This window comes from Streptomyces sp. NPDC027672 (assembly GCF_055566335.1).
The window spans coordinates 170,465-227,580 of sequence record NZ_JBVHSO010000011.1 but is presented as its reverse complement, the minus strand read 5'-3'; the positions used below and the strand labels follow the sequence as shown (position 1 = coordinate 227,580).

The window sequence follows — 57,116 nt, the reverse complement described above, 5'->3', positions numbered from 1 at the left end:
CGTGTGCGCCTGCGCGACATCCTCGGCGACCACGGATCGTCCACCTCACCCGTGACCACGATCGCCGAAGCCGAGCACGCGATGCGCACCCGTCGGCTCGGTGTCCTGCCGGTGGTCGAGGAGCAAGGCAGCGCCCTGGGCATCCTCGCCCTCTCCCGCTGAAACGCCTCGCCCCGGGTCGGACCGTTCTTTCCTTCTCTCTGTGAGGCCACATGCGCTGCGTCATCGCCCGCTTCCCCTTCGACCTCACCAAGGGCGGCGTGCTGGAATCGATGAAGGGCATCAAGCCCGAACCGGTCACCGGCGACTCGGTGATCATCGGCCGCCGCCACTACCCCCTCAAGCAGGTCGGCCAGGTCATCACGCGCCAGGACCGCCGTGACTTCAGCGCCGCCGAGGTCCTGCGGGCCATGGCTCGGCTCGGCTTCACCTGCCGCGCCGTTCCCAAGGCAGTGCCCCCGGGCATTCTCAGCCCGATGCGGCACGCTTCCGCGATGCTCGGCACCCCCGTCACGGTCTGACCGGGTATACGACACGAGCCGTCGCCTGACCAGCAGTGTGGGCCCGACCGGTACGCCGGTCGGGCCCACACTGCGTGCAGCGGGTTCCCGTCGCCGTCGCTCAGTGGCCGGAACAGCTGAAGTCGCCCACGGTCCAGGCGCCGACTTCCTCGATCGCAACGCGGTATCGCCCACCCCGTCTCGGGACCCCCAGGGTGCCCTGCGGGATCCGGGCGGCATGAAGTGCGCGTGGGCCGCCCGTCCTTGCTTCGCGGGGGAGCCGAAGACGGCGGTGGTTTCGTCCAAGCGGGCGAAATCCGTCAGTACATCCGACCTCCTCTGCACATCCGACCCCCTCTGCCTTCACGTGGCCGCGAGAGCCAGTCGACCGGTGATGACAGCGCCACCGGTGACCACGGTCAGGGACTCCGATCGGTCTGGTCGCACTCCACCCGGGGCGCCGACGTCAGTGAGCAACTCGTCAGGCTGCGACATGAGGCGGACCATGTTTGTCGGTCATCCGGCTGCTTGACCGCTGACGCTACGGGCAAGGAAGGCGCTCATGACGGGATCGTCGAGGGCGACGCGGGGCCTCCTGCCGCGCCTTCTGCCACGCTCGTCAATGGCCGACCTGCGGGGCATCCGTCCCGGCCGGTGGAGTTCTCCTTGTCTTCGAGCGCACGGAAATCTATGCCAGCCAGAGTAGACTTCGGGGTGTCGGTGTGGTTATGTTTCTCTCGTAGCCGAGATCGAGCGAGGCCCGGCAGAGATGAACTGCCGGGCAGTAGTACGCAGTTGCAGTTAGCAGGACGGTGCGGTGGTGGAGTTCCGAAGCCAGAGCGGTTGCAGGACGGCGACGGGACTGACGACCGGACCGGGTGGCCCGCAGTGATCAGGGGCCGCCATGAGCAGTACAGCAGTGGCAGTACCCGCAAGTGAAAGTTCGCAGTACCCGGCAGTGAAGTCGGTGAGCAGTGCCTCGGTGAAGGCGTCGGCTGCGGGCGCGCGCACCGGGAGGTTCGGCAGTGGGTCCCAAGCCAGAGCAGACGCAGGACGGGCGACGGGGTCGACTGCCGAAGGGTGGCGCTGTTCGAGGCCACCAGCAGTTTGCGGTACCAGCAGTTCGCAGTTTCCGTTAGTGAGTAGTTGATCAAGAGGGAGAACGGAGGAGCCGAGCGCCATCAGGATCGCCCGGGCGCAAGCCTTGGCTCCGGGTACCGCAGGACATCGATAGTGAGGTGGTCTCCGGTCAGGCAACCGCGATCCCCGCGCCCCCGACGGCTTCTCGGTCGGGTCTGCGGAAACAGAGGGCCGGCGCAGTATCAGTGCCGGCAGATGGTGTAGCAGTTCCTTCGGGGCCCTGGTGCCAGTACGGCGCCAGGGCCCCTCCACGCGTTCCACAGAGAGGTGAGATGACAGCAGACGACACGTTCGGCCGTCTCGATGACGACGACTACCCCGCCTACACCATGGGCCGAGCCGCCGAACTGCTCGGCACCACACAGAGCTTCCTGCGCGCTGTCGGCGAACACCGCCTACCCCACTCCGCTCCGCAGGCGGCCACCGCCGCTACTCCCGCTACCAGCTACGTATCGCCGCCCGCGCCCGGGAACTCGTCGACCACGGGACTCCCATCGAGGCCGCCTGCCGCATCGTCATCCTCGAGGACCAACTCGAGGAAGCCCAGCGCCTCAACGCCGAATACCGCCACGCCACCGAATCGGCGAATCCGACCGCAGCAGCGTGAGGTGAGCGTGCCCGTCAGCGTCGACGGGCACCACACGTACGGTCTCGGTGTGCGGTGTGATCACTTCCTATGGTGACGCGGTATGTGTGCGTGTAGCGTCTGCGTTACCTGGCCCTCGGGTGGGCGCCCGTGAGCTACCTGCCCGACTTCCTGCACGCCGGCGGAGCGGCCGTAGTGGTCCTGATCGTGGGCGGCGGTCTCCTCCACAGCGCGGGCGCGGTGGTCTACGCCCTCCAGCGGCCCGACCCCGCACCCCGCTGGTTCGGCTTCCACGAGGTCTTCCACGCGCTGACCGTGGTGGCCATCACCGCGCACTACACCGCCATCTCCCTCGCCACCTACTGACCCCGCGACAGTGTTCCGGTCCGCCGCTCATCGCCCACGCCGCCGCGTGCTGGACCGCGACGGGCCGGGCGGTCGCCGACGCAAACTCCCCGGGCGTTCAAGCACGGTGAGTCGCCTGTGTTCGGTGCGTCCCGGGGAGATCGCCACCGGATCAGAACTCCGAGCGCAGTCCCTCGGCACTCCAGCCACCGGTCGAACAGCTGACCGGCAGGTGCATCCGTTCAGTGGCTCTGTGGTGCAATGACATCTACCGGTCACCAGGCTTGACGCCAGCCCCTCGCATCCCCGGGCCGGAGCCCTGAGCAGTAGCGAGCAGCGAGGAGTCACCGTGACCGTGCGCGGGCCTGACGAGGACGGTGGGCTGACCACCCGTACTCCCGCGAACGGGGGTGGCCGGGGCAGGGCGATAACCTTGGCGGAGACTCTGGCTGCAGCGGAGTCCGCGGCACCTGTGGAGTCGCTCGACGTGGTCGCGGGCATGCTCAAGGAGCGCCTCGGGGCCGCTTCGGTGTCGTTCCTCATCACCGACTTCACCGGTAGCTCGGTCGTACGGTTGGGGGCCGCGGGCAGCATCGATACCGATGAACCCGCCCGGCGCATCATGCTGCGGGGCACGCTGTACGACGACGTGATCCGTACCCAGCGGCCGAGCATGGAGGACAAGGGGGAGGGCGCGCTGGTGCGGATCGTCGCCCCGGTGACCAACCGCGGGGACGCCATCGGGCTCCTCGAACTCTTCCTGCCCGCGACGCCGGACGCGGAGGTGATGCGGGAGATCGGCGAGACCGCGCACGCCCTGGCATACATCGTCATCGCGAATCGGTCGTTCACTGACGTGTACCAGTGGGGTCGCCGCACCAAGCCGCTGAGCCTGGCAGCGGAGATCCAGCACCGGTTGCTCCCGGCGTCGCTGGCGTGCGAGGCGGCGCAGTTCGCGGTGGCCGGAGCGCTGGAGCCGGCCGACCACGTCGGGGGAGACACCTTCGACTACGTGATCGACCGGAACACCGTCCAGCTCTCCGTCACCGATGCCATGGGGCACGATGTCGCTGCCGCGCTGCTGGCCACGCTTGCGGTGGGCGCCTTGCGCCGGGCCCGGCGGGCCAGCGGCGACCTCGCCGAACAGGCCCGCCAGGCCGACCAGGCCATGCGCGAGCACGGCCACAAGGGCTACGTCACCGGCCAGCTCCTGCGCATCAGCCTGGTCGACGGCACGACCGAGTTCGTCAACGCCGGGCACCCCTGGCCGCTGCGGATGCGGGACGGCCAGGTGCGGGAGATCTCTCCGAAGATCGATATGCCGTTCGGTTTCCAGGTCCCTCATACCTACCGGGTCCAGTCGCTGAACCTGCTGCCGGGCGACCGGCTGGTGATGCTGACCGACGGCATGCTGGAGGGCAACGCCAACAGCGTCGATCTGTCCGACCTGATCGTGCGCACTCGCGATCTGCATCCCCGTGAGGCTGCCCGCACCCTCATCGCGGCGATCGTCGACGCCAACCACGGCCACCTGCAGGACGACGCGACCGTCATGTGCCTGGACTGGCACGGCGTCGGCCACTCCGCGCGGGACGCCGACACCGGCGCCAACCTCTCCGACGCCTCCGCCCCGTCGCGGACGGGGCGGACGACTCCTGGGCGATGACTCGACGACTGCTCCGTCACCACGCTACGTCCGGTCCCCGGGCGGGCGGCCCGTGGGGGCGCTTGCCCGGGGACCGCGTCACCGGGGGAGGCGCCTGCGGCGGCGGCCCAGGCGTAGGCCGAGGAGGACGAGGTCGGCGACCAGAACCACCACGCCGATGATCAAAAGGTAGAACAGGCCCTTCGCCACCACACCGATGATGCCGAGCACGATGGCCACAATGAGCAGCAGGAGGAAGAGAGCCATTGGTGTCACCTCATGGTGGGGGACGCTGGTGAGGACATCAGCGACGGGCGAGGCGACGTTCGCCGCCCGCACCCGTTCGGTAGGCGAGCTCGTAGTGCGCGAAGACTGTCTTCTCGTCCTCCGCGAGCAGTTCGCCGTCCGTGCCGATCGAGGGCGCTTCCTTGACCTGCTTCTTGTCGTAGGCGACCTTCAGATAACCGGGACCGACCGTCGCGTCGCCGAGAGGGACGAACACCAGCCGGTGCCGGGTCGGCAGGCCGACCGTCACCGTCGCGAACGCGGGCTGGTCTGTGGCCGTGTCGACATAGACCGCCTCCAGGACGCCGATCTTGTGCCGCTCGTGGTCGACCACGTCGTGGCCTCGCCATTCCCTGATGTCTTGCGCCTCGAACACGGAGCCCCCTCTGGTCAGCTGAAGACCGCTGTCGTCTTCCTCTCGCTCCTCCCTCCTTACCTGCCTACGGAGCGTCACACCCTGGAGAGCAGCCAACTTCAGGGCGGGGGGGAGCCGGTCGAGCGTTCCTCATGCCGATCCCTGGGGACGGCACTACACGCTTTGCTGCAAACCGGACTGTCGGGAAGCCGGAGTTCAGAGGCCAGGCCAGAGACCGGGAGGGTGCGCGAGCCGGGAGGACGCGCTGTCCCCACGGTCAGGCGTGCACACCGAAGAACTCGTACGTGGACCCGCGAGTCTCCGCAGTGCCGGGCGTGCCGCCCTCCGAGGGGCAAGCCGCCAGGTCGCCCTGGCCGTGTGGGATCTCCTGAGACGTGAGAGGGTCTGGGGCGTGAGTGAGACACCACCGAACACCCTGCAATACCGCTTCGACGGGCCCGAAGACGCTCCGGTCCTGCTCTTGGGTCCCTCACTGGGTACCACATGGCACATGTGGGACCGTCAGGTGCCGGAGCTGGCCGGGCAGTGGCGGGTCTTCCGGTTCGATCTGCCCGGGCACGGCGGCGCCCCCGCGCATCCCGCCGGCTCCGTCGCCGACCTCACCGCCCGGCTGCTGGCCACGCTGGACGCGCTCGGCGTGCAGCGCTTCGGCTACGCGGGCTGCGCGCTGGGCGGCGCCATCGGCATCGAGCTGGCCCTGCGCCACCCCGAGCGGCTCGCCTCGCTGGCGCTGGTCGCGGCCTCGCCCCGGTTCGGCACCCCCGACGAGTTCCGCCAGCGCGGGGTGGTGGTCCGGACCAACGGGCTCGACCCGATCGCCCGGACCGCGCCCGACCGCTGGTTCACCGGCGGGTTCGCCGCCGCGCAGCCCGCGATCACCGAGTGGGCCGTGCAGATGGTCCGCACCACCGACCCGGGCTGCTACATCGCCGCCTGCGAGGCCCTGGCCGGCTTCGACGTACGGCCCGAGCTGGGCCGGGTCGGCGTGCCGACGCTGGTGCTGGTCGGCTCCGACGACCAGGTCACCGGCCCCGCCGAGGCCCGCACCCTGGTCGCCGGCATCCCGGACGCCCGGCTCGCGGTCGTCCCCGGCGCCTCCCACCTGGTGCCGGTCGAGCAGCCCGCCGCCGTCACCGACCTGCTCGTCCACCACTTCTCCACCGCCTGGCAGCAGCCCTTCGACACCGGCCAGACCGCCCTGCCGGCCGCCGCCCCCGCCTCCGCCGCCGTGCCCGCCCAGGCCGCGCCGCCGCAGCCCGCCCCGGTCGCCGAGATCGCCCCGGCGGCCGTACCGGCACAGCCCGGCGTGCAGCCCGACCGGTACGCGACCGGGCTGAAGATCCGCCGCGAGGTGCTCGGCGACGCGCACGTGGACCGGACCCTGGAGGAGGCCGGCCCGTTCTCCGGGGACTTCCAGGAGTTCGTCACCCGCTACGCCTGGGGCGAGATCTGGGACCGGCCGGGCCTGGACCGCCGCACCCGCAGCTGTGTCGCGCTGACCGCGCTGGCCGCCGGCGGCCACCTGGAGGAGCTGGCCGCGCACACCCGGGCCGCCCTGCGCAACGGGCTGACCCCGGCCGAGATCGCCGAGGTGCTGCTCCAGACGGCCGTCTACTGCGGGGCGCCCGCCGCGAGCAGCGCGTTCCGGGTGGCCCAGCAGGTCATCCAGGAGGAGACCACGCCCGCCGGGTAGCGCCCCGGGAGGCGGCCGCAGGCGTCAGGATGGGAGCCATGAAGCTCACGAAGAAGTCCCACGCCTGCGTCCGCCTCGACAAGGAGGGACGGACGCTCGTCATCGACCCGGGCGGGTTCTCCGAGGAGGACGCGGCGCTCGGCGCGGACGCCGTCCTGGTCACGCACGAGCACCCGGACCACTTCGACGAGTCCCGGCTGCGGGCCGCCCTGGAGGACAACCCGGCCGCGGAGATCTGGACGCTGAAGTCGGTCGCCGAGCGGATCGCGGCCGCCTTCCCGGGCCGGGTGCACACCGTCGGCCACGGCGACACCTTCACCGCCGCCGGCTTCGACGTGCAGGTGCACGGCGAGCTGCACGCGGTGATCCACCCGGACCTGCCGCGCGTCACCAACGTCGGCTATCTGATCGACGACGGCAAGGTCTTCCACCCCGGCGACGCCCTGACCGTGCCCGGCCGGCCGGTGGAGACGCTGATGGTGCCGGTGATGGCTCCCTGGAACAAGATCGCCGAGGTCATCGACTACGTCCGCGAGGTCGGCCCGCGGCGGGCCTACGACGTCCACGACGCCCTGCTCACCGACCTCGCCCGGCCGATCTACGACGGTCACCTCGGCCGCCTGGGCGGCACCGACCACCGGCGGCTCGCGCCCGGCGCGTCGGCGGAGGTCTGAGACGGCGGGGGAGCGGTGTTGTCGGTGGTGCCGGGTAGGTTGTGAGACATGCGCATCGCCACCTGGAACGTGAACTCGATCACCGCCCGCCTGCCGCGCCTGCTGGCCTGGCTGGAGAGCAGCGGCACCGACGTGCTCTGCCTCCAGGAGGCCAAGGTCGCGGAGGAGCAGTTCCCGTCCGGCCAGCTGCGCGAGCTGGGGTACGAGTCGGCGGTGCACGCCACCGGCCGGTGGAACGGCGTGGCGGTGCTCTCCCGGGTCGGTCTGGAGGACGTGGTCAAGGGCCTGCCCGGCGACCCGGGGTACGAGGGCGTGACCGAGCCGCGCGCCGTCTCGGCGACCTGCGGCCCGGTCCGCGTCTGGTCGGTGTACGTGCCGAACGGCCGCGAGGTCGGCCACCCGCACTACGCGTACAAGCTCCAGTGGTTCGAGGCTCTGAAGGCCGCCGTGCACGGCGACGCCCAGGGCGCCCGCCCGTTCGCGGTCCTGGGGGACTACAACGTGGCGCCGGCCGACGAGGACGTCCACGACCCGGCGGCCTTCGAGGGCTCCACCCACGTCACGCCCGCCGAGCGCGCCGCGCTCGCCTCCCTGCGCGAGGCGGGTCTGAGCGACGTGGTGCCCCGCCCGCTGAAGTACGACCGGCCGTTCACGTACTGGGACTACCGCCAGCTCTGCTTCCCGAAGAACCGCGGCATGCGCATCGACCTGGTGTACGGCAACGAGCCGTTCGCGCGGGCCGTGAAGGACGCCTACGTCGACCGCGAGGAGCGCAAGGGCAAGGGGGCCTCCGACCACGCGCCGGTGGTGGTCGACCTGGACGTGTGATGCCACGCTGGGTCCATGCACCTTCCGTTCCTGGGCCCCCGGCACAAGAAGAACGGTGACGCGGCCGCCCTCGCCGACCCCGGGGCGGTCGCCGGGCTGCTGGCCGAGTGCGAGCTGCTGCGCTCGCAGGCGGCCCGGGCGGGCGTCCGCCTGGACGACACCCCGGCCTCCCTGGAGGCCCTGGACCAGATGGTCCCGCGCTGGCGGGACGACCCCGAGACGCTGCCCTGGCTGGGCCACGACGCCGGGCTGTACCTGGGCACGGTCGTGGTGCGCACGGTGCCCGGCGCCGGCTGGCGGATCCGGTCCGACGGCGAACCCGTCGTACGGCTCGCCTCCGGCCGCACGGTCGAGGTGGTGCCGGCCGGACAGGAGTGGGCCGCGACCGGCGCCCCCGGCCTGTCCCCGCTGTACGCCGGGATCGCCGAGACCTGAGCCCGGCCACGACCCCCGGGCCCCCGCTGACGTAAATACGGCTAATGCCCGGCAGGTGCGTGTCGTCCCTCAACTGCGCTGCCCGCCGGATAGGTTGCGGCGATCACGACACAGCCGAAACCGAGCGGGGCCGCGGAGGGCCGTCGATCCGTCGACCGGACCGCGGGACCTCACCACGTACTGCGGCGAGCCGCATGTCCCGAGGGACTTCCTCGCCGGGATCCTCGCGCACGGACCGGGGGACCGCGACCCATGTGCCCTACCACCCGGGCGCGCCGGGCCCTGTGCGCCGCCCTCGCCTGCCTGCTCGCCGCCGGCCTCGCCGCCGCCTGCGGCAAGGAGGGCAGCCCACCCGGCAAGGGCCCGGCACCCGAGCGGCTGCCGCACTACCGGGTGGCGCGGGACGTCCGCCTGCCCGCCTCCCCGACCTGGACGCGGGCGAAGCGGCGCGGCCACCTCGTCGTCGGCGTCAAGGAGGACCAGCCCTACCTCGGCGAGAAGGACCCGGCCACCGGCACCTACTCCGGGTTCGACATCGAGATCGCCAAGATGATGTCCGCCTCCCTCGGCTTCCCGCCGCGGTCCGTCCGCTTCCGCACGATCGCCTCCGCCAACCGCGAAACCGCCCTGCAGAACGGCCAGATCGACCTGTACGTCGGCACCTACACCATCAACGCGGGCCGCGCGAAGCTGGTCGGCTTCGCCGGCCCCTACTACCTGGCCGGGCAGTCGCTGCTCGTCCGCCGCGCCGAGGACGACATCCACGGCCCCGGCGACCTGGCCGGCAGACGCGTCTGCTCGGCGGCCGGCTCCACGCCCTACCAGCGCCTCAAGACCGACTACCCGAAGGCGGTCCTGGTGGCCTACGACACCTACTCGGTCTGCGTCGACAACCTCCTCACCTACCAGGTCGACGCGGTCACCACCGACGACGCCATCCTGATCGGCTACGCGGCCAAGGCCCCCCGCGAACTCAAGGTCGTCGGCAGACCGTTCTCCGAGGAGCCCTACGGCATCGGCGTCCCGCGCGGTGACACCGCCCTGCGCCTCGCCCTCGACGACGCCCTGCGGGCGCGCGAGCGCGACGGCGACTGGAAGAAGGCGTACGACGCCACGCTCGGCCTCTCCGGAGTCCCCGCGCCCCACCCGCCCGCCATCGACCGCCACCCGGCGAGCTGACCGAGGACGGCATGCACGTACTGACAGACAACTTCGCGCTCTACGGCGAGGGCTTCCTCGGCACCCTCGAACTCACCGTGTACGCCTCCGTGCTGGCCCTCGTGCTGGGCTTCCTGACGGCGGCCTTCCGGGTGGCGCCCGTCGGCTCGCTGCGCGCCTTCGGCACCATGTGGGTCACCGTGCTGCGCAACACCCCGCTCACCCTGCTGTTCTTCGCCGTGCTGCTCGGCCTGCCCCGGTTCGGACTCGTCCTGCCCTTCGAGGTGTTCGCCGTCCTCGCGCTCGGCTGCTACACCTCGGCGTTCGTCTGCGAGGCGCTGCGCTCCGGCATCAACACCGTGCCCGCCGGGCAGGGCGAGGCCGCCCGCAGCCTCGGCATGACCTTCGGGCAGACCCTGTCGCTGATCGTGCTGCCGCAGGCCTTCCGGGCCGTGATCCCGCCCGTCGGCTCCGCCCTCATCGCGCTCGCCAAGAACTCCGCCATCGCGGGCGCGTTCAGCGTCACCGAGCTGCTCGGCACCTACAAGACGCTCAACGAACTCGGCTACGACGTCGTCTGGTCCTTCGTCTGGATCGCCCTCGGCTATCTGGTGCTCACGCTCGCCATCAGCGCCCTGTTCCACGCGCTGGAGCGCAGGTGGGGAGTCGTCCGGTGAGCGGGCCCGGCGCGCTCTACGACCTCCCGGGCCCGCGCGCCCGGCGCCGGCACGCCCGCTACGGCGCGCTGTCCGCCGCGGTGCTCCTCGCGCTGTCCGCGTGGGTCCTGTACCTCCTGTTCGCCAGCGGCCAGTTCACCACCGTCAAGTGGCGGCCGTTCGCCTACCAGGGCATCCAGGAGCTGCTGCTGCGCGGCCTCGGCAACACCCTGAAGGCGTTCGCCGTCGCGGCCGTCCTCTCCCTCGCCCTCGGCGGGCTGCTGGCCACCGGCCGGCTCTCGGACCACCGGCCGGTCCGCGCCCTCGCCACGCTCGTGGTGGAGTTCTTCCGCGCCATGCCCGTCCTGGTGATGATCTTCTTCATCTTCGTGGCGCTGAAGGTGCAGCCGCTGCCCGCGCTGGTCGCCGGACTCACCCTCTACAACGGCTCGGTGCTCGCCGAGGTCTTCCGCTCCGGTGTGCACGCCGTCGAACGCGGCCAGCGGGAGGCCGCGTTCGCCCTCGGCATGCGCAAGACGCAGGTCATGACGTACGTCCTGGCACCGCAGGCGGTGCGTGCCATGCTGCCCGCCGTCATCAGCCAACTGGTGGTCGCGCTGAAGGACACCTCGCTCGGCTTTCTCATCACCTACGAGGAGTTCCTCCATGCCGGGAAACTCATCGCCTCCAACCTCGACTACGATTTGCCGTTCATCCCCGTGGTGATGGTGATCTCGCCGATCTACATCGGGATGTGCATGCTGCTCTCGTGGTGCGCCGGCCGGGTGTCCCGCCGTGAGCAGCAAAGCCCCAAGACCGGGGCCGTGGCGGTCGCCACGGCCGGCCCTGGGGCGCTGCTGCCGGGCGGGGAGCCTCCCATGGCCCCGAAACCGTGAGGGGGCGGCAGTTCACACGGGCCAGGCTCGTCCGGCGGCAGCCGGAGATCACTGCTCGCGGAGCGGGACGGACACGTACGACGGGTCGTCCCCGGGCGAGGAGAAGGTCAGCTGCGCGCCGGACGGGTTGTGCTCGGCGTAGAGCGGGTCGACGGTGTCGACGACCAGCGCCAGGCGGTGCCCGGCGGGGACGTCGTAGGCCGTGGCGAACAGGTCCAGGTCGACGCCGAACGGCTCGCCCGGCGTCCGCCCGTGCCAGGTGAGCGGCGCGTGGGTGACCAGCCTGCCGGTGCCGAGCGGGCCCACGTCGTACAGGTAGGCGAAGAGGGTGCCGCTCTCCGCGGTCGGGGTGAGCGTGGTGTGCAGGCGGGCCGTGCCGCGCACCCGCTGGACCCCGGCGTAGCGCTCCGACTGCCACACGGCCGCCCAGCGGCGCGGCAGCAGCGGCAGCGAGGCGACGGGCGGGAGCCGGACGGCCTGGTCCAGGATGCCGGTGAGGAAGACGACGCCGCCGTCCGCGCCGGAGTCGACGTTCGTGTGGACGGTGGCGGAGCCGGCGAGCGCCAGCTTCCGGCGGGTCGCGGCGACCGACTTCCAGTCCGGATAGCTCTCGTACTCGCCGGTGCCACGGGTCTTCAGCCGGACGGGCTGCTCGCGGTCGACGCCGTTGTCCTCGCCCTTGAGGTAGTGGTCGAACCAGCGCCCGGTGTCCGTCCACACGTCGTTGGGCAGCCCGAACAGGCCGGTCAGCTCGGCGGTGGCGTGGTCGCCGGGGCGTAGCTGGAGCCGCTTGGGGACGGTGAGCTTCTCGTAGAAGGAGGCGTACTGGTTGGCCGGGAAGATGCTGTCGCCCCAGGCGTTGGCGAGCATGACCGCGGGGCCGTTCTTGTTGAGCTGGTCGGCGTAGGTGGTGACGGAACGTTTCCGCCCCCAGTCGATCATCTCCTGTTCCTTGTCCAGGTCGGACGAGTAGAGGTTGTCGAAGATCGCGCGCAGCTCGGGGCTCTCGCGGCCGGTGAGGGCGGCCGCGCCGTCCAGCACGGCCACCGCCTGGAGGTGCTGGGTGCGGCCCGAGTAGACGGAGTCGATCAGGTCGGCCCAGCCACTCAGCGCGGCCACGGCCTTGACGCGCGGGTCCCGCGCGGCGGTCAGCAGACTGATCCCGGCGCCGTACGACACCCCGGCCATGCCGATGTGCCGCGGGTCGGCGGGGGTGTGGGCGAGGGCCCAGTCGATGACCCGGGAGGCGTCCGCGGTGTCGGGCGGACCGGCCACCTCGATCCGGCCGCCGGACTGCCAGAAGCCGCGCACGTTGTAGGCGAGCACCACATAGCCGGAATCGGCCAGCTTCCGGGCCTGGGCGAGATACTCCACCTGGGGCAGGGCCCAGCTCGTGGGCAGCACGACGAGCGGATAGGCGCGCGTGCCGTCGGCGCCCCCGGGCGTGAGGACGTTGGCCTTCAGCACGGTGCCGCCGTCCCCGGCGATGTCGACGAAGCGGATGTCCGGGGCGGCCTGCGCGGCAGGTGCCAGGCCCACGACGGTTCCCGCGACCAGTGCCGCCGACACCGCTGCGGCGGCCGCGGTGCGCAGCGCGGCGCGACCAGGTCCCATGAGTCACTCCCTCACTCGTGTCCGTGCAAAGTGACCCGACGGTAACCGGGCGCGTTTACCGCAAGTAACCCGTCGGTAAGTTACGTACCGGTAAAGATTGTTCACGTACCCGTGTGCGTTCGGTGACGTGGTGTGGCCGGGCACCTCGGCGTACTGTCGGTACAGCGCCGATCTGGTTACGCTGCGCGGACTGTCCCGACGGGAGGTACGCATGGGTCGCCCAGGCAAGCGGAAACTGGTGGGTCTGGCGGTTTCGGCCGCCGTGGTGTCGGTGGGTGCGGCGCCACCCGCCGCGCCGGAGGGCGGGCCGGCCGCCAAGACACCGGTGGCCGTCGGGTACGGCGGAGCCGTGGCCAGCGTCGATGCCGACGCCTCCGCCGCCGGCATCGAGGTGCTCAAGCACGGCGGCAACGCGGTGGACGCGGCCGTCGCCACCGCCGCGGCCCTCGGCGTCACCGAGCCCTACTCCGCCGGTGTCGGCGGCGGCGGGTACTTCGTCTACTACGACGCCCGCACCCGCACCGTGCACACCATCGACGGCCGCGAGACCGCGCCGCTCGCCGCGGACGAGGGCCTGTTCACCGAGAACGGCAAGCCGCTGCCGTTCGCCGACGCGGTCACCAGCGGCCTGAGCGTCGGCACCCCGGGCACCCCCGCCACCTGGCAGAAGGCGCTGGACCAGTGGGGCAGCAAGCGGCTGGACACCGTGCTGCGGCCGGCCGAGCGCATAGCCCGCGACGGTTTCACGGTGGACGACACCTTCCGCGCGCAGACCGCGTCCAACGAGACCCGGTTCCGCTACTTCCCGGACACCGTGAAGCTGTTCCTGCCGGGCGGCCGGCTCCCCGTCGTCGGCTCCACCCTGAAGAACCCCGAACTCGCCCGCACCTACGAGCAACTGGGCCGCGAGGGCGTCGGCGCCCTGTACCACGGGGACATCGGCGACGACATCGTCAAGACCGTCGAACACCCGCCCGTGGACCCGGCCTCCGGCTGGAAGGCCCGGCCCGGCAAGCTGGCCGAGAAGGACCTCGCGGTCTACCAGGCCAAGGCACAGGCCCCGACCAGGACGTCGTACCGCGGTCTGAACGTGTACTCCATCGCACCGTCCTCCTCCGGTGGCACCACGGTCGGCGAGGCCCTGAACATCCTGGAGAACACCGACCTGTCGAAGGCGAGCCAGACGCAGTACCTGCACCGCTACATCGAGGCCAGCCGCATCGCCTTCGCCGACCGCGGACGCTGGGTCGGCGACCCGGCCTTCGAGTCGGTGCCGACCCGGGAGCTGCTGTCCCAGCGGTTCGCCGACTCGCGCGCCTGCCTCATCAAGGACGACGCGGTCCTCACCAGCCCGCTCGCCCCGGGCGACCCGCGCCACCCCGCGGCCTGCGGCACGGGCGGCACGGCGGCCCCGACGACCTACGAGGGCGAGAACACCACCCATCTGACCGTGGCCGACAAGTGGGGCAACGTCGTCGCCTACACGCTCACCATCGAGCAGACCGGCGGCAGCGGCATCACCGTGCCGGGCCGGGGCTTCCTGCTCAACAACGAGCTGACCGACTTCTCCTTCGCCCCGGCCAACCCGGCCGTCCACGACCCGAACCTGCCCGGACCGGGCAAGCGCCCGCGCTCCTCGATCTCCCCGACGATCGTCCTGGACCGGAACAACAGGCCCGTCGTCGCGCTCGGTTCGCCGGGCGGCGCCACCATCATCACCACGGTCCTGCAGACCCTGACCGGGTTCCTCGACCGGGGGCTGCCCCTGGTCGACGCCATCGCCGCACCGCGCGCCAGCCAGCGCAACGCGGCCCGGACCGAACTCGAACCCGGGCTGTACGACAGCGCGCTGCGGGGCCGGCTGGAGGCCCTCGGGCACTTCTTCAGCCTGAACCCCGAGATCGGCGCCGCCACCGGCGTACAGCGGCTGCCGAACGGCGCGTGGCTGGCCGCCGCGGAGAAGGTACGGCGCGGCGGCGGCTCGGCGATGGTGGTGCGCCCGGAGCGGTAGCGGGCGGGGTCATCCCTCCGCTGCGGGCGGCGGGGCTTCGCCGGGTGTTCCGCCCGGTGAGGCCCCGGGTGTCCCGGCGGGTGCTTCCCCGGTGCGGAAGTCCAGCCGCCCGTCCCGCACGTCCACCGTCACCCGGCCGCCCGCGGCGATCGTGCCGTTCAGCAGCAGCCGGGACAGCCGGTTGTCCACCTCGCGCTGGATGGTGCGGCGCAGCGGCCGGGCGCCGTACTCGGGCTGGTAGCCGCGCTCGGCCAGCCAGTCCACGGCCGCGTCGGTGAACTCCACGCCGACGCCCTGCCCGTCCAGCAGCCGCCGTGTGTCCTCCAGCAGCAGATCGGTGATCCGCCGCAACTGGTCGCCCGTCAGCTGCCGGAAGACCACGATCTCGTCGATCCGGTTGAGGAACTCCGGCCGGAAGTGCTCGCGCAGCGGCCGCAGGATCCGCTCGCGCCGCGCCTCCTCGTCGGCCTCCGTGCCGCCCGGCCCGAACCCGATCCCGCCACCGCGCCGGGTGATCGCCTCCGAACCCAGGTTGCTGGTCATCACGATGACCGTGTTGGTGAAGTCCACCGTCCGGCCCTGCGAGTCGGTGAGCCGGCCGTCGTCCAGGACCTGGAGCAGGATGTTGAAGACGTCCGGGTGGGCCTTCTCCACCTCGTCCAGCAGGAGCAGCGAGTACGGGTGCCTGCGCACCACCTCGGTCAGCTGCCCGGCCTCCTCGTGGCCGACGTACCCGGGCGGCGCGCCCACCAGCCGGGAGACGGTGTGCCGCTCCTGGTACTCGCTCATGTCCAGCCGGACCATCCGGTCCTCGCTGCCGAACAGCGCCTCCGCCAGCGCCCGGGCCAGCTCGGTCTTGCCGACGCCGGTCGGGCCGAGGAAGAGGAAGCTGCCGATCGGCCGGCGGGGGCTCGCCAGGCCCGCCCGGGAGCGCAGCACCGCCTCGGAGACCACGGCGACCGCCTCCTCCTGGCCGACCACCCGCTGGTGCAGGTGCTCCTCCAGGCCGAGCAGCCGTTCCTTCTCCTCCTGGGTCAGCCGGCTGACCGGGATGCCGGTCTGCCGGGACACCACCTCGGCGATGGCCTCCGCCGTCACCTCCAGCTGGCCCTCGTCGGCCTTCCCCTCGTCGCTGGCCGCCGCGATCCGCTGCTTCAGCTCGGTGATCCGGTCGCGCAACTGCTTGGCCTCTTCGTAGTCCTCGTCCGCGACCGCCTGGTCCTTGTCCCGGACCAGTTGTTCCACCTCGCGCTCCATGGCGCGGACGTCCGTGCCCTTCGTCCGGGCCCCGAGCCGCACCCGCGCGCCCGCCTGGTCGATCAGGTCGATCGCCTTGTCGGGCAGCCGGCGGTCGGTGAGATACCGGTCCGACAGCTCGACGGCGGCGACCAGCGCCTCGTCGGTGTACTGGACCTGGTGGTGGGCCTCGTACCGGTCGCGCAGCCCGCGCAGGATCTCGATCGTGTCCCCGACCGTCGGCTCGGGCACCAGCACCGGCTGGAACCGGCGTGCCAGCGCCGCGTCCTTCTCGATCCGGCGGAACTCCTCCAGCGTGGTGGCGCCCACGATGTGCAGTTCGCCCCGGGCGAGCGCCGGCTTGAGGATGTTCCCGGCGTCCAGCGCGCCGCCCTCGCCGCCGGACCCGGCGCCGACGACGGTGTGCAGCTCGTCGATGAACACGACCAGTTGGCCGGAGTGGGCGCGGATCTCCTCCACGATGGTGTTCAGGCGCTCCTCGAAGTCGCCCCGGTAACGGGTGCCGGCCACCACGCCGGTCAGGTCCAGGGCGACCACCCGGCGCCCGGCCAGCACGTCCGGCACGTCCCCGTCGGCGATCCGCTGCGCCAGCCCCTCGACGATCGCCGTCTTGCCGACGCCCGCGTCGCCGATCAGCACCGGGTTGTTCTTGCCGCGCCGCGACAGCACCTCGATGGTCTGCTCGATCTCCGTGTCCCGGCCGATCACCGGGTCGACACGGCCCTGCCGGGCCAGGTCGGTCAGATCCCGGCCGTACTTGTCCAGGGTGGGCGTGCCGGTGGGCCGCTGCCGCTCCGGGCGGGGCTGGGCGCCGTCCGGGGCCTCCGGCGGCAGGGCGCGCGGCGCGAACCGGGCCGCGTGCAGGATGTGCCCGGCCGCCGAGTCCGGATTGGCGGCCAGCGCGCTCAGCACGTGCTCCGGGCCGATGTATCCGGCGCCGCTGGAGCGCGCCATGTCGTGCGCGTCCAGCAGGGCCCGCTTGACGGCCGGGGTCAGGGACAGCGAGGTCGGCGGCGGTGTCTCGCCCGGCGGATGCAGCACCGGGCCCGTCCGGTCGTCGATCTCGGACGCGAGCGAGTCCGGGTCCGCGCCGGCCCGGGTCAGCAGGCTGCGGGTGGGCTCCGTCGACACGGCCGCGCGCAGCAGGTGCTGGGTGTCCAGATCGCGGCTGCCGTGTTCGGCGGCGTACTGGGCGGCTCCTCTGACCAGCTCCCGGGCCGGCTGGCTGAGCAGCCGGCCGATGTCGATGTGACGCGGGGCTCCGCCGCCCGCCCCGCTGAAGAAGCGGGCCAGGAAATCACCGAAAGGGTCAGGAGGGTAGCCGTTGGTCATGGCGTGGGTTCCTTCGCTGACGACACGCGGAGCGGCCGGGTAACCCGGGGGCGGGTGGCTCATGCCCACCTTGTCACGATCCGTTGGGGCGAGCATGTCCGCTTACACGGTGGTATGCCCCTCCTGAACCCTTCGGTGAGCTTACGATCCGTTTCTCAGGAGGCTTCCCGCGCCGTCAGGATCACCGGTCCGTCCGCCGTGATCGCCACGGTGTGCTCGGCGTGGGCCGCCCGGGAGCCGTCGGGCGTGCACAGGGTCCAGCCGTCGTCCGCCGTGCGGTAGTCGTCCCGGCCGCTCGCGATCAGCATCGGCTCGATCGCCAGGACCATCCCCGGGCGCAGCGGGAAGCCGCGGCCCGGCCGGCCCTCGTTCGGGACGTCCGGTTCCTCGTGCATACGGCGGCCCACGCCGTGGCCGCCGAAGTCCTGCGGGACGCCGTAGCCGGCGCCGCGGCAGATCCGGCCGACGGCGTGCGAGATGTCGCCGACGCGGTTGCCGGGCACGGCCGCCGCGATGCCCGCGGCGAGCGCCCGCTCCGCGGTCTCGATCAGCCGCAGGTCCGCGGGGCGGGGCCGGCCCACCGTGAAGCTGACGGCCGAGTCGCCGACCCAGCCGTCCAGCTCGGCGCCGCAGTCCACGGAGAGCAGATCGCCGTCGCGGAGCCGGTACCGGGTCGGGATGCCGTGCACGATCGCGTCGTTCACCGAGGCGCAGATGACCGCGGGGAAGGGGGTCTCGGCGAAGGAGGGGCGGTAGCCGAGGAAGGGCGAGGACGCGCCCGCCTCGCGCAGCACCTCCCGGGCCACCTCGTCCAGCTCCAGCAGCGACACTCCGACGCGTGCGGCCTTCCGCACCGCGGTCAGGGCCCGCCCGACGACTTCTCCCGCCCCGCGCATCGCCTCGATCGACGTGGGGGTCTTCAGTTCCACCATGCCAATTACTATACCGGTATTTAAATTGGGTGACGACCGGGCGTGGGACGGACGCGGGGGCGGGGCAGAATGGGGGCATGGTGCGGACCCCTCTCACTCCCGAAGAGCACGAGCGCGGCGAACGGCTCGGGCGGCTGCTGCGCGAGGCCCGCGGCGAACGGAGCATGGCCGACGTCGCCGCCGAGGCGGGCGTCTCGGCCGAGACGCTCCGCAAGATCGAGACGGGACGGGCGCCGACACCGGCGCTCTTCACCGTCGCCGCGCTGGCGGGCGCCCTCGGTCTGTCCCTGGACGACCTCGTGGCCCGGTGCGCCCTCGTCCCCGTCTGAGCGGTTCGCGCGCTGCCGGAAAACCGTCCGTAGCAAGCCCGTAACACCTCTGGTGTTGCCTACCGGCCAGACACGGGGAGTCGGGCGGGAGCTGGGCGATGTCGGTGGGTCAACGGCCCGATGGGGTACGGGAGTTCGCGAGCTATCTGTCCGCCCTGCTGGACCGCCTCGATCCGCGCGGCGGCTGGAGCGGGGTCTTCTGGCGGCGCGATCCCGCGGGGATGAGCGCCTGCCTGGACGGGCGTGAGGTGCCGCCGTGGGACGTGGTGGAGGCGCTGCTGGACGACCTCGGCGCCGGGTACGGGGCCGCCGTCGCGGCGGCCGAGCGGGACCGGGCCGGCGCGCTGTACACCGCCGCGGTCCACGCGTACGACGCCCGGCCCGGCGCCCGGGCCGTCCTCGCGGGCCGGCTCGACACCCTGCTCGGCGAGCGGCGCCACGCGGCGGAACGCCAGGCCGAACTGAGCCGCCGCCTCTCGGCACCGGTGTCCGCGGAGCGGGCCGAGTCGCTGCGCCTGGACCTCGCCTGGGCCCACGACGACCTCCGGCGCGCCACGGCCCGCTGCGCGGACCTCCACGCACGCCTCACCGCCCTGGACCACCGCCCGCCACGAAGCACGGCGGCCCCGGCCGCATCCACCGGCACCGGCCGCCCCCTCCCGGCACCACCGGAGGCCGCGGAACGCGAGGAATGGCCCACGTGGACACCGGGGGACGGCGGGGGCGCGCCGGGGGCCGGTGGCGCGGGCGCGGCTTCCGGGGCGGTGACGGGGGTCGGCGATGCGGGCGCGGGTACGGCTTCCAGGGCGCCGGCGGCCGGGAGTGGTCCGGGGGCGGCTGCTGGGGCGGCCTGGGCCGGTGCCGACGCGGCTTCTGCGGTGGTACGACGCGGGGATGGCCCGGGTACGGCTTCCTGGGCGGGCTGGGGCGGTGCCGGCACGGCTTCCGCGGCGGTGGGACGCGGGGGCGGTCCGCGGGCGGCTTCCGGGGCGGCGGGTCGCGGGGATGGCCCGGGGGCGGGCACTGCGGTGGCAGGCGCAGGTGGTGTGGGTGCGGTTTCTGTGCCGGTGCCGGGCGGGGCTGGTTCGGGGGCGGTTTCTGGAACGGGCTGGGGCGGTGCCGATACGGCTGCTGGGGCGGTGGGACGCGGCGCTGGTCCGGGGTCGGCTTCTGTGCCGGTGGTGTCCTCCGTTCCGCCCGGCGGCGGTGCGGGCGGGCCCCGCGACGGTCAGGCCGGGTCCCGTAGCGACGGGGGGCGGTTCCTTGACGACACGGTCCGGTCCCGTGGCGACGGGGTCCCGTCCCCTGGCGACGCGGGCCGGTCCCGTGGCGACGCGGGCCGGTCCCGTGGTGACGGGGTCCGGGACCGTGGTGACGGGGTCCGGTCCCGTGGTGACGGGGTCCGGGACCGTGGTGACGGGGTCCCGCCCCATGGCGACGCGGGCCCGTCCCATGGTGACGGGGGTCGGTCCCGTGGTGGCGGCGGCGGTCCCCGTAAGCGGCGGCGGGGCAGTGCGCGGTTTGCCGGGGGTGTGGACGGGGGCGGGGAGCCGGTGGTGCCGGTGGTCGGTGGGCCGGACGCCGGGGCCGGCAGCGGTACGCCGCGAGGTGCCCGGTTCGCCCGGGAACCGGTGGCGCCGGACGCCGGGCGCGGCGAGGCCGCCGTGCCCGAGGCGCCGGCCGCGGCCGGGGAGGCCGGCGCGGTGGTCGCCGGCATCGTGCGGCGGCTGGCCCGGCTGCGGGCCGAGGGGCGGTCCGGGGAGGCACACGTGCTGCTGGTGGAGGCCGCCTCGTGGCCCGCCGGCCGGCTGCCGGCGCTCGCGGACGCCCTGCACCGGGCCGGACTCGGCGCCGACTGGGCCACGCTGCTGTGGGAGGCCGCCGCCCTGCCCGCCGAGCGGCTGACCGCCGCCGCCGACGCGCTCACCGCGGCCGGCCGGGACGAGGACGGCCGGCGGATGCTGCGGCACGGCGTCGCGCGGCCGGCCGAGCAGATCGGCGCGGCCGTGCTGCGGCTGGCCGACGCGGGCCGGCACCGGGAGGCGCGGAGCCTGCTGGACGCCTGCGTGCGGGCCCGTACCGCCGAGGAGGCCGCCCGGTGCGCCGCCCCCGATCCCCGGCGCCTGGTGCCGCCGCTGCTGGACGCCGCGCTCGGTGTCTCCGGCGAGCGGCACCGGGACCTCGTGCACGCGCTGCGCGTCGCCGGACACGCCCCCTGAGCTAAGCCGGTCCGCTCACCCACCGGAGTGTGAAACATGATCGACCCAGCGGGTTGACGACGATGGTCTTGGCAAGGGCCGCCCGGAGGCTTAGTTTCGTGCCTCTACGGCCTGCTCTACGGGCGTAGAGGCTCTGACGTCGTGTCGAAGGAGCAGCTCATGGCCCATGTCGTCCGCGCCGCCCTGGTCCAGGCCACCTGGACCGGCGACACCGAGTCCATGATCGCGAAGCACGAGGAGCACGCCCGCGAGGCGGCCCGCCGGGGCGCGCGCATCATCGGATTCCAGGAAGTCTTCAACGCGCCCTACTTCTGCCAGGTGCAGGAGCCGGAACACTACCGCTGGGCCGAACCCGTGCCCGACGGCCCGACCGTGCAACGGATGCGCGACCTCGCCCGGGAGACCGGCATGGTGATCGTCGTCCCGGTCTTCGAGGTCGAGCAGTCCGGCTTCTACTACAACACCGCCGCCGTGATCGACGCCGACGGCACCGTGCTCGGCAAGTACCGCAAGCACCACATCCCGCAGGTCAAGGGCTTCTGGGAGAAGTACTACTTCAAGCCCGGCAACCTGGGCTGGCCCGTCTTCGACACGGCCGTCGGCAAGGTCGGCGTCTACATCTGCTACGACCGGCACTTCCCGGAGGGCTGGCGGCAACTCGGCCTGAACGGGGCCCAGCTCGTCTACAACCCGTCCGCCACCCACCGCGGCCTGTCCGCCCACCTGTGGCAGCTCGAACAGCCCGCCGCGGCCGTCGCCAACGAGTACTTCGTCGCCGCGATCAACCGGGTCGGACAGGAGGAGTACGGCGACAACGACTTCTACGGGACGTCGTACTTCGTCGACCCGCGCGGACGCTTCGTCGGCGAGCCGGCCGGTGACAAGACCGAGGAACTCCTCGTCCGCGACCTCGACTTCGACCTCATCGAGGAAGTGCGGCAGCAGTGGGCCTTCTACCGCGACCGCCGCCCCGACGCCTACGAAGGGCTGGTGCAGCCGTGACCGACCTGTACTCCCGGCACCGCCGGGTCATGCCCGACTGGCTCGCCCTCTACTACGACGACCCGATCGAGATCACCCACGGCGAGGGCCGTCACGTCTGGGACTCCGCCGGCCGCAGGTACCTGGACTTCTTCGGCGGCATCCTCACCACGATGACCGCGCACGCGCTGCCCGAGGTGACCAAGGCGGTCGCCGAGCAGGCCGGCCGGATCGTCCACTCCTCGACCCTCTACCTCAACCGGCCGATGGTCGAACTCGCCGAGCGGGTCGCCGCGTTGAGCGGCATCCCGAACGCCCGGGTGTTCTTCACCACCTCCGGCACCGAGGCCAACGACACGGCCCTGCTGCTCGCCACCGCCTACCGGCGCAGCAACACCGTGCTGGCCCTGCGCAACAGCTACCACGGCCGCTCCTTCAGCGCGGTCGGCATCACCGGCAACCGCGGCTGGTCCCCGACCTCGCTGTCCCCGCTCCAGACCCTGTACGTGCACGGCGGGGTGCGCACCCGGGGGCCGTTCGCCGGTCTCGACGACCGCGCGTTCACCGACGCCTGCGTCGCCGACCTGAAGGACGTGCTCGGCCACACCCGGGCGCCGGCCGCGCTGATCGCCGAACCCGTGCAGGGCGTCGGCGGGTTCACCTCGCCGCCCGACGGACTGCTCGCGGCCTTCCGCGACGTGCTCGCCGCCCAGGGCATCCTGTGGATCAGCGACGAGGTGCAGACCGGCTGGGGCCGTACCGGCGACCACTTCTGGGGCTGGCAGGCCCACGCCCGCAGCGGCCCGCCGGACATCCTCACCTTCGCCAAGGGCATCGGCAACGGCATGTCCATCGGCGGGGTGGTCGCCCGGGCCGAGATCATGAACTGCCTGGACGCCCAGAGCATCTCCACCTTCGGCGGCACCCAGATCACCATGGCCGCGGGCCTGGCCAACCTCACCTACCTCCTCGAACACGACCTCCAGGGCAACGCCCGGCGGGTCGGCGGGCTGCTCATCGAGCGGCTGCGGTCGGCCACCGCCGGGCTGCCCGGGGTGCGGGAGGTGCGCGGCCGCGGGCTGATGATCGGCGTCGAACTGGTCCGGCCCGGCACGGACGAGGCCGACCCGCAGGCCGCCGCCGCCGTGCTGGAGGCGGCACGCCACAACGGGCTGCTCATCGGCAAGGGCGGCGGCCACGACTCCAGCGCCCTGCGGATCGCCCCGCCGCTGTCGCTGACCGTCGCCGAGGCCGAGGAGGGCGCGGCGATCCTCGAAGAAGCGCTCCGGAGCCCGTACTAGACCCTCCGGGCGCCGCCCGTACGCGGCCCGCCCGCAGACCCTCCGGGCGCCGCCCGTCCGCGGCACCCTCACGCGCCGCCCGTGCGCGGCGCCCGTCCCGGCAGGAGGACCCATGACCGGTCGTACCGTCATCCGCGGGGGTCTCGTCATCACCGCGTCCGACGAGATCCACGCCGACGTCCTGATCGAGGACGGCCGTATCGCCGCCCTCGCCGCCTCCGGCACCCCCGCGGCCGCCGCGTTCACCGCCGGGCCGGGCGGGCAGGGGGCGGCCGGGGCCGGAGGGTGGCGGGTCATCGACGCCACCGGCAAGTACGTCATCCCGGGCGGTGTCGACGCCCACACCCACATGGAGCTGCCGTTCGGCGGCACCTTCGCCTCCGACACCTTCGAGACCGGCACCCGGGCCGCCGCCTGGGGCGGTACGACGACCATCGTGGACTTCGCGGTGCAGAGCGTCGGCCACACCCTGCGCGAGGGCCTGGACGCCTGGCACGCCAAGGCCGAGGGCAACTGCGCGATCGACTACGCCTTCCACATGATCGTCTCCGATGTGCACGAGGAGACGCTGAACGAGATGGACCTGCTGGTCGAGGAAGGAGTGACCAGCTTCAAACAGTTCATGGCCTATCCGGGGGTGTTCTACTCCGACGACGGCCAGATCCTGCGCGCCATGCAGCGCGCCGCCGGGAACGGCGGGCTGATCATGATGCACGCGGAGAACGGCATCGCGATCGACGTGCTGGTCGAACAGGCGCTGGCCCGGGGCGAGACCGGCCCCCGCCACCACGGCGAGGTGCGCAAGGCCCTGCTGGAGGCCGAGGCCACCCACCGCGCCATCAGGCTGGCCCAGGTCGCCGGCGCTCCGCTGTACGTCGTGCACGTCTCGGCGGCGGAGGCGGTGGCCGAACTGGCCCGCGCCCGGGACGAGGGCCTGCCCGTCTTCGGCGAGACCTGCCCGCAGTACCTGTTCCTGTCCACCGACAACCTGGCCGAGCCGGACTTCGAAGGCGCCAAGTACGTGTGCTCGACACCGCTGCGGCCCCGGGAGCACCAGGCCCGGCTGTGGCGGGGGCTGCGCACCGACGACCTCCAGGTCGTCTCCACCGACCACTGCCCGTTCTGCTTCACCGGCCAGAAGGAACTCGGCCGGGGCGACTTCTCCAAGATCCCCAACGGCCTGCCGGGCGTGGAGAACCGCATGGACCTGCTCCACCAGGCCGTCGTGGACGGGCACATCTCGCGCCGCCGCTGGATCGAGATCGCCTGCGCCGCCCCGGCCCGCATGTTCGGCCTCTACCCGAAGAAGGGCACCCTCGCGCCGGGCGCCGACGCCGACGTCGTCGTCTACGACCCACACGCCGAGCAGGTGATCTCCGCGTCCACCCACCACATGAACGTCGACTACTCGGCGTACGAGGGCCGGCGCGTCACCGGCCGCGTCGAGACGGTCCTGTCGCGCGGCGAACCCGTCATCGACCGGCGGGAGTACACCGGACACGCCGGCCACGGCGTCTACACCCCGCGCTCCACCTGTCAGTACCTGAACTAGGAGCGGCGACCATGGACTTCGGACTCGTCCTGCAGACCGACCCGCCCGCCTCCCGCGTCGTCAGCCTGATGAAGCGGGCCGAGCGCAACGGCTTCCGCTACGGCTGGACCTTCGACTCCGCCGTGCTCTGGCAGGAGCCGTTCGTGATCTACAGCCAGATCCTGGCCAACACGCGGAGGCTGAAGGTCGGGACGATGGTCACCAACCCGGGCACCCGCGCCTGGGAGGTCACCGCCTCCGCCTTCGCCACGCTCAACGACATGTTCGGCAACCGCACCGTGTGCGGCATCGGCCGGGGCGACTCCGCGCTGCGCGTGGCCGGCCGCAAGCCCCACACCCTGGCCCGCATCAGCGAGGCCATGAAGGTCATCCGGGCACTCGGCAGCGGCGGGGAGGCCGACCTCGGCGGCACGACGATCCGGTTCCCCTGGATCAAGGAGGGCGCCGAACTGCCCGTCTGGATGGCCGCGTACGGCCCGAAGGCGCTGAAGATGGCCGGCGAGGAGGCCGACGGGTTCATCCTCCAGCTCGCCGACCTGTACCTGACCGAGTCCATGGTGCGGACCGTCCGGGACGCGGCGGCCGCCGCCGGCCGGGACCCGTCCGAGGTGACGGTCTGCGTCGCCGCCCCGGCCTACGTCACCGCCGACGACTCGCCCGAGGCCCTCGCCCACGCCCGCGACCAGTGCCGCTGGTTCGGCGGCATGGTCGGCAACCACGTCGCCGACCTGGTCGCCCGGTACGGCGCCCACTCCGGCGAGGTCCCCGGGGAACTCACCGACTACATCGCGGCCCGGCAGGGCTACGACTACGCCCACCACGGACGCACCGGCAACCCGGACACCGCGTTCGTGCCCGACCGGATCGTGGACCGGTTCTGCGTCATCGGGCCGGTCGAGAAGCACATCGAGAAACTGACCGCGCTGCGCGCCCTGGGCGTCGACCAGTTCGCGGTGTACGACATGCACGACGCGCAGGAGGCGACGATCGACGCCTACGGCAGCCGGGTCATCCCCGCCGTCGGCGCCGGGACCCCGGGCCGGGCGGACCCATGACCGGCACCGCTTCCTCCGCCGGCCGCCCGGTCCCGGCGCCGTCCCCGCGCGCCGGCCGCGGCCGGGCGCTCAGCCCCGGCCGCCGTCCAGCGCGGCGACCGCGGACTTCGCCGCCTTGATGGCGCCCTTGTTGATCTCGTCCGTCGAGGGAGCCCGCCGGGTCTCGAAGTCGCTGCCGCTGTAGGTGACGACGACCAGCGCGTTGGCGGCGCGGACCAGCACCACGCCCTCGCAGGTCTGCTGCCCGTCCTCCGTGGTGAGGCCGACGACGGAGTACGCGCTGTCCCCGAGCCCCGGGACGGCACCGCCGCCGCCGCGCTCCGCGACCCGCTGGTCGTACTCCCTGCGCGCCTCCTGCGCGGAACCGCCGATCTCGAACGACACGTCCAGCCAGCGGTAGTCGTAGCCGTCGAGGGCGTTCCAGGAGCAGGTGCGGCGCAGGCTGGTGTCCGTCGACGGGATCTCCTTGCCGGCCGTCCCGGCGCCCGGCACCAGGGTCTTCAGGGTGGCCGCGGGCACGCTGGAGCACGGGGCGGGCGCGGTGGTGTAGGCGTTCGCCGCGGCGGCCGGCGCCGGGTCCGCGGCGGCGGAGGGACCGGCGGGCGTGTGCCGGGCGCTCTGGTGGCCGGCGGCGGGCGGGGCGGCCGGGCCGGACGTCAGCGCCCAGCCGGCGCAGGCGAGCACCGCGACCGGCGACAGGCGCGCGGTGAGAGCGAGCGGCAGAGGAAGGGAACGCACGGCGCACTTCTCAAGGGGGGAGCGGGCGGGGAGGGGTCCGCGGGGCGGACGGGGTAGGACAGTGTCACATGACCGCCTGTGAGCGGAAGGGCCGACGCGGTCCGTGTCCGGCCGCTCACGACGCGCGGAACGCGGTGCACCACTTTGCCCCCGTCCGCCCCGCCGGCCCCGCCGCGCGCGTCCCTGCCCGGCGGCTACGGCACTCGCGCCGTCCACTCCGGAGAGGCGAACTTGGTGCGCGCCAGTTCCTCGGCCCGGGACAGCTCCGCGTCGCCGACCCCGCCCCGGGTCAGGCCGTAGCGCGCGCGGAAGGACTCGATCATCCGGTCGATGACCGCCTCGCGCGCCAGCCCCGTCTGCCGCCGCAGCGGATCGACCCGCTTCTTCGCGCTGCGCGTGCCCTTGTCGGACAGCTTCTCCCGCCCGATCCGCAGCACCTCCACCATCTTGTCGGCGTCGATGTCGTACGACATCGTCACGTGGTGCAGCACCGCGCCCGGGCCGCCGCCGGGGCCGACGATCCGCTTCTGCGCCGCGCCCGCGATCTTGCCCTGGTCGGTGGCGATGTCGTTCAGCGGCTGGTACCACGCCCGGATGCCCATGTCGCCGAGGGCGCCCAGCACCCAGTCGTCCAGATAGGCGTAGCTGTCCTGGAAGGACAGGCCCTGCACGAGGGACTCGGGCACCGACAGCGAGTAGGTGATCGTGTTGCCGGGCTCCACGAACATCGCGCCGCCGCCGGAGATCCGCCGCACCACCTCGATGCCGTGCCGCGCGGCGCCCTCGGGGTCCACCTCGTTGCGCAGCGACTGGAAACTGCCGATGATCACCGCCGGGGCGCCCCACTCCCACACCCGCAGCGTCGGCGGGCGCCGGCCCGCGGCCACCTCGGCGGTCAGCACCTCGTCCAGCGCCATGTGCAGGGCCGGCGGCTGGGGGCCCTCGTGGACCAACTGCCAGTCGTAGTCGGTCCAGTCCGTGGCGCGGGCCAGCGCGCGGCGCACCGCGATGCCGACGCCCTCCGAGGTCAGGCCGTACATCACCGTGCCCGCGGGCAGCGCCGCGTCGATCCGCGCGGCCAGCCCCGCCGCGTCGGTGTCCGCGGGGGCGCCCTCCAGCGCGCCGTCCACCGCGTCCAGCGCCTCGTCCGGTTCCAGGAAGAAGTCGCCCGCCACGCGCACGTGCCGCAGCGCGCCGTCCTCGACCTCCACATCGACGACGACCAGCTTGCCGCCGGGCACCTTGTACTCACCGTGCACTGTCAGGGCCTCCGTTCCTGCCGCAGAGATCAACGTCCGCCCCGGCCGCCGTGTTCCCGGCACCCCTGACGGCGCACGGGACGCGCTCCTTCTGGCGCTCATCTGTGAGGTGTCGCTCTCCGGAGAGCGCCCGTGCTTATTAATGAGCCGGGTGGGAAGTCGGAGGTGCACAGCCCGCCCGCGGTGGACCGGCGGGCGGGTCGATCCCCGGGTGAGGCAGTCAGCGTCCGCCCGTCACCAGAGGAGTACCGTGACCGTTCGCATCGGAGTGGAAGAGGAATTCCACATCGTCGAGGTGGAGACGGGCCTGCTCGCGCCGCGAGCCGACAGCATGCTGGAGAAGCTCCCCGCACAGACCTTCACGACCGAGATGCAGCAGGCGACCATCGAGTCCAACAGCGGGGTGCACGACTCCCTCGCCGGCCTGTACGACGATGTGCTCGGTGCCAGACGGCGGCTCGACGCCGCGGCCGGCGCCCAGGGCCTGGCCGTGGTGGCGGCCGGCACCGTGCCGCTGGCCCGCACCCAGGACACCCGCCCGACCGCCGGGCGCCGCTATCGCCACATGGTCGACGAATACCGCATGATCGCCGACGAGCAGCTGATCTGCGGCACCCACGTCCACGTCGACATGCCCGACCGCGACCTGGCCGTGCGCGTCATGTGCGAGGTGTCCCCGTGGCTGCACGTCCTGCTGGCCCTGTCCGCCAGTTCCCCCTACTGGCTCGGCGCCGACACCGGCTACGCGAGCTGGCGGACCATGGTGTGGCAGCGCTGGCCCACCGCGGGCCCGCCGGGCTGCTACGCCGACGCCGCCGAGTACGACGCGGACGTGCGGTGCCTGATCGACTCCGGGGTCATCAGCGACGCCAAGATGATCTACCACGACATCCGGCCGTCCGCCCACCAGCAGACCCTGGAACTGCGCATCTGCGACGCCTGCCCCCGCGCGGAGACGGTCGTGCTGATCGCCGGGCTCTACCGCGCGCTGGTCACCGAGGCCCGCGAGCGGCTGGAGACGACGGACGCGCCCGCCTGCCCGGGCCGGCACGAATGGCTGCGCGCCGCCGCCTGGCGGGCCGCCCGGTCCGGACTGGAAGGCGCCCTGATCGATCCCGTGACCCGGCACGAGGCACCCGCGGCCCAGGTCGTCCGGCGCCTGCTGGAGCGGGTGCGCCCGGCGCTCGAGGCCGCCGGTGACTGGCACACGGTCCGCGAACTCGCCCAGCGGGCGCTCGCGGCCGGCAGCGCCGCCCACCGCATGCGCCTCGCCGCCGAGGCGGACGACCTGCTCGCCTGCACGGACCTGGCCATCGCGGAGACCCGGGGCGACGCCCAGCCGCGCCGCCGGCCCGCCGCCCCGGCCCGCCGTCTCGCCCCGGAGCGCCCCGTCGCCTACCCCTCCGGCGCCGGCCGGACCGGGTTCGCCGGCCGCTGAGCCGCCCGGGATCCCGGCACCGCCCGTCCCGCACCCGCCAGAGCCCCTGCCCACCCCCGTCCCGAAGGAGAAGCACCACCGTGTCCATCAGTTCCGGCCACATACCGCTGGGCGGCCCGCCGCCCGCCTCGCCCGCGCGCGGCCCGCGCGACACCTGCGCCCGGCGGGGAGGTGAGCGCGGATGTGCGGCCTGAGCGGAGAGATGCGCTTCGACGGCACGCGCCCCGACCTGGCGGCCGTCCAGCGGATGAACGACCGGCTCGCCGCCCGCGGACCCGACGGCGAGGGCATCTGGTCACGGGACGCCGTCGCGCTGGGGCACCGCCGTCTGAAGATCATCGACCTGTCCGAGCGCGGTGCCCAGCCGCTGACCGACACCGAGCAGCAGATCACCGGCGTCTTCAACGGGTGCATCTACAACTACAAGGAGCTGCGCGCGGAACTGACGGCCCTCGGCCACCGGTTCCGGTCCACCTCCGACACCGAGGTCGTCCTCACGGCGTACCGGCAGTGGGGCACCGACTGTGTCGACCACTTCCACGGCATGTTCGCCTTCGCCCTGGTCGAGCACCGGACCGGCCGGCTGGTCCTCGCCCGCGACCGGCTCGGCATCAAGCCCCTGTACCTGGCCCGGACCTCCGGACGGCTGCGGTTCGCCTCCTCGCTGCCCGCCCTGCTCGCGGCCGGCGACGTGGACACCTCGCTCGACCCGGTCGCCGTGCACCAGTACCTCAGCTGGCACGCGACCGTGGCCGTGCCCCGGACCGTGCTGGCGGGCGTGCGCAAGCTGCCCCCGGCCACCGTGCGGGTCGTCGAGCCGGACGGAACCCACCGGGACCACCGCTACTGGCAGCCGTCGTACACGCGCCGCCCCGAGCACGCCGGCATGGGCCCCGACGAGTGGCGGGACGCGGTCCTGGACGCCCTGCGCACCGCCGTGCGGCGGCGGATGGTCGCCGACGTCCCGGTCGGTGTCCTGCTGTCCGGCGGACTGGACTCCAGTCTGATCGTGGCCCTGCTGGCCGACGAGGGACAGCGGGACCTGGCCACGTTCAGCGTGGGCTTCGAGTCCGAGGGCGGCGACGAGGGGGACGAGTTCCGGTATTCCGACCTGGTGGCCAAGGAGTTCGCCACCGACCACCGGCAGCTCGTGGTTCCCTCGCGGCGCGTGTCGACGGCCCTGGACGCGGCGGTCGCGGCGATGAGCGAGCCCATGATGAGCCACGACGTGGTCGCCTTCCACCTGCTGTCCGAACAGGTCTCGCAGAACGTCAAGGTCGTGCAGAGCGGGCAGGGCGCCGACGAGGTCTTCGCCGGCTACCACTGGTACCCGGAGCTGGCCGCCGCGGCCCGCGAGGAGGAGCCGCGGCGCTATGCCGAGACCTACTTCGACCGGTCGCACGCCGACCTCGCCGCGATGCTGCACCCCGACATGCTGCCGCGCGAGGACGTCTCCGCCCGGTTCGTCGAGGAGCACATGGCGGCGCCCGGGGCCGAGACGGCGCTCGACGCGGCCCTGCGCCTCGACACCCACGTCATGCTGGTCGACGACCCGGTCAAGCGGGTCGACAACATGACGATGGACTGGGGCCTGGAGGCCCGCGTGCCGTTCCTGGACCACGAACTGGTCGAGCTGGCGGCCGCGTGCCCGCCGGAGCTGAAGCTGGCCGACGGCGGCAAGGGCATCCTGAAGGAGGTCGGCCGCAAGCTGCTGCCCCGTGAGGTGGTCGACCGGCCCAAGGGCTACTTCCCGGTCCCGGCGATCACCCACATGGCCGGACCCGTCCTGGAGAAGGTCAGTACGGCGCTGAACGCCCCCGAGGCGAAGCGGCGCGGCCTCTTCAAGGACGACTACATCGCCGAACTGCTGGCGGCCCCCGACCGACACCGCACCAAGCGCGGAGCGAACGCGCTGTGGCAAGTGGCTTTGCTGGAGATATGGCTGCAGACGCACGGAATCTGACGGGGGAGACCCTCGCGGTACGGCCGCCCGACGCCGGCACCACCGGTGCCGGGCGGCCGCCCGCCGCCCACCCCGGGCGGCCGCCCGCCGCCCACCCCGGGCGGACCGCCCCGCCGCCCCCGCCGCCCTCGGACGGCCGTACCGCCGCCTTCGCCGCGCCCGCCCGCGTCCCGCTGCCCGACGCCTCCGGGCCGCGCGACGCGACGACACGGCTCATCGCGCACGGCTGCTGGTACCCCTCGGCCGACCCGTCCGGCACCCAGGCCGCCTTCATCTGCGACCGGGGCGGCGTGCCCCAGCTCTGGGCCGGCCCCGTCGACGGCGAGGCCGTACGCCTGCTCGACGACGGACCCGACCCCGTCACGGAGGTGTCCTGGTCGCCCGACGGCCGCTGGATCGCCTACACCACGGCGCCCGGCGGCGGCGAGCACACCCGGGTGCTGTGCGTCCGCCCCGACGGCAGCGACCGGCACATCCTGGCCGGGGCCGAGCCGGGCAGCTCCGCCCACCTGGGCTGCTGGGCGCACGACGGCTCGGCGCTCGCGGTCACCGTCGCGGTCCCCACCGCCGTACCCGCCCCGGAGGCCACGGCGGAGGCCGCCGCGCCCGGCCCGGCCGACGCCCACCTGCCGGCCCACTGGCAGGGCCGCACGGGCGGCACGGGGCTGCTCGGCCCGGCACCCCACACGGACCCCGGACCCGCGCTGCCGTCCGGCCTGCTCACCGTGGGGACGACGGCGCTCGGCGCACCGGGCGGCAGGACCGCCCCGGCGGCCGGCTTCGGCGACGGACTGTCGGCGTACCTCGTCGACCCCGACGGCGCCGCCGCCCCCGTCCTGCTCGCCGTCGAGAAGGACGCGGCGACGCTCCGCGTGTGCGACCTCAGCCGCGACGGCGCGTTCGCGCTGCTGCGCCGGGGACCGCGCGGCCGGCGCGAGGCGGTCGTGCTGCGCACCGCCGACCACGAGCCGACCTGTGTGGTGCCGGTGGCCGACGGGGACCCGTGGATCGGCGGCTTCTCGCCCCGCGCGGACACCCTCTGGCTGCGCAGCAACGCCCACCGCGAGTTCGCGGTCCTGCTCGCCGCCGCACTGGACCCGCGGGGACGGGTGCGCGGCTGGTCGGTCGGCGCCGCGCGCGAGAACAGCGACCTGGAGCTGCTGCGGTGCGCCCGCGACGGCACCTTCGCCGTGCTCGCCTGGAACGTCCGCGGCATGAGCGAGGTGGAGGTCCTGGACACCGGCACCTCCGGCGCGGACACCGGCCCGCCCCGGCCCGTCGCCCTGCCGCACGAAGTGGTCACGCGGGTCACGGACGCCGGGCCCCGGCTGCTGCTGGCCCTGTCCGGGTCCCGCCGCCGCCCCGGCATCTGGTGGCTGCCCGGCGGCGCGAACCCGGTCCGCACCCCGTGGTCGTCCCGCGACGAGGACGCCGTGCCCCCGGGCCGCCCGCCCGTGCGGCCGGTCCCCCTGCGGCCCACCGCCCGCGACGGGCTGCGGCTGAACGGCTGGTACTACCGCGCCCCGGGGCGCGGGCCCGGCGAGCCGGCGCCCTGCGTCATCCACCTGCACGGCGGCCCCGAGGACCAGGAGCGTCCCGTCCTCGACCCGCTCTACCACGAGATCCTCGGGCGGGGACTGGACGTCTTCGCCCCCGACGTCCGCGGGTCCTCCGGATACGGCCGGTCGTTCGTCGACGCGGACCTGGGCAGGGGACGGCTCGCCGCGATCGACGACGTGGCGGACTGCGCCGCCCACGCGGTGCTGGCCGGCCTCGCCGATCCCGCCCGGCTGGCGGTGATGGGCCGCTCGTACGGCGGCTACCTCACGTTCGCCTCCCTGGTCTGGCACCCGGACCTCTTCCGCACCGGGGTCGCGGTGTGCGGCATGTCGGACCTCGGGACGTTCTTCGAGGGCACCGAACCCTGGATCGCCCAGTCGGCGGCCCACAAGTACGGCCACCCCGAACGCGACCGCGAACTGCTGCGGGCGCTGTCGCCGATGAGCCGCATCGACGCGCTCAGGGCCCCGGTGCTCGCCGTGCACGGCGAACACGACACCAACGTGCCGCCGGGGGAGTCCGAACAGTTCGTCCGGGCGGCGCGCGAGCGCGGTGTGCCGGCCGAACTGCTCACCCTCCACGACGAGGGCCACGAGTTCCTCCGCGCCGACAACCGCCGGCTCTTCCGCCGCGCCGCCGCCGACTGGCTGCAACGGCACCTGGGCACCTGACCGGCCGGGGGGTACCGGAGCCGGGCCCGACTGCCTAGATTCTCCCCAGAGCGGTCCGCGGCACCGACGGGACCGGCCGGCGCACGCGGACACCGAGGTGAGGGATGCAGTTCACCACCCGCCCCACGCTGCAAGGCACGTTCGGCATGGTCTCCACCACCCACTGGCTGGCCTCCCAGTCGGCGATGGCGGTGCTGGAGGACGGCGGCAACGCCTTCGACGCGGCCGTGGCCGGCGCGTTCGTGCTGCACGTCGTCGAACCGCACTTGAACGGCCCGGCCGGCGAGGTGCCGATCCTGCTCGCCCCGGCCGGCGGCGCCGTGCGCGTGCTGTGCGGGCAGGGCGTGGCCCCGGCGGGCGCCGCACCGGCCCACTACCGGCGGCTCGGGCTGGACCTCGTCCCGGGCACCGGACCGCTCGCCGCCGCCGTGCCCGGCGCCTTCGACGCCTGGCTGCTCCTGCTGCGCGACCACGGCACCAAGTCCTTCGACGACGTCCTGGCGTACGCCATCGGCTACGCCGAGCACGGGCACCCGCCGGTGGAGAACGTCGGCGCGGCCGTGGAGTCCGTACGCCGGCTGTTCGAGACCGAGTGGACCTCCTCGGCCCAGGTGTACCTGCCGGACGGCAGGGCGCCCCGGCCCGGCACCCTGCTGCGCAACCCGGCGCTCGCCGCCACCTGGAAGCGGCTGCTGGCCGAGACCGCGGGCGCGGGCGGCCGGGAGGCGCGGATCGACGCCGCGCGCGAGGTGTGGCGCACCGGCTTCATCGCCGAGGCCCTGCTGCGGCAGTCCCGGCGGCCCACCCTGGACACCAGCGGCGAACGGCACACCGGCACCCTCACCGCGGCCGACCTGGCCGGCTGGTCGGCGACCTACGAGACCCCGGTGACGTACGACTGGAACGGCTGGACCGTGTGCAAGGCCGGCCCCTGGAGCCAGGGCCCCGTCCTGCTCCAGCAGCTCGCCCTGCTCCCGCCCCGGCTGCCCGCGCCCGGCTCCGCCGACTACGTCCACCTGCTGATCGAGAACTGCAAACTCGCCATGGCCGACCGCGAGGCCTGGTACGGGGACGCCGCCGAGGTACCGCTCGCCGACCTGCTGTCGGACGCCTACAACGCCGGGCGGCGGGCCCTGGTCGGCGAGCGGGCCTCGTACGCCCTGCGGCCCGGCAGCCCCGGCGGGCGCGCCCCCCGGCTGCCCGCCCACGCCCACGCGCACGCGCCGGCGGGCGCCGCGGCCGGCTTCGACCCGATGGGCGCCGGCGAGCCGACCGTCGCGCCGCTGCCCGGCGCGCCGTCGCTCGCGGAGGCGACCGGACAGGCGCAGGTGACCGGCGCGGCGGAGACGGGCGCCGGGACGTGGGTCGGCGCCGACGGCTCCACCCGCGGCGACACCTGCCACCTGGACGTCGTCGACCGCTGGGGCAACATGATCGCGGCCACGCCCAGCGGCGGCTGGCTCCAGTCCAACCCCGTCGTCCCCGAACTCGGCTTCCCGCTCGGCACGCGTCTGCAGATGACCTGGCTGGAGGAGGGCCTGCCGGGCACCCTCACGCCCGGCCGCCGCCCGCGCACCACCCTCACCCCGTCCCTCGCGCTGCGCGACGGCGTGCCGGTCATGGCGTTCGGCACGCCCGGCGGCGACCAGCAGGACCAGTGGCAGCTGCACTTCTTCCTGGCCGCCGCGCTGCGTGACCCCGTCCGCGGGGGCCCGGACCTCCAGGGCGCCATCGACGCCCCCAACTGGCACAACGACAGCTTCCCCGGCTCCTTCCACCCGCGCCTTGGGCGCCCCGGCAGCGTGACCGTGGAGTCCCGCATGGACCCCGGCGTCGTCGCGGAGCTGCGGCGGCGCGGCCATGACGTCACCGTGGGCCCCGCCTGGTCCGAGGGACGGCTGTGCGCGGTGGCCCGGGACCCGGAGACCGGCGTCCTGTCGGCGGCGGCGAACCCGCGCGGGGCGCAGGGCTACGCGGTCGGCCGCTGACCGGCCCGTCCCGGCCGGGACCGGCCCCTGCTCTTCACCGCGACTCCACCTCCCGTCCACCCGGGCAGCGGGGATTGTCAGTGGGACGTGGTCTGATGGGAGGCATGATCGAAGAGACGGAGACCATCGAGGAGTTTCTCGCCCGCCGCTCGGCCGACGTGGAGGAGGCGGTCCGCAAGGCCGCCGCGGCCGAGATCCTGCCCCGCTTCCGCCGGCTCGCCGCGCACGAGGTGGACCAGAAGAGCGGCCCGCACGACCTGGTGACGGACGCCGACCGCCTCGCCGAGCTGCGGCTCGCCGAGGACCTCGGCGCGCTGCTGCCCGGCTCGGTGGTGGTCGGCGAGGAAGCGGTGCACGCCGACCCGGCGGTGTACGAGGCGCTCCAGGGCGACGCGCCGGTCTGGATCGTCGACCCGGTCGACGGCACCCGCCAGTTCGTCCACGGCGACGACGGCTTCTGCACCCTGGTGGCCCTCGCCCACCGCGGCACCGTGCTCGCCTCCTGGACCTACGCGCCGGCGCGCGAGCAGTTCGCCACCGCCGTGCGCGGCCACGGCGCCTTCCTGGACGGGCGGCGGCTGTTCGCGGGTCCGCCCGAGCCCGGCCGGGACCTGGCCGTCGCCACCTCCCACCCGTACTACACCACCGACGACCAGAAGCGCGCGCTGGGCGCCCTGCGCACCGCCGGCGTGGCCCCGCGCCCGTGCGGCTCCGCCGGCCTGGAGTACCTCGCCGTGGCCCGGGGCGAGTCGGACGCGGTCGCGTTCTCCTGGGAGGCCGCCTGGGACCACGCGGCCGGACTGCTCCTGGTCGAGGAGGCCGGCGGCGCCCACCTCACCCTGACCGGCGAGCCCTTCCGCATCACCGGCGGCAACACCCTGCCGTTCACCGCGGCCCGGGACGCGGCCACCGCCCGCCGGGTGGCCGGCCTGCTGCGCGGCGGGGTCTGACCGCCCGCGGCCACCCGGGCCGGGGAAGCGCCGTCGCCCGGCATATCCTGAGCCCGAATCGCCGTCGGCTGACGAAGGAGTCCGAAGGTGCCGTCGATGCTCGATGCGGTCGTGGTGGGTGCGGGACCGAACGGACTGACCGCTGCCGTGGAGCTGGCCCGCCGCGGCTTCTCCGTGGCCCTGTTCGAGGCGAAGTCCACCGTGGGCGGCGGCGCCCGCACCGAGGAGCTGACCCTGCCCGGCTTCCGGCACGACCCGTGCTCGGCCGCCCACCCCCTCGCCGTCAACTCCCCGGCGTTCCGCGCCCTGCCGCTCGACCGGTACGGCCTCGAATGGCTGCACGCGCCGCTGCCCATGGCCCACCCGTTCCCGGACGGCACCGCGGCCGTGCTGTCCCGCTCGGTCGCCGAGACCGCGGCCTCCTTCGGACCGCGCGACGCGGGCTCGTACCGCAGGCTGGTCGAGCCGCTCCTGGCCCACTGGGACACGCTCGTCCGGGACTTCATGTCCCTGCCGCTGACCGCGCTGCCCCGCGACCCGGTCACCCTGGCCCGGTTCGGCCTGGCCGGGCTCCCGCCGTCCACCTGGCTGATGCGCCGCTTCAAGGACGAGCGGATCAAGACCCTGTTCGCCGGCCTGGTCGCCCATGTGATGGCACCGCTGAACGGCCTGGCCACCAGCGCGATCGGACTGGTCTTTGCGCTCTCCGCGCACGCCCGCGGCTGGCCGGTGGCCCGCGGCGGCTCCCAGTCCCTCTCCGACGCCCTCGCCGCGTATCTGACCGACCTCGGCGGCGCGGTGCACACCGACTTCGAGGTCAAGCGCCTGGACGACCTGCCGCCGGCGCGCGCGTACGTCTTCGACACCTCGCCCGCCGCGCTCGCCCGGATCGCCGGCTTCGGCGACTACTACGCGCACTACCGCTACGGACCCAGCGTCTTCAAGATCGACTACGCGCTGGACGGTCCCGTGCCGTGGACCGCGCCCGAGGCCCGCGCCGCCGGCACCGTCCAGATCGGCGCGAGCCAGGCCGAGATCGGCACCGCGCTGCGCGCCGCCTCCCGGGAGGGACGCGCGCCCGAGAAACCGTTCATGATCACCGTGCAGCCGAGCGTGGCCGACCCGACCCGGGCCCCCGAGGGCAAGCACGTCTTCTGGGCGTACGGCCATGTGCCCAACGGCTGGTCCGGAGACCTCACCGACGCCATAGAACGCCAGCTGGAGCGCTTCGCACCCGGCTTCCGCGACCGCGTGCTCGCCCGCGCCACCGCCGGGCCCGCCGAGATGGCCGCCCGCAACGCCAACTACGTGGGCGGGGACATCGCCTGCGGCGCGGCCTCCGGCCTCCAACTGCTGCTGCGGCCCAGGCCGTCCCTGTTCCCGTACCACACCCCGCACCCGGCCGTCTTCCTCTGCTCCTCGGCCACTCCGCCGGGGCCCGGAGTGCACGGCATGTCCGGCCACAACGCGGCCAAGGCCGTCTGGCGGCGGCTGAGACAGGGCTGAACCGGCCCCGGTCCCGACCGCACCGACGCACAGGCGAGGCAGACATGACCACCATCACCCTGGTCCGGGGCGACCTCACCCGGCAGCACGCCGACGCCCTCGTCAACGCGGCCAACTCCGCCCTCCTGGGCGGCGGCGGGGTGGACGGCGCGATCCACCGCCGCGGCGGCCCCGCCATCCTCGCCGAGTGCCGCGCCCTGCGCGCCTCCCGGTACGGCAAGGGGCTGCCCACCGGCCAGGCGGTCGCCACCACGGCGGGCGACCTGGACGCCCGCTGGGTGATCCACACGGTGGGCCCGGTGTACCAGGGCCCGGGCACCGATCCCGCGCCGCTCGCCTCCTGCTACCGGGAGTCCCTGCGCGTCGCCGGCGGACTCGGCGCCCGGACGGTCGCGTTCCCGGCGATCTCCACCGGCGTCTACCGCTGGCCGATGGACGACGCGGCCCGGATCGCGGTGGAGACCGTACGCACCACCCCCACCACCGTCGAAGAGGTGCGCTTCGTCCTCTTCGACGACCGGGCCTACGAGGCGTTCGCCCGGCACCTCGGCGCACAGCGGACGGAGTGAGGCCGCGCGCGGCGCCCGGTCACCCCCGGGCCGGCGACGGCTCCTCCTCGGGCCGGCGCATGGTGCCCGGCGGCAGTCCGCCCTGGTCGCGCAGCCGGCGGCAGACGTCCACCAGCGCCCTGATGCCGCGGCAGTCCCCTCCGTCCCGCTCGGGCCACACCACGCCGAAGGTGCACGGCTCCAGGTCCGCCACCGTGCGGTAGCGGATGTCGGGCCGGGGGAACAGCTCCGCCGCCACGGCCGGCAGGAAGGCGACCGCGCCGTCGAAGGAGACGGCGGACAGCAGCGACTCGACCCGGCTCACGTGGTGGTCGCTGTAGCGCACGCGGCTGCCGTCCGGCCGGGGGTCCATGGCCCAGAAGCGCCGCTCCACGGAGGACACCCCCGGGGCCAGGCTCACCATCGGCCGGCCGGCCAGGTCCGCCAGCCGCAGCGTGGCCCGCCCGGCGAGCGGGTCGGTGGCCGACAGGCACACCACGCGCGGCTCGGTGGTGAGCGGTTCGGCGCAGAAGCCGTCCGGCACCGGCAGATAGGCGAAGGCCGCGTCGACCTTCCCGACCGACAGGGCCGTCGCCTGCTCCACCAGGTCCAGCACCTGGAAGTCGACTTCGAGACCGGGGTGCAGGGTGGTCAGGGTGGCGATGACCCGGCGGGTGGCCCCGAGCGCCGCGGCGCAGTCGGTCAGCCCGACCCGCAGCACGAGCCCGTGCTTGTCGTCCGAGGGCTGCCGCGCGGCGTGCCGGAGTTCGTCCGCGGCGCCCACCACGTTCCGTACGAGCGGAAGCAGTGCCTGGCCCAGCGGCGTCAGCTGCACCCTGCGGCTGGTGCGGGCGAACAACTGCACGCCGAGCCGGCGCTCCAGCGTGCGGATCTGCTGGCTCAGAGCGGGCTGGGTGAGGTACAGCCGAGCGGCGGCGCGGCCGAAGTGCAGTTCCTCGGCCAGTGTCAGCAGCGACCGCAGTTGGTGAACGGCAGGGTCGTCCGTGACCAGCATCGCCGGTGCCTCCCATCCGAGCGGAACGGATTGTGGATCCATCATGCATGCTAATCGATGAACGATTGCGCAGCTCCTCGCATTCACGGGAAGCTGTTGGCGCTTCGACGTGCTAGCGGGGGATTCCAGCCGGGCGAGACGGCGTTGGCCGAAAGCGATCGCCTCGGTTTTTCTTTTCAGCCTGACCGGATCACCGCGCACGCAGGGCGCTTGGCAGTTGCGCATGAGTGATCGTCGGTTCGGAGGCGGATGGGTCCACAGCGTCATGGGTCAGCGACCACGACAGGTCGGTGACCATGGCAAGGAGGTCCCGACGCCGTGCCGTCGCCGGTCGTCGAGCACCATCCGGACATGGGTCCGCGGATACGCGGGCGCCAACTCAGGAGCGGTGAAGTGAGAATTCGATCAGTGTTTCGTCCGCAATCCGTCCTGCCCGAACGGCGCGAGTCCGATTTCGCGCCCATACGCGCTTGTGCGATGGAGGAGTGTTGAACGAAAACATAACGGGGGCGTCACTCCCCGGGACGGTATCGCAGAGATTAATGGAACTGCTCGACCGTTACCGGCGGATCGACGAGACACTCGCGGCCGGCGACACGGAAGGCACGCCCGACGGCGACGACGGCACGGGCCACGGCACCACGACCGACCGGACCACGACGGCCCGGACCACGGCGGGCATGGGCTGCGCCGACGTCCACCGGGCGCGCATCGAGCGCTTCGTCGAGCGCCGGGAACCGATCCACTTCGTCATCCCCGCGTTTCCCGCGAAATCGCCGAACCGCAGCAAGGTGTTGGGCGCGCTGCCCGATCTCGGGGAAAATCTGGCGCTCGGTTTCCTCCAGTCGCTGTGCGACTACATCGGGCACTTCTACGAGCCGGGCGCCCGGATCACCATCTGCTCCGACGGCCACGTCTTCGGTGACGTCGTCGGCGTCACGGACCGCGCCGTGACGGAATACCGGCAGGCCCTGGCAGAGATGATCACGGAGTCGGGCTTCGCCTCGCTCGACCTCTTCGGCCTCGACGACGCCTTCGGCACCGCCGACTACCCGAAGCTGCGCCGCCTGCTGGAGGAGAACTACTGCGCGCCCCTGACGGAGCTGCGCGACAAGGTGCGCGCGGACCGCACCACCCAGGCGCTGTTCAACGGCATCCACCGGTTCATGTTCGAGGACGCGGTGGCACGGCGCGGCGAGCAGGTCACCCGCAGCCAGCTCCGCAAGGACTCCAAGGAGACGGCGTACCAGACCATCCTGCGCAGCAACGCGTGGAGCCGGGTCGTCGCCGAGAAGTTCCCGCAGGCGGTACGGCTGTCCATACACCCCCAGCCACCGGACTCGGACAAGCTGGGGCTGCGCCTGCTGCGCACGAAGGACGGCTGGCTGACCCCCTGGCACGGCGTGGTCCTGGACGACGGCGTCAACCGGTACCTGGTCCGGCGGTGGGACGCCGAGAAGGTGCACGGCTCCGTCGTCTGGCGCAACGGCCGTCCCAGCCACTTCGTGGCGCCGCACCTGTCCGTGACCGCCTGAGGCGGTGTCCGGCCGCGGCGCGCGAGCGCGCCGCGTGGACGCACACCCAGAAAGGAACACCACGACATGACGATGTCGACGCCTGCCCTCAGGACGCTGAAGCACACCCCGCTGCGCCCCTTCGGCCGGGTGATCGAGGCTCCGGGCGGTGACACACCGGTCAGCGCCGTCCCGGTGGACACCCTGGCGCGCTGGACCGAGGAGTCCCGCGTGCTCGTGCTGCGCGGCTTCCGGCTCATGGGCACCCAGGAGTTCGCCGACTACTGCCGCCAGTGGGGCGAGGTACTGAAGTGGGAGCCGGGGGAGGTCATCGACCTGATCGTCGAGGACAACCCGCGCAACTACCTGTTCGCCAGCGGCGACGTGCCGTTCCACTGGGACGGCGCCTTCGTGGAGGCCGACCCGCGCTACTTCTTCTTCCAGTGCCTGGACGCGACCGCGGGCGCCGGCGGGGAGACCGTCTTCTCGGACACCACGGCCGTCTACCGGGACGCCGACGCCGCCGAGCGCGAGCGCTGGGAGCGGATCAGCGTCACCTACACCACCGAGAAGATGGTGCACTACGGCGGCGAGGTCACCGAGCGGCTCGTCGCCCAGCACCCCGGAACCGGCGTGCCCGTGCTGCGCTTCGCCGAGCCGCTGGACCCGGCCGTCTACAAGAACCCGGTGTCCGTGCACGTGGACGGCGTCGACGCCTCGGAGGCCGACGCGTTCGTCGCCTCCCTCGCCGAGCGGCTGCACCGCCCCGAGTACTGCTACGCCCACGACTGGCGCAAGGGCGACATCCTGATCGCCGACAACTTCGCGCTGGTACACGGACGCAACGCCTTCTCCGGGCCGACCGCCCGCCATCTGCAACGGGTCGAGGTCATCTGACCCTCCCGGCAGCGTCCCGAAAGAGGCAACCGTTCCCAGCACAGGTGGAGCTAGAGCATGAGTATCGGCATCGTGGGCACCGGCATCTCGGGCCTGCACCTGGCCCTGAGACTGCGGCAGTTCGGTATCGACGCCACCCTGTACACGGCTCAGGACCCGGACGGCATCCGCAGCGGACCGCCGTTGAACTTCGTCACCCGGTTCCACTCCACCCGGGAACGGGAGCAGGCGCTCGGCCTGACCGAGTGGGCTTCCGACGCGTACGACAACGCCTGGATGCACCTGTCCGTCGAGGCACCCGGCGGACCGTCGTTCCGCGCCGAACTGCCCCACCCGGCCAGCTCGGTCGACTTCCGGATGTACCTCGCCGCGCTGCTCCAGGAGTACCAGCGGCGCGGCGGGGACACGGTCCGGCGGCAGATCACCGACCGGGCCGGCCTGGCCCGGCTGGCCGAGGCGCACGACCTGGTGGTGGTCGCGGCCGGCCGGGGCGGACTGGGGGACACGTTCCCGCGCGACCCGGCCCGCTCGCCCTACCGGGAGGCACCGCGCCACCTCGCCGGCGGGCTCTTCCACGGCGTCCGGCCGCCCGAACCGCCGGGCATGACCATGCACATGCTGCCCGGGGCCGGCGAGATCCACGCCCCGACCTACCACTCCTTCGCCGGACAGGTGACGGCGGTGCTGGTCGAGGCGGTGCCGGGCGGCCCGCTGAGCGCGGTCACCGACCACGACCACGACGACCCCGGACGCTTCACCAAGGAACTGCTGCACCTGATCGCCGCGCACGCACCCGCGCTGCACGCCCGGATCGACGAGCGGGAGTTCGCCCTGACCCGCCCCGTGGACATGCTCCGCGGCGCCGTGCCGCCGATGGTCCGGCACGGCTGGGCCCGGCTCACCGACGACCGCTACGCGCTGGCGATCGGCGACGCCTGGATCACCAACGACCCGCTCACCGCCCAGGGCGCCAACCTCGGCTCCCGGCTCGCCTTCCACCTCGCCGACGCCCTGCGGGCGCACGGCGGGGCCTACGACGAGGCGTTCTGCCGGACGGTGTCGGAGCAGATGTGGGCGGCGGCCCGGCCCGTCGTGGACTGGACGAACCAGTTCATCGGCCCGCCCCCGGAGCGGATGGGCACCCTGCTGACCGCCGCCGCGGCCGACCAGCGGGTGGCGGACGCCTTCGTCGCCCGTCTGGACGACCCGGCCGCCATGTGGCGGGCCGTCGGCAGCGAGCAGGGCACCGAGGAGTTCATCGCACAGGCACAGTCAGTGAGGAGCACGGTATGAAGGTGCAAGTCGGTCTGGTCTGGGACGCGGTCGGGCGGATCGAGGGCGGCCGGCAGCTGCTCCAGGTCGCCCGGCAGGCGGGTGCGGACACCTTCCTCGTCTTCGACCACCTCGTCAACGTCTTCCCCCGGCAGGCCTGGGACACCGATTTCAGCTACGCCGCCGCGGAGCTGCCCACCCCCGACCGCTGCCTGGACTTCGCCACGGTCCTCGGCAACCTCGCCCCGGGGGCCGGTCCGGTACGGCTCGCCGTCGGCGTCACCGACCCGCACCGCCGGCACCCGGCCGTGCTCGCCCAGACGGCGCTGACCCTGGCCCAGCTCACCGAGCAGGCACCGGTGCTCGGCATCGGCGCGGGCGCGCTGGAGAACCTGGTCCCGTTCGGGGTGGCCCACGACGACCAGGTGGGCCGGGTCGAGGAGGCGCTGCGCGTGCTGCGGCTGCTCCTGTCCGGTGAGGGCCCGCACGACTTCCAGGGCCGGTACTTCACCCTCGACCGGGCGATCATGGGACTGCCCGCGCCCGAGGGACGTACGCCGCTGATCTGGCTGGGCGCCAACCACCGGCGGATGCTGACCCTGGCCGGCCGCTACGCCGACGGCTGGCTCCCCTCGGAGCTGATGAGCCCCGACGAGTACGCCCGGCGGCTGGCCGTGGTCCGCGCCGCCGCCGCGGACGCCGGCCGGGACCCCGGCGCCGTGCTGCCCGCGGGCGGTGTCCCGATCGTGGTCGCGGAGACCGACGCGGCCGCCCACGAACTGCTGCGCGCCACCCCGATCCGCTTCCTGGCCCTGCACGCCGGCGCCCGGGCCTGGCGCCGGCACGGCGCCGCCCACCCCTTCGGGGAGCACTACCGGGGCCTGGTGGAACTGCTCCCGCACCTGCTGACCCGGCAGGAGGTCGCCCGGGCGCTGGCGGCCGTCCCCGAGGAGGTCGTCGCCGACCAGGTCATCGTCGGCAGCCGGGAGACCGTGCTCAAGCGGATCGGCGAACTGCTCGACGCCGGGATGCGCCACCCCATGCTGATCCCCGCCTCCGCCCTCGCCTCGCCCGAGGCCGCCGGATACACGGTGGAGTCCGTCGGCTGGCTCACCAGCCGGCTGCGCTCCGGGGCGGGCGCCGAGGAGGTGTCCGCATGAGCGTCGGCATCGTCGGCTCCGGCATCTCCGGGCTGCAACTGGCGCTGCGCCTGCGGCAACTGGGCGTGCCGGCCACCGTGTACTCGGAGCACGACATCGACGGCCTGCGGACCGGCCGGCCGCGCAACTTCCCCGCCCGGTTCGGCCGCACCCAGCAGCGGGAGCGCGAACTCGGCGTCTTCGACTGGGACTTCCCCGACGCCCAGGTCCAGCACTGGGCGGTCACCGCGCACCCCGGGGGAGGGGAGCCGCCGCTGCGGTTCCTGGCCGGCCTGGAGCCGCCCTCCAGCGTCGTGGACTTCCGCATCTACCTGCCGCACCTGCTGTCCGCGTGGGTCGAACGCGGCGGCGAACTGGTCACCGGCGAGCACGAGGTGGCGGACCTGGCGGCCCGCCACGACCTCCTGGTCGTCGCCAACGGCAGCCGCTCGATGCGGGGGCTGTTCCCGGCCGACCCCGGCCGCTCGCCGTACACCACGCCGCAGCGCGTGCTGTGCGCCGGGATCTACCACGGCATCGCCGAGGAGGTGCCGCACTCCCTCGACATCCACTTCCTGCCCGGCGCCGGCGAGATCCTGCGGCTGCCGTTCTACTCGACGGCCGGGCGGGCGGACGTCCTCGCCTTCGAGGCCGTACCGGGCGGCCCGCTGGAAGCCGTCTGCCACGTCGACGCCGGCGCCGACCCGGCCGGCTTCCACCGGCAGGTCCTCGACCTGGTCGCCGAACACGCCCCCGACCTGCGGGAACGCCTCGACACCCGGGCGTTCACCCTGACCGGCCCCGGCGAACTCGCCCAGGGGGCGATCACCCCGGTGGTCCGCCGGGGCTGGGCGCGGCTCGACGACGGCACCTGCGCCCTGGCGATCGGGGACGCCTGGATCACCAACGACCCGCTCACCGCCCAGGGCGCCAACCTCGGCTCGCACACCGCCTTCGCCCTGGCCGACCTCCTCGCCGGCGCCACGGGCCCCTTCGACGAGGCGTTCTGCCGTACGGCCTCCGCGCGGCTGTGGGAGCACGCTCGGCACGTCGTGGAGTGGAGCAACGCCTTCCTCCAGCCGCCGGCACCGCACGTGGCCGGACTGCTCGGCCGGGCGGCGGCGGACAAACGGATCGCCGACGCCTTCGTCAGCCGCTTCAACGACCCCGTCGCGATGTGGCGCACCCTCTCCAGCCCCGAGGGCGTGGCCGCCTTCGTCGCCGGCTGCGAGACCGCCGCGCCCGCACCGGTCGGCGCGCAGGGCGGCTGACCACAACCGGCCACCGCCTCGCCGCCGCCTTGCCGGCCTCTCGCGGCGAGGCGGCGGAAACCGGCGGAAAACGACCGAGAACCAGCACGATATTCGGCACACAAGGGAGCACGATGACCTTCCCGGACATGGTCCACGACGAGAAGGGCCGCCTCATACCCGAGTCCGAGCAGACCGCGGTGTGGCTGCTCGGCGGCCTGGCGCAGATACGCGTGCCCGGTTCCGCGACCCGGGACAGCTTCACGGTCGTCCAGCACACCGGAAACCGCGGGTACAACACCCCGCTGCACATCCACGACTACGAGGACGAGGTCTTCATCGTCCTGGACGGCACCCTGCGCATGATCTGCGACGGGGAGGAGCACATCGCGGAGGCGGGCACCACGATGATCGTCCCGCGGACGGTCCCGCACGGCTTCGTGACGACCTCGGGCAACGCCCGCTTCCTCACCATCCACTCCACCCCGCAGCCGGACCGCAGGCCGCAGTTCGACCTGTTCCTCAAGGCGGAGATCCCGCACGCCAAGACCCTGACGCTGCCCACCGAGGACGTGGGCGGCCCGGACCTGGACCACATCATCGCCCTGGGCTCGACGTACGCCTACCGGTACGCGGGCCCGCCGCCCGCTCCGTAACCGCCCCGACCGGGCACCCCACGGCGGGTCGACAGAACATATCCACCCCGACAGAAGAGACACCATGTCGTTGAAGCTCCTTTCCCTGATGCTGTGCGTGTTCGGCATCACCACCGGTGAATTCGTGATCGCCGGCATCCTGCCGGACGTCGCCGGTGACCTCGACGTGTCGATCCCCGCCGCCGGACTGCTGGTCACGGCGTACGCCATCGGAATGATTCTCGGCGGTCCGATCATGACCGCGCTGACCGCGCGCTACGCGCGCAAGCCGCTCATCGTGGGCCTGCTGGTCGTGGTCGTCGTCGGCAACCTCGCCTCGGCGCTGGCGCCCGTCTACTCCGTGCTCTTCGTGGCCCGCGTGGTGACGGCCCTGGTGACCGCCACGTTCTTCGCCAACGCCATCGTCATCGCCGCGTCCACCGCGCCCGAGGGCAAGCAGGCGTCCACCGTCTCCAAGCTGGTCTTCGGCATGAACCTGTCGATGATGCTGGGCGCGCCCCTCGGCACCTTCATCGGCAACCACTTCGGGTGGCGGGCGACCTTCGGCACCATCACCGTGGTCTGCCTGATCGGCCTGCTGCTGGTGCTGCCCCTGGTCCCGGCGGTGGAGAGCGCGACGACGGGCGGCTCCGCGGTGGCCGAACTGCGCGTGTTCCGCAACCGCAACGTGCAGCTTGCCATCCTCATCACCGCCGTCGCCAACATGGGCCTGCTGATGGTCTTCACCTACTTCTCCCCGCTGCTCACCGACGTCAGCGGCTTCGCCGAGGGCGCGGTCGCGCTGCTGCTGCTGGCCTACGGCGTGGGCGCGGCGGTCGGCAACTTCGCCGGCGGCTGGCTGTCCGACCGTGCGCTGATGCCGTCGCAGGTGGGCCTGCTCGGGCTGCTCACCGCGGGCCTGGTGGTCATGTGGGCGGTCAGCGGCAGCACCGTCGCCAGCGCGGTCATGGTGTTCGTGATCGGCGCCCTCGGCTTCTCCGTCATCCCCGGCATGCAGACCCGCGTCCTCACCACCGCCAGCTCGGCGCCGACCCTGGCGATCGCGGTGAACGCCTCCGCCTACCAGATCGCCGCCGCCCTGGCCGGCTGGATCGGCGGCCGGATCATCGACGGCCCCGGCCTCAGGCCGGTCTACCTGGCCGCCGCCGCGGTCACCGTCCTCGGCATCCTGCTCAGCTGCTACGCCTGGTACCGGGACCGCGCGACGGCCGCGGCCGGCGTGGAGGGCAAGACGACGGAGACCTCGCCGGCCTGACCCGCCGCCCGGCGGAGCCACCGCTCCCGGCCGGGCAGGACGGCCCCGCCGTTCGCACCGCACCCGGCCCCGTCCCGCACGGGGCCGGGCAGGCCCCGCCGGGAACACCCGGCCGACACCTCACGAGGGGGAACAATGAGCCGTGAGTCCGCCCTGGTCACCGGCGACTGGGCCGAGCAGCGCCTCGGCACCGCCGGGACGGTGCTCGTCGAGACCGCGAACGACGACACCGACTACCGCAAGGGCCATCCGCCGGGTGCCGTGTTCATCAACTGGAGCGAGTTCCAGGACGACCTCAGGCTCGGCGTCATCGGCCGGGAGGCGTTCGAGGAGCTGATGCGGGCCAAGGGCATCGCCGACGACGACACCGTCGTGCTGTACTCCGCCAACGCCAACCTGCTGGCCGCGCTGGCGTACTGGTACCTCACCTACTACGGCCACCGGTCCGTGCGGCTGCTCGACGGCGGGCGCGCCAAGTGGGAGGCGGAGGGCCGGCCCCTCTCCGCCGAACCGGTGCGCCGGCCGGCGACCCGCTACCGCGCCGCCGGCCCCGACCCCTCGGTCCGGGCGCTGCGCGACGACGTGCTCGCCGCGCTCGGCACCCACACCATCCTCGACGTCCGCTCGCCCGAGGAGTACGCGGGCCGCGTCTTCGCCCCCGGCTTCGCGGGCGAGGCGTTCGCCCCCGGCAACAACCCGCACGAGGTGGCGCAGCGCGCCGGCCACGTGCCCGGCGCGCTCAACCTGCCCTGGGACACCGCCGTCCGTCCCGACGGCACCTTCCGCTCCGACGAGGAGCTGAGAAGCGCCTACGCCGCTGCGGCGCCGGACCGCGGCGCCCTCACCTACTGCTGGGTCGGCGCCCGCTCCGCGCACACCTGGTTCGTCCTGCGGGAACTGCTGGACCGGCCCGACGTGCGCAACTACGACGGCTCCTGGGCGGAGTACGGCTCGCTGGTCGGGGTGCCGGTCGAGCGCACCGCCTGACATCCGCTCCGCCCGACACCTCCCCACCGCACCACCGACAACCCGAAGGGGGCAGGGCCGGCACTCCGGGCCGGCTCATCACCTGATGACCGAACGTGACACGAACCGCTCCACCGCCGGCAGCTCCGCACCCGGCCGGCTGCACGGCAAGGTCGCCCTGGTGACGGGCGCCAGCTCGGGCATCGGCGAGGCCGCCGCCAAGGCCCTGGCCGCCCAGGGCGCGAGCGTGGTCCTGGCGGCCCGGCGCGAGAGCGAACTCGACCGGGTGGCCGGAGAGATCACCGCCACCGGCGGCGCCGCCCTCGCCGTACGCGCCGACGTGACGGCGGACGAGGACCTCGCCGCCGCGGTGCGGGCGGCCGAACAGCACTTCGGCGGGCTCGACATCGCCTTCAACAACGCCGGGGCCCTCGGCTCCATGGGCCTGATCGAGGAGCAGAAACCCGAGGCGTGGGCCGAGGACATCACCCTCGTCCTCACCAGCGTGTTCCTCTCCATGCGGCACGAACTGCCGGCCATGCGGCGGCGCGGCGGCGGCTCGATCGTCAACAACGCCTCCCAGCTCGGCGTGGTCGGCTTCGGCGCCGGCATCAGCTCCTACGTGGCCGGCAAGCACGGCGTGGTCGGCCTGACCAAGGCCGCGGCGCTGGAGTACGCCCGCCACAACATCCGGGTCAACGCGCTCGCGCTGGCGACCGTGGACACGCCGATGTACCGCGCCTCCGTGGGCGGCAGCCAGGAGATGGCCGACATGTTCACCGGCCTGCACCCCCTCGGCCGTATCGGCAGCCCCCAGGAGGCGGCCTCGGCCGTGGCCTACCTGGCGGGCGACGACGCGGCCTTCTTCACCGGCTCGGTGCTGGTCATGGACGGTGGATGGAGCGCGCAGTGATCCCCGCGGCCGCGACCGAGCCGGACCACGTCGGCGACGGGCTGCCCGCCGTCGTCGGCGCCGGGCTCCGGGTGCCGCTGGTGACGGGCGGGTGGGTGCCGTACGCCGGACTCGACCACGCCGCGAGCACCCCCAGCCTGGTCGCGGTGCGGGACGCGGTGGACGCGCTGCTGCCCTGGTACAGCAGCGTGCACCGCGGCGCCGGCTTCGTCTCGGCGGTCGCCACCCGCGTCTACGAGCAGGCCCGGCAGGAGGTGCGGCGCTTCACCGCCGCCCCGCCGGACGCCGCGGTGCTGTTCACCCGCAACACCACCGACGCGCTCAACCTGCTGGGCCGCGCCCTGCCCGAGAAGACGACGGTGTTCCGGTTCTCCACCGAGCACCACGCCGCGCTGCTCGCCTGGCGCGGCCACCGGGTGCACCGGCTGGCGCCCCCGGACAGCCCGGCGGACGCCCCCGCCGTGCTGGCCAAGGCGCTCGCCGACGCGCCCGACGGACCGAAACTGGTCGTGATCACCGGCGCCTCCAACGTCACCGGCGAGCTGTGGCCGGTGGCGGAACTGGCCGAGACGGCCGCCGCGCGGGGCGCGCGCACCGCGCTCGACGCCGCCCAGCTCGCCGGGCACCGGCCGCTGGACCTGGCCGGCTGGGGCGTGGACTGGGTGGCGCTGTCCGGGCACAAGATGTACGCGCCGTTCGGGGCCGGTGCCCTGGTGGGCGCCGCCGACTGGCTGGCCGCCGCCGACCCCTACCTGGCCGGCGGCGGCGCCACCGCGGCGGTGGCCGAACAGGACGACCGGACGGCCGTCACCTGGTCCGGACTGCCGCACCGGCACGAGGGCGGCTCCCCGAATCTGGTGGGCGCCCACGCCATGGCGGTCGCCGGCGGCGCGCTGGCCGGCGCCGGCTGGCACACCCTGATCCGCCACGAGGAGGAGCTGACCGCCCGGCTGCGCGAGGGACTGGCCGCCATCCCCGGGGTGCGGGTGCTGAACCTGTGGCCGGGCCGGCACCCCCGGCTCGGCGTGGTCTCGTTCAGCGTCGCCCGCTGCGGCGGCGAACCGGCGGACCAGCGGCTGCTGGCCACCGCGCTCTCCGCCGAGCACGGCATCGGCCTGCGCGACGGCGCCTTCTGCGCCCACCCGGCCGTCCGCGCCCTGCTCCGGGACGCCGACGGCCACCAGCCCGACCGGGCACTGCGGGCCAGCGTCGGCCTCGGCACCACCGCCGAGCACGTGGACCGGCTGCTGACCGCCCTCGCCGACCTGGTCCGCACCGGACCGCGCTGGGCCTACGGACACCCGGAGGAGGGATGGCGGCCCGTACCGGACCCCCGGCCGGCACCCGGCCTCGTACGGTGAGCCCGGAGCGTGGCCGCCGGGGCGCGGCCACGGTCCGCGACCCCCTCTCGGAACACAGCGTGGAGGCACCACTGAACACCGCATCACCGCAGCCGCGGGGGCCCCACGGCACCCCGCCTCCGGTACCACCGGACACCGCGCCCGGCGCGGCACCGCGGCCCGCCCCGGGCACCCCGGGACGGCCCGTCCGCCGGTTCGGCGTCATGCTCTACCCGGACCAGCCCTTCCCGGTCCTCGCCGAACGCCTGCGCCTGCTGGAGGACCTCGGCTTCGACCAGGTCTTCCTGCCCGACCACAGCGCCGACCTGCGGGACGCGCGCCGGCCCTGGTTCGACAGCTGGTCGGTGCTGGCCACGGCCGCCGTGGTGACCCGCCGGATCAGGATCGGCACCCTGGTCGCCAACCAGATCCTGCGCCCGCCCGCCCAGCTCGCCAAGCAGGCGATCGCCCTGGACCACCTCTCGGGCGGCCGCTTCGAACTGGGCATCGGGGCCGGGATCTTCCCGTGGGACCACTTCAGCGTGGGCCAGGAACCCTGGTCCCCGAAGGAGCGGGCCGAGCGGTTCACGGACTACGTCACGATCGTCGACGGCGTGCTGCGCGGCGGTGTCTTCAGCCACCAGGGCAGCCGGCTGTGGGTGAAGGACGTGGTGACCGTGCCCGGCTCCGCGCAGCACCCGCGGCTGCCGGTCACCGTCGGCGGCCAGTCGCCGACCCTCATCCGGGTCGCCGCCGCGTTCGCCGACGCGTGGAACACCCACGGTCCGCCCGGCGCGAGCGCCGCCGAGGTGCTCGCCATCACCGCCGAACAGAACGAACGGCTCGACCGGCTGGCCGAGGCCGCCGGCCGGGACCCCGCGGACGTCCGGCGCTCGTACACCGTCTTCGGGCCCTGGGACCCGAGGGCCGGACAGCACACCTACGAGGAGATCTTCGAGCGGTTCTCCGCCGCCGGTGTCTCCGAATTCGTCCTCGACTGGCCGGGGGAGGCGCATCTGGAGGAGTTCGAACGAGTCGCCCGTGAGGTGATCCCGCCGCTGCGGGCCGGCTGACGGTACCCACCGGGCCCGCCCGCACCAACACATCACCTCACGAGCACCCACGACGCGATCCTGTGCCGGGTGTCCCGGCCGCGAAGCGCCGGCCGGGACACCGTTTTGCCGCACGGGGGATCACAGCGATTCGGCAGTCCCAACACATTCGGGGTTCTCACCCAGGACACCCAGGATTCGCGTGAAGGTGTGACACACATGACCGAAGACACCACCCGCCACCCGGCCGGCCTCACGGTCACCCGGGCCGACCGGCAGTACGCCGATCTGGTGAGCGGGCTCAACCAGCGTTACGTGGCCCGGCCCGAGTCCATACGGCTCGTGCGGTCCACCGACGAGGTGGTGGCGGCCGTCCAGCAGGCCGTCGACGAGGGCAAGCGGATCAGCGTCCGCTCCAGCGGCCACTGCTACGAGGACTTCGTGCACCACCCCGACGTCCAGATGATCGTGGACATGTCGGGCATGAGCGCGGTGTACCACGACGAGCGGCGCGGCGCCGTCGCCGTCGAGTCCGGCGCCACCAACCTCCGTACGTACCAGACCCTCTACCCGGAGTGGGGCGTCGTCGTCCCCACCGGGTTCTGCTACTCGGTCGCCATGGGCGGCCACGTCAGCGGCGGCGCCTGGGGGCCGCTGTGCCGCCTGCACGGCCTGGTCGTCGACCACCTCTACGCGGTGGAGGTGGTCGTGGTCGACGCCCGGGGCAAGGCCCGCGCGGTGGTCGCCACCCGCGACGCGGACGACCCCCGGCGCGAGCTGTGGTGGGCCCACACCGGCGGCGGAGGCGGCAACTTCGGCATCGTCACCCGCTACTGGTTCCGCTCCCCGGACGCCCGGGGCCGCGACCCGCGCGGACTGCTGCCGAAGCCGCCCGCGGAACTCCTCGTGAGCGCGGTCGGCTGGGCGTGGAGCGAGCTGAGCCGGGAGGAGTTCCACCAACTGGCGCGCAACTACGCCGACTGGCACGTCGCCCACCGCGCGCCCGACGACCCCCACCGCGCGCTCATCAGCCAGCTCGTCCTCAACCACCGCTCGGCCGGGCAGATCGGCCTGCTCGCCCTGGTCGACGCCACGGCCCCGGACGCCGAGCAGATCCTCGCCGACTACCTCAAGCACATCGGCTACGGCATCAGCGCCGAACACGGCGCGCTGACCCGGCACATGGGCGACCTGCCCGCGCTGCCCCAGTTCGCGGCGCCCCGCCGGCTGCCCTGGCTCCAGGCGGTGCGGATGCTCGGCACCACCAACAGCCTCCTCAACGACCCCACGCTGCGCGCCGAGTACAAGTCCTCCTTCATGCGGGCGGCCTTCCCCGACAGCCACCTGGAGGCGCTGTACAAGCACCTCACCCGCGACGACATCGACAACCCCGGCATCAGCGTGCAACTGACGTCCTACGGCGGCCGGATCAACGCGGTGGACCCCGCGGCGACCGCCGCCCCGCACCGCGACGCCGCCTTCAAGATGCTCTGGCAGGTGTTCTGGAACGACCCCGCCGACGACGACCGGTACATCTCCTGGGCCCGCGAGTGCTACGGGGAGGTCTACGCGGACACCGGCGGCGTCCCGGTGCCGAACGAGGTGACCGACGGCTGCTACGTCAACTACCCCGACATCGACCTCGGCGACCCCCGGTTCAACACCTCCTCCACCCCCTGGCACACCCTCTACTACAAGGACAACTACCCGCGCCTGCAACGCGTCAAGGCGAAGTGGGACCCGCGGAACGTCTTCCGGCACAGCCAGTCCGTCCAGCCGCCCGCCGCCTGACGGGCACCCCCGCCGGGAACCGTCCCGGCACGCACCGCGCGGCGCCCGGCACCCGGGGCGCCGCGCGGCACCGCCCGCCCGCCGTCTCACCGTCCGCGCACCCGCACCCCCCTCTGTCCGCCGTCCGCACGCCCGCCGTCCGCCCCGCCGTCCCGGCGACCCGCGAAGGAGCCCTCGATGACGCCGACGTCCCTGGTCGCGATATCCGGCAGCCCTTCGGCGCGCTCGCGCACCGCCCTGCTCACGGCCCATGTGCTGGACCGGCTGGCCGGGGCGGGACTGACCGCCGAGCACGTCCGGGTCCGCGAGCTGCCGCCGGCCCCGCTGCTGGCCGTGCGGACCGAGGAGCCGGCGCTGCGCCGGGCCCTGGACGCGGTCGCCGCCGCCGACGGTGTCGTGATCGCCAGCCCCGTCTACCAGACCGCCTACAGCGGCCTGCTCAAAGCCTTCCTCGACCTGCTGCCCCAGGCGGGCCTCGCCGGCAAGACGGTGCTGCCGCTGATGACCGGCGGCACCCTCGCCCACGCCCTCGCCCTCGACTACGCGCTGCGGCCCGTCCTGACGGCCCTGGGCGCCCGCCAGGTGCTGCGCGGCGCCTTCGTCCTGGACCAGAGCATCACCCGCGGCGACGACGGACCGCCGCGCCTGGCCGCGGACGCGGAGGACCGCCTGGCCCGCGCCGTCGAGGAGTTCACCACCGCCCTCCTGCCGGACGGACGGCTCGTCGTGGGCTGACGGGCCCGGCCGAGCCTCGTGTCGCGGACCGTGCCGGCCGCCGCGCGCCGCACGCCCTGCCCGCGGGTCCCGGCCACCCGCGTGGCATCATCGGCGGGGCCCGGGACCACGCCCCGGCGAGCCGCGGGCCCGAGCCGCACGTCGTACGAGGAGCACGAGAAGCACGATGAACCCCGCTCTGCTGGACGACTTCTCCCTGGAGATGACCGGCAAGGACGTGCCCCGGCTGGAGGAGGCGCGCGACGGCATCCCGCCGGGCACCCGGATCAACATCACCTTCCTGGCCGGCGAGGACACCGCCACCCGGCTGGCGGCGGCCCGCGCGGTCAGCCGGCTGGGCTTCGTCCCCGTACCGCACGTCTCCGCCCGCCGCCTGCCCTCCCGCACCGCCCTGGAGGAGTTCCTCGCCGGGCTGGCGGCCGACGGCACCGCCGAGAACGTGTTCGTCGTCGGCGGCGACCCGGCCCGTCCCGAAGGCCCCTACCCGGACGCCCTCTCCGTGCTGCGCACCGGGCTGCTGCGCCGCCACGGCGTCCGGCACGTCGGCGTCACCGGCTATCCCGAGGGCCACCCCGGCATCACCGACCGGGTGCTGTGGCAGGCGCTCACGGACAAGGCGGCGGCCCTCGCCGCCGACGGCTTCGGCGGCGACGTCATCACCCAGTTCGGCTTCGACGCCGACCCGGTCCTCGGCTGGCTGGAGGCCCTGCGGGCCAAGGGCGTGCACCTGCCCGTCCGCGTCGGCGTCCCCGGACCGGCCGGCGTGCGCCGGCTGCTGGGCTACGCCACCCGGTTCGGCGTCGGCACCAGCGCCTCCGTCGCCCGCAAGTACGGCTTCTCGCTGACCAACCTCGTGGGCACCACCGGCCCCGACCGCTTCCTGCACGCGCTGGCCGACCGGTACGACCCGGCCCGGCACGGCACCGTGAAGGTGCACTTCTACACTTTCGGCGGCCTGCGCGCCACCGCCGAGTGGATCACCGGGTTCCGGCAGCGCGGCGCCCTCACCGCACCCGCCACCTGAGCCGGAAGAGTCCCTGGCCGGGGCCACGTACGTGTCGGATTCCCGCCAGCTTCCCGGGCCCCCGGTGGCCGATGCTGGACCCATGGCGACAGCGACACCACTCGACCGGGAACACTGCGTGCGCGCCGTGCGGTCCAAGGACGCGCGGTTCGACGGCTGGTTCTTCACCGCCGTCCTGACCACGCGGATCTACTGCCGGCCGAGCTGCCCGGTCGTGCCGCCCAAACCGGAGAACATGACGTTCTACCCGAGCGCCGCCGCCTGCCAGCAGGCCGGCTTCCGGGCCTGCAAACGCTGCCGCCCCGACACCAGCCCCGGCTCCCCGGAGTGGAACCAGCGCGCCGACCTGGCGGCCCGCGCGATGCGGCTGATCGCCGACGGCGTCGTGGACCGCGAGGGCGTGCCCGGACTGGCCGCCCGGCTCGGCTACAGCACCCGGCAGGTGGAACGGCACCTGCTCGCCGAACTCGGCGCCGGTCCGCTCGCGCTCGCCCGCGCCCAGCGCGCCCAGACCGCGCGGCTGCTCGTCGAGACCACCGCGCTGCCCATGGCGGAGATCGCGTTCGCGGCCGGCTTCTCCTCGGTCCGCGCCTTCAACGACACCGTCCGCGAGGTCTTCGCGCTGTCCCCGAGCCAACTGCGCGCCCGCGTCCCCGCCGCCGGCGCGGGCACCCCCGGCGCGCTCACCCTGCGGCTGCCGTTCCGCGCCCCGCTCAACCCGTCCAACCTCTTCGGCCACCTCGCCGCCACCGCCGTACCCGGAGTCGAGGAGTGGCGCGACGGCGCCTACCGGCGCACCCTGCGGCTGCCCTACGGCTACGGGATCGTCGCGCTCGCCCCGCGCCCCGACCACATCGCCTGCCGGCTCACGCTCAGCGACCTGCGGGACCTGACGGTGGCGATCAGCCGCTGCCGCCGCCTGCTCGACCTGGACGCCGACCCGGTCGCCGTCGACGAACGGCTGCGCGCCGACCCGCTGCTCGCCCCCCTCGTCGACCGGGGCCCCGGCCGCCGGGTGCCGCGCACCGTCGACGAGGCCGAGTTCGCCGTCCGCGCCGTCCTCGGACAGCAGGTGTCCACGGCCGCCGCCCGCACCCACGCGGCCCGCCTGGTCACCGCGCACGGCAAGCCCCTGGACGATCCCGAGGGCGGCCTCACCCACCTCTTCCCGGCCCCGGAGGCGCTGGCCGCCGTCGACCCCGGCACGCTGGCCATGCCCGGTGCCCGGCGCACCACCTTCACCACCCTGGTCAGCCGGCTCGCCGACGGCGCGCTGCGCCTGGGCGTGGACTCCGACTGGGCCGAGGCCCGCGCCCGGCTGCGCGCGCTGCCCGGCTTCGGGCCGTGGACGGTGGAGGCCATCGCGCTGCGCGCCCTCGGCGACCCCGACGCGTTCCTCCCCACGGACCTCGGCATCCGGCGCGCCGCCCGGGAGCTGGGCCTGCCGGCCACGCCGGCCGCGCTCACCGCCCGCGCGGAGGGCTGGCGGCCCTGGCGGGCGTACGCCGTGCAGTACCTCTGGGCGACCGACAGCCACCCCGTCAACTTCCTGCCCGCGTGAGGAGCCCCGGCGTGAAGCAGCACACCGTCATCGACAGCCCCTACGGCCCGCTCACCCTCGTCGCCGACGACGGCGTCCTGTGCGGCCTCTACATGACCGACCAGCGCCACCGCCCCGCGCACGAGACGTTCGGCACCCCCGGCGACACCCCGTTCGCCGAGGCCAGGGAACAGCTCGCCGCCTACTTCGCCGGCGAGCTGCGCCGCTTCACCCTGCGGCTCAGCCTCCAGGGCACCCCGTTCCAGCGCCGCGTCTGGGAGCAGCTCACCCGCATCCCCTACGGCGAGACCCGCTCCTACGGCGCACTCGCCGACG

General features: G+C 73.6%; 48 protein-coding genes and 3 pseudogenes (2 of these 51 running past the window's edge). 42 read left to right on the top strand and 9 right to left on the bottom strand.

Annotated features, from left to right (window positions below; all coding sequences use genetic code 11):
- Positions 1-162, top strand: partial view of a CBS domain-containing protein gene (locus tag ACZ4SV_RS26340; RefSeq protein WP_468006910.1) — the final stretch only. 243 nt of this gene lie to the left of the window's left edge; the window shows 162 of its 405 coding nt (coding positions 244-405); its start codon lies beyond the left edge, outside the window; its stop codon occupies positions 160-162.
- A 50-nt stretch (positions 163-212) separates the two neighbouring features.
- Positions 213-521 (top strand): SCO5918 family protein, encoded by a 309-nt coding sequence (locus ACZ4SV_RS26335; RefSeq protein ID WP_468006908.1) that lies wholly within the window; start codon positions 213-215, stop codon positions 519-521.
- Positions 522-621: 100 nt separating this feature from the next.
- On the opposite strand, the pseudogene ACZ4SV_RS26330 reads toward ACZ4SV_RS26335, so the two are convergent.
- Positions 622-995, bottom strand: a pseudogene (locus ACZ4SV_RS26330) (hypothetical protein).
- 917 nt (positions 996-1,912) lie between these two features.
- On the opposite strand from ACZ4SV_RS26330, the pseudogene ACZ4SV_RS26325 reads away from it, so the two are divergent.
- The 3 genes and pseudogenes from ACZ4SV_RS26325 to ACZ4SV_RS26315 all read left to right on the top strand — a co-directional run bounded on the left by ACZ4SV_RS26325 (position 1,913) and on the right by ACZ4SV_RS26315 (position 4,237).
- Positions 1,913-2,247 (top strand): annotated as a pseudogene (locus ACZ4SV_RS26325) (MerR family transcriptional regulator).
- A gap of 105 nt (positions 2,248-2,352) precedes the next feature.
- Positions 2,353-2,592: pseudogene (locus tag ACZ4SV_RS26320) on the top strand (hemolysin III family protein); the annotation flags it as partial.
- 406 nt (positions 2,593-2,998) lie between these two features.
- A complete protein-coding gene (locus tag ACZ4SV_RS26315) occupies positions 2,999-4,237 on the top strand; it encodes a PP2C family protein-serine/threonine phosphatase (RefSeq protein WP_468007031.1) in 1,239 nt (412 codons plus the stop codon).
- Between the two features lie 78 nt (positions 4,238-4,315).
- Here ACZ4SV_RS26315 and ACZ4SV_RS26310 read toward each other — a convergent pair whose 3' ends face one another.
- Complete coding sequence (locus ACZ4SV_RS26310; RefSeq protein ID WP_468006906.1) at positions 4,316-4,483, bottom strand: hypothetical protein; 168 nt, start codon at positions 4,481-4,483, stop codon at positions 4,316-4,318.
- Positions 4,484-4,520: 37 nt separating this feature from the next.
- A complete protein-coding gene (locus tag ACZ4SV_RS26305) occupies positions 4,521-4,877 on the bottom strand; it encodes a PRC-barrel domain-containing protein (RefSeq protein ID WP_283974520.1) in 357 nt (118 codons plus the stop codon).
- A gap of 391 nt (positions 4,878-5,268) precedes the next feature.
- On the opposite strand from ACZ4SV_RS26305, the gene pcaDC reads away from it, so the two are divergent.
- From pcaDC to ACZ4SV_RS26270, 7 genes are all read left to right on the top strand, one after another.
- Entirely contained in the window at positions 5,269-6,570 is a 1,302-nt protein-coding gene (gene pcaDC, locus ACZ4SV_RS26300; protein WP_468006904.1) for a bifunctional 3-oxoadipate enol-lactonase/4-carboxymuconolactone decarboxylase PcaDC, read from the top strand.
- Positions 6,571-6,608: 38 nt separating this feature from the next.
- Positions 6,609-7,244 (top strand): MBL fold metallo-hydrolase, encoded by a 636-nt coding sequence (locus tag ACZ4SV_RS26295; protein WP_397968870.1) that lies wholly within the window; start codon positions 6,609-6,611, stop codon positions 7,242-7,244.
- Between the two features lie 48 nt (positions 7,245-7,292).
- Positions 7,293-8,072 carry an exodeoxyribonuclease III gene (locus ACZ4SV_RS26290; RefSeq protein ID WP_365880007.1) on the top strand — a complete coding sequence of 260 codons (780 nt, stop codon included), beginning with the start codon at positions 7,293-7,295 and terminating at the stop codon, positions 8,070-8,072.
- A 15-nt stretch (positions 8,073-8,087) separates the two neighbouring features.
- Positions 8,088-8,507, top strand: coding sequence for a DUF6278 family protein (locus ACZ4SV_RS26285; RefSeq protein ID WP_468006901.1), 420 nt, complete (start codon positions 8,088-8,090; stop codon positions 8,505-8,507).
- 252 nt (positions 8,508-8,759) lie between these two features.
- Entirely contained in the window at positions 8,760-9,686 is a 927-nt protein-coding gene (locus ACZ4SV_RS26280; protein ID WP_468006899.1) for a glutamate ABC transporter substrate-binding protein, read from the top strand.
- Positions 9,687-9,697: 11 nt separating this feature from the next.
- Complete coding sequence (locus tag ACZ4SV_RS26275; RefSeq protein ID WP_468006897.1) at positions 9,698-10,342, top strand: amino acid ABC transporter permease; 645 nt, start codon at positions 9,698-9,700, stop codon at positions 10,340-10,342.
- A complete protein-coding gene (locus ACZ4SV_RS26270) occupies positions 10,339-11,217 on the top strand; it encodes an amino acid ABC transporter permease (protein ID WP_468006895.1) in 879 nt (292 codons plus the stop codon). Before ACZ4SV_RS26275 ends, ACZ4SV_RS26270 begins: the two co-directional genes overlap by 4 nt.
- Before the next feature lie 48 nt (positions 11,218-11,265).
- Here ACZ4SV_RS26270 and ACZ4SV_RS26265 read toward each other — a convergent pair whose 3' ends face one another.
- Positions 11,266-12,831: an alpha/beta fold hydrolase gene (locus tag ACZ4SV_RS26265; RefSeq protein WP_468006893.1), complete on the bottom strand. Its 1,566-nt coding sequence runs from the start codon at positions 12,829-12,831 to the stop codon at positions 11,266-11,268.
- A gap of 211 nt (positions 12,832-13,042) precedes the next feature.
- On the opposite strand from ACZ4SV_RS26265, the gene ggt reads away from it, so the two are divergent.
- Entirely contained in the window at positions 13,043-14,842 is a 1,800-nt protein-coding gene (ggt, locus tag ACZ4SV_RS26260) for a gamma-glutamyltransferase (RefSeq protein ID WP_468006891.1), read from the top strand.
- A gap of 9 nt (positions 14,843-14,851) precedes the next feature.
- On the opposite strand, the gene ACZ4SV_RS26255 is transcribed toward ggt, so the two are convergent.
- Both ACZ4SV_RS26255 and map read right to left on the bottom strand, forming a co-directional pair.
- Entirely contained in the window at positions 14,852-17,431 is a 2,580-nt protein-coding gene (locus ACZ4SV_RS26255; RefSeq protein ID WP_468006889.1) for an ATP-dependent Clp protease ATP-binding subunit, read from the bottom strand.
- Between the two features lie 155 nt (positions 17,432-17,586).
- The gene (map, locus tag ACZ4SV_RS26250) at positions 17,587-18,363 is read right to left on the bottom strand and encodes a type I methionyl aminopeptidase (RefSeq protein WP_365883654.1); all 777 of its coding nucleotides are present in this window, start codon (positions 18,361-18,363) and stop codon (positions 17,587-17,589) included.
- Between the two features lie 77 nt (positions 18,364-18,440).
- Here map and ACZ4SV_RS26245 point away from each other — a divergent pair, with 77 nt between their 5' ends.
- The 6 genes from ACZ4SV_RS26245 to ACZ4SV_RS26220 all read left to right on the top strand — a co-directional run bounded on the left by ACZ4SV_RS26245 (position 18,441) and on the right by ACZ4SV_RS26220 (position 25,800).
- Positions 18,441-18,692 (top strand): helix-turn-helix domain-containing protein, encoded by a 252-nt coding sequence (locus ACZ4SV_RS26245; protein WP_365883653.1) that lies wholly within the window; start codon positions 18,441-18,443, stop codon positions 18,690-18,692.
- A 1,556-nt stretch (positions 18,693-20,248) separates the two neighbouring features.
- A complete protein-coding gene (locus ACZ4SV_RS26240) occupies positions 20,249-20,911 on the top strand; it encodes a hypothetical protein (RefSeq protein WP_468006886.1) in 663 nt (220 codons plus the stop codon).
- Between the two features lie 159 nt (positions 20,912-21,070).
- Complete coding sequence (locus tag ACZ4SV_RS26235) at positions 21,071-21,913, top strand: nitrilase-related carbon-nitrogen hydrolase (protein WP_365883238.1); 843 nt, start codon at positions 21,071-21,073, stop codon at positions 21,911-21,913.
- Positions 21,914-21,942: 29 nt separating this feature from the next.
- Positions 21,943-23,193, top strand: coding sequence for an aspartate aminotransferase family protein (locus ACZ4SV_RS26230; protein ID WP_397938933.1), 1,251 nt, complete (start codon positions 21,943-21,945; stop codon positions 23,191-23,193).
- Between the two features lie 112 nt (positions 23,194-23,305).
- Complete coding sequence (gene hydA, locus ACZ4SV_RS26225) at positions 23,306-24,745, top strand: dihydropyrimidinase (RefSeq protein ID WP_468006884.1); 1,440 nt, start codon at positions 23,306-23,308, stop codon at positions 24,743-24,745.
- Positions 24,746-24,756: 11 nt separating this feature from the next.
- Entirely contained in the window at positions 24,757-25,800 is a 1,044-nt protein-coding gene (locus ACZ4SV_RS26220) for a TIGR03842 family LLM class F420-dependent oxidoreductase (protein ID WP_468006882.1), read from the top strand.
- A gap of 69 nt (positions 25,801-25,869) precedes the next feature.
- Here the strand turns inward: ACZ4SV_RS26220 and ACZ4SV_RS26215 are convergent, their stop codons facing one another.
- Positions 25,870-26,538, bottom strand: a complete 669-nt coding sequence (locus ACZ4SV_RS26215) for a hypothetical protein (protein ID WP_468006880.1) — start codon at positions 26,536-26,538, stop codon at positions 25,870-25,872.
- Positions 26,539-26,732: 194 nt separating this feature from the next.
- Entirely contained in the window at positions 26,733-27,797 is a 1,065-nt protein-coding gene (locus ACZ4SV_RS26210; RefSeq protein WP_468006878.1) for a lipoate--protein ligase family protein, read from the bottom strand.
- 250 nt (positions 27,798-28,047) lie between these two features.
- On the opposite strand from ACZ4SV_RS26210, the gene ACZ4SV_RS26205 reads away from it, so the two are divergent.
- The 7 genes from ACZ4SV_RS26205 (at position 28,048) to ACZ4SV_RS26175 (ending at position 38,442) form a co-directional block, all read left to right on the top strand.
- Complete coding sequence (locus tag ACZ4SV_RS26205) at positions 28,048-29,235, top strand: carboxylate-amine ligase (RefSeq protein WP_468006876.1); 1,188 nt, start codon at positions 28,048-28,050, stop codon at positions 29,233-29,235.
- Between the two features lie 181 nt (positions 29,236-29,416).
- Positions 29,417-31,198, top strand: a complete 1,782-nt coding sequence (locus ACZ4SV_RS26200; protein ID WP_468006874.1) for an N-acetylglutaminylglutamine amidotransferase — start codon at positions 29,417-29,419, stop codon at positions 31,196-31,198.
- Entirely contained in the window at positions 31,174-33,429 is a 2,256-nt protein-coding gene (locus ACZ4SV_RS26195) for a S9 family peptidase (protein WP_468006872.1), read from the top strand. Before ACZ4SV_RS26200 ends, ACZ4SV_RS26195 begins: the two co-directional genes overlap by 25 nt.
- 104 nt (positions 33,430-33,533) lie before the next feature.
- Positions 33,534-35,417 (top strand): gamma-glutamyltransferase family protein, encoded by a 1,884-nt coding sequence (locus ACZ4SV_RS26190; protein ID WP_468006870.1) that lies wholly within the window; start codon positions 33,534-33,536, stop codon positions 35,415-35,417.
- 104 nt (positions 35,418-35,521) lie between these two features.
- Positions 35,522-36,367, top strand: a complete 846-nt coding sequence (locus tag ACZ4SV_RS26185; RefSeq protein ID WP_468006868.1) for an inositol monophosphatase family protein — start codon at positions 35,522-35,524, stop codon at positions 36,365-36,367.
- A gap of 87 nt (positions 36,368-36,454) precedes the next feature.
- Positions 36,455-37,873 carry a phytoene desaturase family protein gene (locus tag ACZ4SV_RS26180; protein WP_468006867.1) on the top strand — a complete coding sequence of 473 codons (1,419 nt, stop codon included), beginning with the start codon at positions 36,455-36,457 and terminating at the stop codon, positions 37,871-37,873.
- A gap of 44 nt (positions 37,874-37,917) precedes the next feature.
- Complete coding sequence (locus tag ACZ4SV_RS26175) at positions 37,918-38,442, top strand: O-acetyl-ADP-ribose deacetylase (RefSeq protein ID WP_468006865.1); 525 nt, start codon at positions 37,918-37,920, stop codon at positions 38,440-38,442.
- Positions 38,443-38,461: 19 nt separating this feature from the next.
- Here ACZ4SV_RS26175 and ACZ4SV_RS26170 read toward each other — a convergent pair whose 3' ends face one another.
- Positions 38,462-39,481 carry a LysR family transcriptional regulator gene (locus ACZ4SV_RS26170; protein WP_468006863.1) on the bottom strand — a complete coding sequence of 340 codons (1,020 nt, stop codon included), beginning with the start codon at positions 39,479-39,481 and terminating at the stop codon, positions 38,462-38,464.
- A 497-nt stretch (positions 39,482-39,978) separates the two neighbouring features.
- On the opposite strand from ACZ4SV_RS26170, the gene ACZ4SV_RS26165 reads away from it, so the two are divergent.
- The 16 genes from ACZ4SV_RS26165 to ACZ4SV_RS26090 form a co-directional block, all read left to right on the top strand.
- A complete protein-coding gene (locus ACZ4SV_RS26165; protein WP_468006861.1) occupies positions 39,979-40,971 on the top strand; it encodes an L-tyrosine/L-tryptophan isonitrile synthase family protein in 993 nt (330 codons plus the stop codon).
- Positions 40,972-41,037: 66 nt separating this feature from the next.
- On the top strand, positions 41,038-41,847 hold the full coding sequence (locus ACZ4SV_RS26160; protein WP_468006859.1) for a TauD/TfdA dioxygenase family protein: 810 nt from the start codon (positions 41,038-41,040) through the stop codon (positions 41,845-41,847).
- 57 nt (positions 41,848-41,904) lie between these two features.
- Positions 41,905-43,140, top strand: a complete 1,236-nt coding sequence (locus ACZ4SV_RS26155; protein ID WP_468006857.1) for a styrene monooxygenase/indole monooxygenase family protein — start codon at positions 41,905-41,907, stop codon at positions 43,138-43,140.
- On the top strand, positions 43,137-44,279 hold the full coding sequence (locus ACZ4SV_RS26150) for an LLM class flavin-dependent oxidoreductase (RefSeq protein ID WP_468006855.1): 1,143 nt from the start codon (positions 43,137-43,139) through the stop codon (positions 44,277-44,279). Before ACZ4SV_RS26155 ends, ACZ4SV_RS26150 begins: the two co-directional genes overlap by 4 nt.
- Positions 44,276-45,529, top strand: a complete 1,254-nt coding sequence (locus ACZ4SV_RS26145) for a styrene monooxygenase/indole monooxygenase family protein (RefSeq protein WP_468006854.1) — start codon at positions 44,276-44,278, stop codon at positions 45,527-45,529. Before ACZ4SV_RS26150 ends, ACZ4SV_RS26145 begins: the two co-directional genes overlap by 4 nt.
- Positions 45,530-45,642: 113 nt before the next feature.
- Positions 45,643-46,164 carry a cupin domain-containing protein gene (locus tag ACZ4SV_RS26140; RefSeq protein ID WP_365883490.1) on the top strand — a complete coding sequence of 174 codons (522 nt, stop codon included), beginning with the start codon at positions 45,643-45,645 and terminating at the stop codon, positions 46,162-46,164.
- Positions 46,165-46,228: 64 nt separating this feature from the next.
- Complete coding sequence (locus ACZ4SV_RS26135; protein ID WP_365883491.1) at positions 46,229-47,419, top strand: MFS transporter; 1,191 nt, start codon at positions 46,229-46,231, stop codon at positions 47,417-47,419.
- Positions 47,420-47,554: 135 nt separating this feature from the next.
- Positions 47,555-48,406, top strand: a complete 852-nt coding sequence (locus tag ACZ4SV_RS26130) for a sulfurtransferase (protein ID WP_468006851.1) — start codon at positions 47,555-47,557, stop codon at positions 48,404-48,406.
- A gap of 85 nt (positions 48,407-48,491) precedes the next feature.
- Complete coding sequence (locus ACZ4SV_RS26125) at positions 48,492-49,298, top strand: SDR family NAD(P)-dependent oxidoreductase (RefSeq protein WP_468006849.1); 807 nt, start codon at positions 48,492-48,494, stop codon at positions 49,296-49,298.
- A complete protein-coding gene (locus tag ACZ4SV_RS26120) occupies positions 49,283-50,659 on the top strand; it encodes an aminotransferase class V-fold PLP-dependent enzyme (protein ID WP_468006847.1) in 1,377 nt (458 codons plus the stop codon). The genes ACZ4SV_RS26125 and ACZ4SV_RS26120 overlap by 16 nt, the downstream gene beginning before the upstream one ends.
- 203 nt (positions 50,660-50,862) lie before the next feature.
- Complete coding sequence (locus tag ACZ4SV_RS26115) at positions 50,863-51,711, top strand: LLM class flavin-dependent oxidoreductase (protein WP_468006845.1); 849 nt, start codon at positions 50,863-50,865, stop codon at positions 51,709-51,711.
- Between the two features lie 198 nt (positions 51,712-51,909).
- Positions 51,910-53,481, top strand: coding sequence for an FAD-binding oxidoreductase (locus tag ACZ4SV_RS26110; RefSeq protein WP_468006843.1), 1,572 nt, complete (start codon positions 51,910-51,912; stop codon positions 53,479-53,481).
- Between the two features lie 177 nt (positions 53,482-53,658).
- Positions 53,659-54,216: an NADPH-dependent FMN reductase gene (gene ssuE / locus ACZ4SV_RS26105; RefSeq protein ID WP_468006841.1), complete on the top strand. Its 558-nt coding sequence runs from the start codon at positions 53,659-53,661 to the stop codon at positions 54,214-54,216.
- Between the two features lie 166 nt (positions 54,217-54,382).
- Entirely contained in the window at positions 54,383-55,240 is an 858-nt protein-coding gene (locus ACZ4SV_RS26100) for a methylenetetrahydrofolate reductase (RefSeq protein ID WP_468006839.1), read from the top strand.
- 82 nt (positions 55,241-55,322) lie between these two features.
- On the top strand, positions 55,323-56,801 hold the full coding sequence (locus tag ACZ4SV_RS26095; RefSeq protein ID WP_468006837.1) for an AlkA N-terminal domain-containing protein: 1,479 nt from the start codon (positions 55,323-55,325) through the stop codon (positions 56,799-56,801).
- An 11-nt stretch (positions 56,802-56,812) separates the two neighbouring features.
- Positions 56,813-57,116: the 5' portion of a methylated-DNA--[protein]-cysteine S-methyltransferase gene (locus ACZ4SV_RS26090; protein WP_468006835.1), read on the top strand. Its footprint extends 179 nt past the window's final position; 304 of the gene's 483 nt are visible here — the first part of the coding sequence; it begins with the start codon at positions 56,813-56,815; its stop codon lies off the right edge, out of view.

Excerpts from the sequence above, each read along its gene's own strand:
- ACZ4SV_RS26335 (WP_468006908.1), top strand. The coding sequence starts at position 213 with ATGCGCTGCGTCATCGCCCGCTTCCCCTTCGACCTCACCAAGGGCGGC.
- ACZ4SV_RS26310 (WP_468006906.1), bottom strand. The coding sequence starts at position 4,483 with ATGGCTCTCTTCCTCCTGCTGCTCATTGTGGCCATCGTGCTCGGCATC.
- ACZ4SV_RS26295 (WP_397968870.1), top strand. The coding sequence starts at position 6,609 with ATGAAGCTCACGAAGAAGTCCCACGCCTGCGTCCGCCTCGACAAGGAG.
- ACZ4SV_RS26290 (WP_365880007.1), top strand. The coding sequence starts at position 7,293 with ATGCGCATCGCCACCTGGAACGTGAACTCGATCACCGCCCGCCTGCCG.
- ACZ4SV_RS26285 (WP_468006901.1), top strand. The coding sequence starts at position 8,088 with ATGCACCTTCCGTTCCTGGGCCCCCGGCACAAGAAGAACGGTGACGCG.
- ACZ4SV_RS26280 (WP_468006899.1), top strand. The coding sequence starts at position 8,760 with ATGTGCCCTACCACCCGGGCGCGCCGGGCCCTGTGCGCCGCCCTCGCC.
- ACZ4SV_RS26275 (WP_468006897.1), top strand. The coding sequence starts at position 9,698 with ATGCACGTACTGACAGACAACTTCGCGCTCTACGGCGAGGGCTTCCTC.
- ACZ4SV_RS26265 (WP_468006893.1), bottom strand. The coding sequence starts at position 12,831 with ATGGGACCTGGTCGCGCCGCGCTGCGCACCGCGGCCGCCGCAGCGGTG.
- ggt (WP_468006891.1), top strand. The coding sequence starts at position 13,043 with ATGGGTCGCCCAGGCAAGCGGAAACTGGTGGGTCTGGCGGTTTCGGCC.
- ACZ4SV_RS26255 (WP_468006889.1), bottom strand. The coding sequence starts at position 17,431 with ATGACCAACGGCTACCCTCCTGACCCTTTCGGTGATTTCCTGGCCCGC.
- map (WP_365883654.1), bottom strand. The coding sequence starts at position 18,363 with ATGGTGGAACTGAAGACCCCCACGTCGATCGAGGCGATGCGCGGGGCG.
- ACZ4SV_RS26245 (WP_365883653.1), top strand. The coding sequence starts at position 18,441 with ATGGTGCGGACCCCTCTCACTCCCGAAGAGCACGAGCGCGGCGAACGG.
- ACZ4SV_RS26235 (WP_365883238.1), top strand. The coding sequence starts at position 21,071 with ATGGCCCATGTCGTCCGCGCCGCCCTGGTCCAGGCCACCTGGACCGGC.
- ACZ4SV_RS26230 (WP_397938933.1), top strand. The coding sequence starts at position 21,943 with ATGCCCGACTGGCTCGCCCTCTACTACGACGACCCGATCGAGATCACC.
- hydA (WP_468006884.1), top strand. The coding sequence starts at position 23,306 with ATGACCGGTCGTACCGTCATCCGCGGGGGTCTCGTCATCACCGCGTCC.
- ACZ4SV_RS26220 (WP_468006882.1), top strand. The coding sequence starts at position 24,757 with ATGGACTTCGGACTCGTCCTGCAGACCGACCCGCCCGCCTCCCGCGTC.
- ACZ4SV_RS26200 (WP_468006874.1), top strand. The coding sequence starts at position 29,417 with ATGTGCGGCCTGAGCGGAGAGATGCGCTTCGACGGCACGCGCCCCGAC.
- ACZ4SV_RS26195 (WP_468006872.1), top strand. The coding sequence starts at position 31,174 with ATGGCTGCAGACGCACGGAATCTGACGGGGGAGACCCTCGCGGTACGG.
- ACZ4SV_RS26190 (WP_468006870.1), top strand. The coding sequence starts at position 33,534 with ATGCAGTTCACCACCCGCCCCACGCTGCAAGGCACGTTCGGCATGGTC.
- ACZ4SV_RS26185 (WP_468006868.1), top strand. The coding sequence starts at position 35,522 with ATGATCGAAGAGACGGAGACCATCGAGGAGTTTCTCGCCCGCCGCTCG.
- ACZ4SV_RS26175 (WP_468006865.1), top strand. The coding sequence starts at position 37,918 with ATGACCACCATCACCCTGGTCCGGGGCGACCTCACCCGGCAGCACGCC.
- ACZ4SV_RS26170 (WP_468006863.1), bottom strand. The coding sequence starts at position 39,481 with ATGATGGATCCACAATCCGTTCCGCTCGGATGGGAGGCACCGGCGATG.
- ACZ4SV_RS26165 (WP_468006861.1), top strand. The coding sequence starts at position 39,979 with ATGGAACTGCTCGACCGTTACCGGCGGATCGACGAGACACTCGCGGCC.
- ACZ4SV_RS26160 (WP_468006859.1), top strand. The coding sequence starts at position 41,038 with ATGACGATGTCGACGCCTGCCCTCAGGACGCTGAAGCACACCCCGCTG.
- ACZ4SV_RS26155 (WP_468006857.1), top strand. The coding sequence starts at position 41,905 with ATGAGTATCGGCATCGTGGGCACCGGCATCTCGGGCCTGCACCTGGCC.
- ACZ4SV_RS26150 (WP_468006855.1), top strand. The coding sequence starts at position 43,137 with ATGAAGGTGCAAGTCGGTCTGGTCTGGGACGCGGTCGGGCGGATCGAG.
- ACZ4SV_RS26145 (WP_468006854.1), top strand. The coding sequence starts at position 44,276 with ATGAGCGTCGGCATCGTCGGCTCCGGCATCTCCGGGCTGCAACTGGCG.
- ACZ4SV_RS26140 (WP_365883490.1), top strand. The coding sequence starts at position 45,643 with ATGACCTTCCCGGACATGGTCCACGACGAGAAGGGCCGCCTCATACCC.
- ACZ4SV_RS26135 (WP_365883491.1), top strand. The coding sequence starts at position 46,229 with ATGTCGTTGAAGCTCCTTTCCCTGATGCTGTGCGTGTTCGGCATCACC.
- ACZ4SV_RS26130 (WP_468006851.1), top strand. The coding sequence starts at position 47,555 with ATGAGCCGTGAGTCCGCCCTGGTCACCGGCGACTGGGCCGAGCAGCGC.
- ACZ4SV_RS26125 (WP_468006849.1), top strand. The coding sequence starts at position 48,492 with ATGACCGAACGTGACACGAACCGCTCCACCGCCGGCAGCTCCGCACCC.
- ACZ4SV_RS26120 (WP_468006847.1), top strand. The coding sequence starts at position 49,283 with ATGGAGCGCGCAGTGATCCCCGCGGCCGCGACCGAGCCGGACCACGTC.
- ACZ4SV_RS26115 (WP_468006845.1), top strand. The coding sequence starts at position 50,863 with ATGCTCTACCCGGACCAGCCCTTCCCGGTCCTCGCCGAACGCCTGCGC.
- ACZ4SV_RS26110 (WP_468006843.1), top strand. The coding sequence starts at position 51,910 with ATGACCGAAGACACCACCCGCCACCCGGCCGGCCTCACGGTCACCCGG.
- ssuE (WP_468006841.1), top strand. The coding sequence starts at position 53,659 with ATGACGCCGACGTCCCTGGTCGCGATATCCGGCAGCCCTTCGGCGCGC.
- ACZ4SV_RS26100 (WP_468006839.1), top strand. The coding sequence starts at position 54,383 with ATGAACCCCGCTCTGCTGGACGACTTCTCCCTGGAGATGACCGGCAAG.
- ACZ4SV_RS26095 (WP_468006837.1), top strand. The coding sequence starts at position 55,323 with ATGGCGACAGCGACACCACTCGACCGGGAACACTGCGTGCGCGCCGTG.